This is a genomic window from Fontimonas sp. FW305-C-3 (genome assembly GCF_058783185.1).
The window spans coordinates 1131767-1189164 of record NZ_JBYSYK010000001.1; the positions used below are offsets into that span (position 1 = coordinate 1131767).

At 62.3% G+C, this 57398-nt stretch carries 52 protein-coding genes and 1 tRNA gene (2 of these 53 running past the window's edge); 28 read left to right on the forward strand and 25 right to left on the reverse strand.

Features of this window, described 5'->3' with window-relative positions; all coding sequences use genetic code 11:
- The 12 genes from murG to AC3WUF_RS05305 form a co-directional block, all read left to right on the forward strand.
- Positions 1 to 612, forward strand: the 3' portion of a protein-coding gene (gene murG / locus AC3WUF_RS05250) for an undecaprenyldiphospho-muramoylpentapeptide beta-N-acetylglucosaminyltransferase (RefSeq protein ID WP_492423120.1). It extends 453 nt beyond the left edge of the window; the window shows 612 of its 1065 coding nt (coding positions 454-1065); its start codon lies beyond the left edge, outside the window; its stop codon occupies positions 610 to 612.
- Between the two features lie 97 nt (positions 613 to 709).
- A complete protein-coding gene (murC, locus tag AC3WUF_RS05255; RefSeq protein ID WP_492423122.1) occupies positions 710 to 2140 on the forward strand; it encodes a UDP-N-acetylmuramate--L-alanine ligase in 1431 nt (476 codons plus the stop codon).
- Positions 2137 to 3057: a UDP-N-acetylmuramate dehydrogenase gene (gene murB / locus AC3WUF_RS05260; RefSeq protein WP_492423124.1), complete on the forward strand. Its 921-nt coding sequence runs from the start codon at positions 2137 to 2139 to the stop codon at positions 3055 to 3057. Before murC ends, murB begins: the two co-directional genes overlap by 4 nt.
- Positions 3054 to 4007 (forward strand): D-alanine--D-alanine ligase, encoded by a 954-nt coding sequence (locus AC3WUF_RS05265; RefSeq protein ID WP_492423126.1) that lies wholly within the window; start codon positions 3054 to 3056, stop codon positions 4005 to 4007. The genes murB and AC3WUF_RS05265 overlap by 4 nt, the downstream gene beginning before the upstream one ends.
- A complete protein-coding gene (locus tag AC3WUF_RS05270; RefSeq protein ID WP_492423128.1) occupies positions 4004 to 4783 on the forward strand; it encodes a cell division protein FtsQ/DivIB in 780 nt (259 codons plus the stop codon). Before AC3WUF_RS05265 ends, AC3WUF_RS05270 begins: the two co-directional genes overlap by 4 nt.
- 4 nt (positions 4784 to 4787) lie before the next feature.
- Entirely contained in the window at positions 4788 to 6014 is a 1227-nt protein-coding gene (gene ftsA / locus AC3WUF_RS05275; protein WP_492423130.1) for a cell division protein FtsA, read from the forward strand.
- 205 nt (positions 6015 to 6219) lie between these two features.
- Complete coding sequence (ftsZ, locus tag AC3WUF_RS05280) at positions 6220 to 7458, forward strand: cell division protein FtsZ (protein WP_492423132.1); 1239 nt, start codon at positions 6220 to 6222, stop codon at positions 7456 to 7458.
- 207 nt (positions 7459 to 7665) lie between these two features.
- A complete protein-coding gene (lpxC, locus tag AC3WUF_RS05285) occupies positions 7666 to 8586 on the forward strand; it encodes a UDP-3-O-acyl-N-acetylglucosamine deacetylase (protein ID WP_492423134.1) in 921 nt (306 codons plus the stop codon).
- Positions 8587 to 9046: 460 nt separating this feature from the next.
- Complete coding sequence (locus tag AC3WUF_RS05290; RefSeq protein ID WP_492423136.1) at positions 9047 to 9985, forward strand: M23 family metallopeptidase; 939 nt, start codon at positions 9047 to 9049, stop codon at positions 9983 to 9985.
- A 138-nt stretch (positions 9986 to 10123) separates the two neighbouring features.
- On the forward strand, positions 10124 to 12883 hold the full coding sequence (gene secA / locus AC3WUF_RS05295; RefSeq protein ID WP_492423138.1) for a preprotein translocase subunit SecA: 2760 nt from the start codon (positions 10124 to 10126) through the stop codon (positions 12881 to 12883).
- Positions 12884 to 12997: 114 nt separating this feature from the next.
- The gene (argJ, locus tag AC3WUF_RS05300) at positions 12998 to 14218 is read left to right on the forward strand and encodes a bifunctional glutamate N-acetyltransferase/amino-acid acetyltransferase ArgJ (protein WP_492423140.1); all 1221 of its coding nucleotides are present in this window, start codon (positions 12998 to 13000) and stop codon (positions 14216 to 14218) included.
- Between the two features lie 8 nt (positions 14219 to 14226).
- A complete protein-coding gene (locus AC3WUF_RS05305; protein WP_492423142.1) occupies positions 14227 to 15192 on the forward strand; it encodes a Nudix family hydrolase in 966 nt (321 codons plus the stop codon).
- On the opposite strand, the gene AC3WUF_RS05310 is transcribed toward AC3WUF_RS05305, so the two are convergent.
- The 6 genes from AC3WUF_RS05310 to pilB all read right to left on the reverse strand — a co-directional run bounded on the left by AC3WUF_RS05310 (position 15189) and on the right by pilB (position 20791).
- Positions 15189 to 15401 carry a DNA gyrase inhibitor YacG gene (locus AC3WUF_RS05310; RefSeq protein WP_492423144.1) on the reverse strand — a complete coding sequence of 71 codons (213 nt, stop codon included), beginning with the start codon at positions 15399 to 15401 and terminating at the stop codon, positions 15189 to 15191. The two genes, AC3WUF_RS05305 and AC3WUF_RS05310, sit on opposite strands and share 4 nt — an antisense overlap.
- Positions 15398 to 16150 carry a cell division protein ZapD gene (gene zapD / locus AC3WUF_RS05315; protein WP_492423146.1) on the reverse strand — a complete coding sequence of 251 codons (753 nt, stop codon included), beginning with the start codon at positions 16148 to 16150 and terminating at the stop codon, positions 15398 to 15400. The genes AC3WUF_RS05310 and zapD overlap by 4 nt, the downstream gene beginning before the upstream one ends.
- A 137-nt stretch (positions 16151 to 16287) precedes the next feature.
- Complete coding sequence (gene coaE / locus AC3WUF_RS05320; RefSeq protein ID WP_492423148.1) at positions 16288 to 16926, reverse strand: dephospho-CoA kinase; 639 nt, start codon at positions 16924 to 16926, stop codon at positions 16288 to 16290.
- 4 nt (positions 16927 to 16930) lie between these two features.
- Complete coding sequence (locus AC3WUF_RS05325) at positions 16931 to 17800, reverse strand: prepilin peptidase (protein WP_492423150.1); 870 nt, start codon at positions 17798 to 17800, stop codon at positions 16931 to 16933.
- A gap of 9 nt (positions 17801 to 17809) precedes the next feature.
- Positions 17810 to 19036 (reverse strand): type II secretion system F family protein, encoded by a 1227-nt coding sequence (locus tag AC3WUF_RS05330; protein ID WP_492423152.1) that lies wholly within the window; start codon positions 19034 to 19036, stop codon positions 17810 to 17812.
- Between the two features lie 33 nt (positions 19037 to 19069).
- Entirely contained in the window at positions 19070 to 20791 is a 1722-nt protein-coding gene (gene pilB / locus AC3WUF_RS05335) for a type IV-A pilus assembly ATPase PilB (RefSeq protein WP_492423154.1), read from the reverse strand.
- Positions 20792 to 20971: 180 nt separating this feature from the next.
- Here pilB and AC3WUF_RS05340 point away from each other — a divergent pair, with 180 nt between their 5' ends.
- The 4 genes from AC3WUF_RS05340 to AC3WUF_RS05355 are packed head-to-tail and all read left to right on the forward strand — an operon-like array spanning position 20972 to position 24076.
- Entirely contained in the window at positions 20972 to 21829 is an 858-nt protein-coding gene (locus AC3WUF_RS05340) for a glycosyltransferase family 2 protein (protein WP_492423156.1), read from the forward strand.
- 14 nt (positions 21830 to 21843) lie between these two features.
- Positions 21844 to 22149: a hypothetical protein gene (locus AC3WUF_RS05345; RefSeq protein ID WP_492423158.1), complete on the forward strand. Its 306-nt coding sequence runs from the start codon at positions 21844 to 21846 to the stop codon at positions 22147 to 22149.
- On the forward strand, positions 22146 to 23342 hold the full coding sequence (locus tag AC3WUF_RS05350) for a glycosyltransferase (protein WP_492423160.1): 1197 nt from the start codon (positions 22146 to 22148) through the stop codon (positions 23340 to 23342). Before AC3WUF_RS05345 ends, AC3WUF_RS05350 begins: the two co-directional genes overlap by 4 nt.
- Entirely contained in the window at positions 23342 to 24076 is a 735-nt protein-coding gene (locus AC3WUF_RS05355) for a class I SAM-dependent methyltransferase (protein ID WP_492423162.1), read from the forward strand. The genes AC3WUF_RS05350 and AC3WUF_RS05355 overlap by 1 nt, the downstream gene beginning before the upstream one ends.
- A 45-nt stretch (positions 24077 to 24121) precedes the next feature.
- On the opposite strand, the gene AC3WUF_RS05360 is transcribed toward AC3WUF_RS05355, so the two are convergent.
- The 14 genes from AC3WUF_RS05360 to AC3WUF_RS05425 form a co-directional block, all read right to left on the reverse strand.
- On the reverse strand, positions 24122 to 25183 hold the full coding sequence (locus tag AC3WUF_RS05360; RefSeq protein WP_492423164.1) for a glycosyltransferase family 4 protein: 1062 nt from the start codon (positions 25181 to 25183) through the stop codon (positions 24122 to 24124).
- Between the two features lie 8 nt (positions 25184 to 25191).
- On the reverse strand, positions 25192 to 26055 hold the full coding sequence (locus tag AC3WUF_RS05365; protein ID WP_492423166.1) for a hypothetical protein: 864 nt from the start codon (positions 26053 to 26055) through the stop codon (positions 25192 to 25194).
- Between the two features lie 130 nt (positions 26056 to 26185).
- Positions 26186 to 27331 carry a DegT/DnrJ/EryC1/StrS family aminotransferase gene (locus AC3WUF_RS05370; RefSeq protein ID WP_492423168.1) on the reverse strand — a complete coding sequence of 382 codons (1146 nt, stop codon included), beginning with the start codon at positions 27329 to 27331 and terminating at the stop codon, positions 26186 to 26188.
- An 11-nt stretch (positions 27332 to 27342) separates the two neighbouring features.
- Entirely contained in the window at positions 27343 to 28329 is a 987-nt protein-coding gene (locus AC3WUF_RS05375; protein ID WP_492423170.1) for an NAD-dependent epimerase/dehydratase family protein, read from the reverse strand.
- A 2-nt stretch (positions 28330 to 28331) separates the two neighbouring features.
- Complete coding sequence (locus AC3WUF_RS05380) at positions 28332 to 29048, reverse strand: class I SAM-dependent methyltransferase (protein ID WP_492423172.1); 717 nt, start codon at positions 29046 to 29048, stop codon at positions 28332 to 28334.
- On the reverse strand, positions 29033 to 29869 hold the full coding sequence (locus AC3WUF_RS05385) for a methyltransferase, TIGR04325 family (protein ID WP_492423174.1): 837 nt from the start codon (positions 29867 to 29869) through the stop codon (positions 29033 to 29035). Before AC3WUF_RS05385 ends, AC3WUF_RS05380 begins: the two co-directional genes overlap by 16 nt.
- Before the next feature lie 35 nt (positions 29870 to 29904).
- The gene (locus tag AC3WUF_RS05390; RefSeq protein WP_492423176.1) at positions 29905 to 30855 is read right to left on the reverse strand and encodes a polysaccharide pyruvyl transferase family protein; all 951 of its coding nucleotides are present in this window, start codon (positions 30853 to 30855) and stop codon (positions 29905 to 29907) included.
- The gene (locus tag AC3WUF_RS05395; RefSeq protein WP_492423178.1) at positions 30852 to 31730 is read right to left on the reverse strand and encodes a phytanoyl-CoA dioxygenase family protein; all 879 of its coding nucleotides are present in this window, start codon (positions 31728 to 31730) and stop codon (positions 30852 to 30854) included. Before AC3WUF_RS05395 ends, AC3WUF_RS05390 begins: the two co-directional genes overlap by 4 nt.
- Positions 31727 to 32974: a lipopolysaccharide biosynthesis protein gene (locus AC3WUF_RS05400; RefSeq protein WP_492423180.1), complete on the reverse strand. Its 1248-nt coding sequence runs from the start codon at positions 32972 to 32974 to the stop codon at positions 31727 to 31729. Before AC3WUF_RS05400 ends, AC3WUF_RS05395 begins: the two co-directional genes overlap by 4 nt.
- 23 nt (positions 32975 to 32997) lie before the next feature.
- Positions 32998 to 34983, reverse strand: a complete 1986-nt coding sequence (locus AC3WUF_RS05405) for a hypothetical protein (protein ID WP_492423182.1) — start codon at positions 34981 to 34983, stop codon at positions 32998 to 33000.
- Positions 34980 to 37079, reverse strand: a complete 2100-nt coding sequence (locus AC3WUF_RS05410; protein ID WP_492423184.1) for a tetratricopeptide repeat protein — start codon at positions 37077 to 37079, stop codon at positions 34980 to 34982. The genes AC3WUF_RS05405 and AC3WUF_RS05410 overlap by 4 nt, the downstream gene beginning before the upstream one ends.
- Positions 37080 to 37145: 66 nt before the next feature.
- Positions 37146 to 37580 (reverse strand): pilin, encoded by a 435-nt coding sequence (locus tag AC3WUF_RS05415; protein WP_492423186.1) that lies wholly within the window; start codon positions 37578 to 37580, stop codon positions 37146 to 37148.
- Between the two features lie 327 nt (positions 37581 to 37907).
- Positions 37908 to 38345 (reverse strand): pilin, encoded by a 438-nt coding sequence (locus AC3WUF_RS05420; protein WP_492423188.1) that lies wholly within the window; start codon positions 38343 to 38345, stop codon positions 37908 to 37910.
- A gap of 184 nt (positions 38346 to 38529) precedes the next feature.
- Positions 38530 to 39846: a nucleotide sugar dehydrogenase gene (locus AC3WUF_RS05425; protein WP_492423190.1), complete on the reverse strand. Its 1317-nt coding sequence runs from the start codon at positions 39844 to 39846 to the stop codon at positions 38530 to 38532.
- A gap of 194 nt (positions 39847 to 40040) precedes the next feature.
- On the opposite strand from AC3WUF_RS05425, the gene AC3WUF_RS05430 reads away from it, so the two are divergent.
- The 3 genes from AC3WUF_RS05430 (at position 40041) to AC3WUF_RS05440 (ending at position 44271) form a co-directional block, all read left to right on the forward strand.
- The gene (locus AC3WUF_RS05430) at positions 40041 to 40946 is read left to right on the forward strand and encodes an aspartyl/asparaginyl beta-hydroxylase domain-containing protein (RefSeq protein WP_492423192.1); all 906 of its coding nucleotides are present in this window, start codon (positions 40041 to 40043) and stop codon (positions 40944 to 40946) included.
- Between the two features lie 158 nt (positions 40947 to 41104).
- On the forward strand, positions 41105 to 43705 hold the full coding sequence (leuS, locus tag AC3WUF_RS05435) for a leucine--tRNA ligase (RefSeq protein ID WP_492423194.1): 2601 nt from the start codon (positions 41105 to 41107) through the stop codon (positions 43703 to 43705).
- Between the two features lie 2 nt (positions 43706 to 43707).
- Complete coding sequence (locus AC3WUF_RS05440; RefSeq protein ID WP_492423196.1) at positions 43708 to 44271, forward strand: LPS-assembly lipoprotein LptE; 564 nt, start codon at positions 43708 to 43710, stop codon at positions 44269 to 44271.
- A gap of 49 nt (positions 44272 to 44320) precedes the next feature.
- On the opposite strand, the gene AC3WUF_RS05445 is transcribed toward AC3WUF_RS05440, so the two are convergent.
- Positions 44321 to 45583, reverse strand: coding sequence for a (Fe-S)-binding protein (locus AC3WUF_RS05445; RefSeq protein WP_492423198.1), 1263 nt, complete (start codon positions 45581 to 45583; stop codon positions 44321 to 44323).
- A gap of 72 nt (positions 45584 to 45655) precedes the next feature.
- Here AC3WUF_RS05445 and AC3WUF_RS05450 point away from each other — a divergent pair, with 72 nt between their 5' ends.
- Both AC3WUF_RS05450 and AC3WUF_RS05455 read left to right on the forward strand, forming a co-directional pair.
- Positions 45656 to 46357 (forward strand): DUF481 domain-containing protein, encoded by a 702-nt coding sequence (locus AC3WUF_RS05450; RefSeq protein ID WP_492423199.1) that lies wholly within the window; start codon positions 45656 to 45658, stop codon positions 46355 to 46357.
- Positions 46354 to 46668, forward strand: coding sequence for a (2Fe-2S) ferredoxin domain-containing protein (locus tag AC3WUF_RS05455; RefSeq protein ID WP_492423201.1), 315 nt, complete (start codon positions 46354 to 46356; stop codon positions 46666 to 46668). Before AC3WUF_RS05450 ends, AC3WUF_RS05455 begins: the two co-directional genes overlap by 4 nt.
- Before the next feature lie 10 nt (positions 46669 to 46678).
- On the opposite strand, the gene mltF is transcribed toward AC3WUF_RS05455, so the two are convergent.
- A complete protein-coding gene (gene mltF, locus AC3WUF_RS05460) occupies positions 46679 to 48175 on the reverse strand; it encodes a membrane-bound lytic murein transglycosylase MltF (RefSeq protein ID WP_492423203.1) in 1497 nt (498 codons plus the stop codon).
- Between the two features lie 132 nt (positions 48176 to 48307).
- Between mltF and AC3WUF_RS05465 the strand changes: the two genes are divergently transcribed.
- Positions 48308 to 48397: transfer RNA gene (locus AC3WUF_RS05465), tRNA-Ser, on the forward strand.
- 118 nt (positions 48398 to 48515) lie between these two features.
- On the forward strand, positions 48516 to 49415 hold the full coding sequence (locus tag AC3WUF_RS05470) for an alpha/beta hydrolase (RefSeq protein WP_492423205.1): 900 nt from the start codon (positions 48516 to 48518) through the stop codon (positions 49413 to 49415).
- On the opposite strand, the gene AC3WUF_RS05475 is transcribed toward AC3WUF_RS05470, so the two are convergent.
- Complete coding sequence (locus tag AC3WUF_RS05475; protein ID WP_492423207.1) at positions 49412 to 50584, reverse strand: acyl-CoA dehydrogenase family protein; 1173 nt, start codon at positions 50582 to 50584, stop codon at positions 49412 to 49414. The genes AC3WUF_RS05470 and AC3WUF_RS05475 overlap by 4 nt on opposite strands.
- A 105-nt stretch (positions 50585 to 50689) precedes the next feature.
- Positions 50690 to 53428, reverse strand: coding sequence for a helix-turn-helix transcriptional regulator (locus AC3WUF_RS05480; protein WP_492423209.1), 2739 nt, complete (start codon positions 53426 to 53428; stop codon positions 50690 to 50692).
- 204 nt (positions 53429 to 53632) lie between these two features.
- Here AC3WUF_RS05480 and AC3WUF_RS05485 point away from each other — a divergent pair, with 204 nt between their 5' ends.
- A complete protein-coding gene (locus AC3WUF_RS05485; RefSeq protein ID WP_492423573.1) occupies positions 53633 to 55189 on the forward strand; it encodes a long-chain-fatty-acid--CoA ligase in 1557 nt (518 codons plus the stop codon).
- A 53-nt stretch (positions 55190 to 55242) separates the two neighbouring features.
- On the opposite strand, the gene AC3WUF_RS05490 is transcribed toward AC3WUF_RS05485, so the two are convergent.
- Entirely contained in the window at positions 55243 to 55647 is a 405-nt protein-coding gene (locus tag AC3WUF_RS05490; RefSeq protein ID WP_492423211.1) for a hypothetical protein, read from the reverse strand.
- Between the two features lie 306 nt (positions 55648 to 55953).
- On the opposite strand from AC3WUF_RS05490, the gene AC3WUF_RS05495 reads away from it, so the two are divergent.
- The 4 genes from AC3WUF_RS05495 to AC3WUF_RS05510 form a co-directional block, all read left to right on the forward strand.
- Positions 55954 to 56205 carry a hypothetical protein gene (locus tag AC3WUF_RS05495; protein WP_492423213.1) on the forward strand — a complete coding sequence of 84 codons (252 nt, stop codon included), beginning with the start codon at positions 55954 to 55956 and terminating at the stop codon, positions 56203 to 56205.
- A 132-nt stretch (positions 56206 to 56337) separates the two neighbouring features.
- Entirely contained in the window at positions 56338 to 56568 is a 231-nt protein-coding gene (locus tag AC3WUF_RS05500; protein ID WP_492423215.1) for a hypothetical protein, read from the forward strand.
- A gap of 15 nt (positions 56569 to 56583) precedes the next feature.
- Entirely contained in the window at positions 56584 to 57147 is a 564-nt protein-coding gene (locus tag AC3WUF_RS05505) for a response regulator (RefSeq protein ID WP_492423217.1), read from the forward strand.
- Between the two features lie 36 nt (positions 57148 to 57183).
- Positions 57184 to 57398, forward strand: partial view of a response regulator gene (locus AC3WUF_RS05510; protein WP_492423219.1) — the 5' portion only. It continues 160 nt past the right edge of the window; only the first 215 of its 375 coding nucleotides appear in the window; the start codon lies at positions 57184 to 57186; the stop codon falls past the right edge of the window.

Sequence of the window (57398 nt, forward strand, 5' to 3'; positions counted from 1 at the left end):
ACCGTCGGCAATCCGGTGCGCAGCGGTTTCATCGCGCTGCCGCCACCGGCGCAGCGGCTCAATCACGAAGGTGCCGCGCGCCTGCTCGTCGTCGGCGGCTCGCAAGGTGCGAAGGCGCTCAACGAGCGCGTGCCGCAGGCGCTGGCGCTGCTCGATCCCTCGGCGCGCCCCGATGTCCGTCATCAGGCCGGGCGCACGATCGACACTGCGCGTCGCCACTACGGGGCGACTGCCGTCGAGGCGGAGATCAGCGAGTTCATCGAGGACATGCCGGCTGCATTGGCCTGGGCGGACCTCGTCGTCTGCCGCTCGGGGGCCTCGACGATTGCCGAACTGAGCGCGGCGGGTTGTGCGAGCGTGCTGGTGCCGTTTCCGCACGCGGTCGACGACCATCAGACGCGCAACGCCGAGTACCTGGTTTCGGCGCGCGCCGCGGTGCTGATGCCGGAAGACAGCCTCTCGCCGGCGCAGCTTGCGGCGATGCTGCGCGAACTGCTCGGCGACTGCACGCGTCTTCGGCGCATGGCCGAAGCAGCGCGCACCGCGGCCTGGCCGAACGCGACGGCGGTGATTGCCGATGCCTGCCTCGACTGCGGCGGAGAACTTGTATGAGCGCGCAACACGGTGCTTTGCGCGCAGCGCAAACGGGTGCGGGAGCGCGATCACGCATGCGCATCACTGCCCTTGGCGTGGATGCGAAGGTGAACGCATGAGCCAGGACGTACAAGCGCTGATGACCCGGCCGATGCGGCGCGTGCGGCGCATTCACATGCTCGGCATCGGTGGTTCCGGCATGGCCGGTATTGCCGAAGTGCTGATCAACCTCGGCTACCAGGTCAGCGGCACCGATCTGAAGGAAAGCGCGGCGACGAAGCGGCTTGCCGCGCTCGGCGCGACGATCGTCTTCGGTCATGCCGCCAAGAACGCGCACGGCGCGGACGCCATCGTGGTCTCGACGGCGGTCAAGGCCGGCAATCCCGAGCTCGAGTACGCGCACGAACACCGCATCCCGGTCGTGCGTCGTGCAGAGATGCTCGCCGAGCTGATGCGTTTCCGCTACGGCGTGGCGATCGCGGGCACGCATGGCAAGACGACGACCACCAGCCTGGTCGCCAGCGTGCTGGCCGAGGGTGGACTCGATCCGACGTATGTCATCGGCGGCAAGCTCAAGGCGGCCGACGCCAATGCGCGACTCGGCGCCGGCAGCTATCTCGTCGCCGAAGCCGACGAGAGCGATGCGTCGTTCCTGCATCTGTCGCCGATGATTTCGGCGGTCACCAACATCGATGCCGATCATCTGGAAACCTACGGCAACGACTTCCGCCGCCTGCGCGCCACCTTTGTCGAGTTCCTGCATCGGCTACCGTTCTACGGTCTCGCCGTGCTGTGCATCGACGATCCGGTCGTTCGCGAGACGCTGAACGATGTCGGCCGGCCGGTATTGACCTACGGCTTTGCCGAGGATGCCGACCTGCGCGCGATCGATATGCGCGCGGAAGGCAGCGGTGTGCATTTCACCGCAGTTGCCGCCGACGGTTTCCGCGAAGCGTTTCATCTGAACTTGCCGGGCCAGCACAACGTGCAGAACGCGCTGGTCGCCGTTGCGATCGGCCGTGAACTCGGTGTCGATGCCGCGGCGATCCGTCGCGCGTTCTCCAGCTTTGCGGGCATCGGACGCCGCTGCGAACAGCATGGCGAGCTGCAGATCGGCGCGCGCCGCATGCAGCTGGTCGATGACTACGGCCATCATCCGCGCGAGCTCGCAGCCACTTTCCAGGCGATGCGCGCGGCACATCCGCAGCGGCGCCTCGTCGTCGTGTTCCAGCCGCATCGCTACACCCGCACGCGCGATCTGTTCGACGACTTCTGTGCCGTGCTGACGCAGGCGGACGTGTTGCTGCTGGCCGAGGTCTATGCGGCCGGCGAAACGCCGATCGAAGGTGCCGATTCACGCGCTCTGGCGCGCGCGATCCGTGCCCGCGGCGCGGTCGAACCGGTGCTGCTGCCGGGCGGCCTTGCGGATGCACCGGCGCTGCTCGAGCGCATCGCCGCCGATGGCGACCTGATCCTGACGCTCGGCGCCGGCGATGTCGGCAATCTGCCGGCGCTGCTGGTTCAGCGCTACGGAGCGGCCAAGTGAACGCCGCCGCGAGCGTGCGCGACACCGCGGCCAGCGTGCGCGGCCGTGTGCTGCATGACGAGCCGATGGCGCGCCATACGTCCTGGCGCGTCGGCGGTCCGGCCGACCGCTATTTCGAGCCGGCGGATCGCGAAGATCTGATCGAGTTCGTGCGCAGCCTGCCGGCCGCAGAGCCGGTGCTGTGGCTGGGCCTGGGCAGCAACCTGCTGGTGCGCGATGGCGGTTGGCGCGGCACCGTGATTGCGCTGCATGGCGCGCTCGATGCGCTGGAGATCGAAGAAGGCGCCGAGCCGGTGATTGCCGCCGAAGCCGGCGTGCACTGCGCGCGCCTGTCGAAGTTCGCCGAGCGTGGCAGCTGGGCGGGCCTTGGATTCATGGCCGGCATTCCCGGCACGGTCGGCGGCGCGCTGGCGATGAACGCCGGCGCCTGGGGCGGCGAGACCTGGAACCAAGTCATCGATGCCGAGCTGATTTTCCGCGATGGGCATGTGGAACGCGTCGGCAACGCGCAGATCCGCTACGGCTATCGCCACGTCGAGTTGCCAGCGAAGGCCTTGGGTTTTCTCGGCGCGCGCTTCTCGGTGAAGCCGGATACCGACGGCGAGTACGCCAAGCAGACCCGCGAGTCGTTGGCCAAGCGCAAGGCGACGCAGCCGGTCGGCAAGCCGAGCGCTGGCAGCACGTTCCGCAATCCGCCGGGCGATCACGCGGCGCGTCTGATCGAATCCTGCGCGCTCAAGGGCTATCGCATCGGCGGCGCGGAGGTATCGACGTTGCACGCGAATTTCCTGATTGCCGAAACCGGTGCGCGCGCTGCGGATGTCGAGGCGCTGGTCGAGCATGTGCGCACGACGGTGCGCAACAAGACCGGCGTCGATCTTCAACCTGAAGTCAGAATTGTTGGAGCTGCACTGTGAACGCCCCACACATCACCGATCCGCGCGCTTTCGGCCGTGTTGCCGTGTTGATGGGCGGCTGGTCGTCGGAACGCCAGGTCTCGCTGTGGTCGGGCGAGGGCGTGACCGCGGCGCTGACGTCGCGTGGCGTCGATGCGGTGGCGTTCGATGCAAGCCCGGAGAACATCCTGACCCTGCGCCAGCAGGGCTTCGACCGCGCGTTCAATGTGCTGCACGGCACCGGCGGCGAAGACGGTACCGTGCAGGCAGTGCTCGATCTGCAGAAGATTCCGTACACCGGCAGCGGCGTGCTCGCCTCGGCGCTTGCGATGGACAAGCTGCGCACCAAGCGCATCTGGGTGGCTGAGGGGCTGCCGACGCCGGAGTACGTCTGGTTGCAGCAGCGCAGCGAGCTCGATCTCGCCGCGACGCGTTTTGGCTATCCGTTCGTCGTCAAGCCATCGGAAGAGGGTTCGAGCGTCGGCGTCAGTATCGTCAAGAATGCCTCGCAGCTCGATGCTGCCTGGGTGCTTGCGCGTGGCGATGGTAGCCGCGTCGTCATGGCCGAGCGTTTCATCAGCGGCAAGCTCAAGGGGCAGGAATACACCTGCTCGATCGTCGGGCGTACGGCGCTGCCGACGATCCGCATCGAACCGGAAGGCGAGTTCTACGACTACAACGCGAAGTACCTGTCGGACAACACGCGCTACCACTGTCCTTCGGGCATTGCGGCGAAGCTGGAGTCGGAGATCCAGGCGACTTGCCTGCGCGCGTTCGAGTTGCTCGGCGCACGCGGCTGGGGCCGCGTCGACTTCATGCTCGATGCCGAAGACCGGCCGTGGCTGATCGAGGTCAATCTCGTGCCGGGCATGACGTCGCATAGCCTGGTGCCGATGGCGGCGAAGGCGCGCGGCATGGACTACGCGGAGCTGTGCTGGAACATTCTCTCCATGACGTTGGGTCAGCGATGAGCGCCTATGCCATGACTGCCGATTCCTTCGACGTCGACGATGAAGCTGACGACGGTGCCGTGCAATCGCCATGGCCGCGGCTGCTGCTGGGCATGCTCGCGCTCGTCGCCGTTGCGGCGGCGCTGTGGGGATTCTTCCAGTTCACCGGTACTCAGCAGGTGTCGCGTATCCGCATCGAAGGCGCCTTGAATCACGTCAGCGCGCAAGAGGTGGAAGCTGCGATACGTCCGCTGCTCGATTCGCGATTCATCGAGGTCGATCTCGAGCAGATTCATCAGGTCGCCGCGGCGCTGCCGTGGGTTGCCAGTGTGCGTGTGGAGCGCCAGTGGCCGGCGATGGTGCGCGTGCGCGTGTGGGAACGCGAGCCGATCGCGCGCTGGGGCGGCGAGGAGACCCTGCTCGATGAGCAGTCGGCCGAGTTTGCGACGGCGGGTCGCAACGTGCCGCCCGGTCTGCCGTTGTTATCCGGCCCGGCCGGCAGCGCGGTCGTCGTCATGGATATGTACCGGCAGCTGTCGGTGCCGCTCAAGGGTTCGCTGTTCGAGCTGCAGAGCCTGAGCCAGGACGCGCGCGGCGAATGGACGGCACTGGCGAAGAACGGCATCGAACTGCGCTTCGGCCGCGGCGATCCGGCGCCGGCGCTGGCGAATCTGCTGGGCCCGGCGGCGCAGGCGCTGACCGAACGCATCGCACAGGTGCATCACGTCGATCTTCGTTACACCAATGGTTTTTCGGTGGGCTGGCTTGAGCCAACTGCTGACAAGAAGGGGAACTGAGCTCATGGCACGTCGGGAAGAACGCAATCTGATGGTCGGCCTGGATGTCGGCACGTCCAAATGCGTGGCCGTGGTCGGCCAGGTCAACGACGATGGCCAGATCGAGATCGTCGGTCGCGGCGAGCATGTGTCGCGCGGCATGAACCGCGGCGACGTCGTCAACATCGAGCAGACCGCACAGGCCATCAAGCGCGCGGTCGAGAATGCCGAGCACATGGCCAACTGCCGCGCACAGTCGGTCTACGTGGGGCTGTCGGGCACGCATATCCGCAGCTTCAACTCGACGGGCGTCGCGCCGGTGCGCGCCGGTTCGGTCAGCGAACGCGATGTCGACAGCGTGATGGATGCTGCTCGCGCGATCGCGATTCCGGCCGACCAGAAGATTCTCCATGTGATTCCGCAGGAGTTCGTCGTCGACGGTCGCGAGGGCATCCACGATCCGGTCGGCATGCATGGCGTGCGCCTCGAAGCCAAGGTGCACATGGTCACCGGGTCGATCTCCGCGGCGCAGAACATCTACAAGTGCGTCGAGTCCTGCGGGCTCAAGGTCGATAAGCTGATCCTGCAGCACCTGGCGTCGAGCTACGCGACGCTGCTGCCGGACGAGCGCGACCTGGGCGTCTGCATGGTCGATATCGGCGGCGGCACTTCGGATATCGCGGTGTTCAAGGGCGGCACGATCCGTCATACCGCCGTGCTGCCGATTGCCGGCAATCAGGTGACCAACGACATCAGCATGGCCTTCCGCACGCCGGCGCCGTATGCCGAAGAGCTGAAGATCCAGTACGGCGTCGCGCTGCAGCAGTTCGCCGGTCACGAAGAGATCGAGGTCAGGGGCGTCGGCGATCAGCAGTCGCGCCGTCTGTCGCGCGTGACGCTGGCTGAAGTGATCAAGCCTCGCTACGAGGAGTTGTTCCGCTTCATCCGTAAGGAACTGCATCGCTCCGACTGGTACGAAATGATCGCAGGTGGCGTGGTGCTGACCGGCGGCTCCTCGCAGATGCCGGGCGTCGTCGAACTCGCCGAGAGCGTCTTCGAGCTGCCGGTGCGCGTGGGCCTGCCGCACAACGTTGAGGGTTTGAAGGATGTGACACGCAATCCGGCCTATGCGACGGCGGTCGGTTTGTTGTTGTACGGGAAGCAGAGTCGGCCAGTGCAGATGCGTGCCCCGAGCCAGGGTTTCGGCTATTGGGCGCACCGCGCCGGCGAGTGGTTGAAAGGTAGTTTTTGAGTAGTTTCGAGGCGTCAGGAAGTGTGTTCTTTTATCTACAAAAGTTACTGTTTTTCATTGACATTTACACTGTGACAACATATTGTACATTTGCGGCGTACTAGACAGATAAAAAACTGCAGGCCAAGTCATCTGCGTTTTACGCATTGGATGACCTGACGGGTGATTGGCAGGACGAACGCGCTACACGCGCAGGAGCAGCGACATGGGCGGACAGGCACGAGAAATTTTTGAACTGGAAGATGGGCAGCGCAAGCGCGCCGTCATCCGGGTCATTGGCGTTGGCGGCGGCGGTTGCAACACCGTCAACCAGATGGCACACAGCGGCATCGATGGCGTCGATTTCATCTGCGCCAACACCGATCGGGATCATCTCGAGCGTTGTGTGCCGACCAACCAGGTCCAGCTGGGCATCGAGATCACCCGCGGTCTGGGTGCGGGCTCGAACCCGGAAGTGGGCCGCGCCGCGGCTGAGGAAGATCGCGATCGCATCCGCGAGATGATCGAAGGTACCGATCTGCTGTTCGTTACCGCCGGCATGGGCGGCGGCACCGGCACCGGCGCCGCGCCGGTGATCGCGGAGATCGCCAAGGAGCTCGGCATCCTGACGGTGGCCGTCGTCACCAAGCCCTTCGTCCACGAAGGCAAGAAGCGCATGGCTGTCGCGCTCAAGGGTATCGACGAGCTGCGTCAGTACACCGACTCGCTGATCATGATTCCGAACGAGAAGCTCGGCATCGTGCTCGGCACCAAGATCACGGTCATGAACTGCTTCAAGGCGGCGAATGACGTGCTGCAGAACGCCGTGCAGGGCATTTCCGACCTGATCACCCGTCCGGGTGTCGTCAACGTCGACTTCGCCGACGTCCGCACGGTGATGACCAACCGCGGCATGTCGATGATGGGTATCGGCGAAGCCAGCGGCGAAGGTCGCGCCGAGAAGGCGGTCGAGATGGCGCTGTCGAGCCCGCTGCTCGACGATATCGAGCTGCACGGCGCGCGTGGCCTGCTGGTCAACGTCACCTGCGACGAATCGCTGACGATGGAGGAGATGGAATACATCAATGCCCGCGTCGCCGAGATCGCGTCTGACGAAGCCGACACCAAGTGCGGCATCGCGATGAACCCGAGTCTCGATGGCGTGCTGCGCGTGACCGTCGTGGCGACCGGCCTGCCGGGCGTCAAGCACATCCCGCAGCAGGTGGCGGCGCCGACGATGGCAGCAGGCAATCCGAAGATTGCCGCCTTCGTGCGTCCGGACATGACCATGCCCCACAACAGCATGAGCACGGCCGGCATGGGCGGCATGAACTCGCCGAACCTGGACATCCCGGCCGTGCACCGTCAGCAGCGCATGATGGCGGGCGGCGGCAGCGCGTTCCCGCTGGGCCTGGACGACGACATCATCAACATCCCGGCGTTCCTGCGGCACCAGAACGACTGAAGCGCAGTGCGGCTGGTTTCCGACCCGACGCCTGCCGGGTCGGGGCCGGCCTGACCGGGTTCACGCAGGGTTCAAGCCCATGGCCCTGCGTGCCGACCGGGCAAAATGAGACCGGCCTTCGCCTCCGGAACTCCATGTTAAGATCGCGTGTCAATGGGGCGCAGCGTGCAATCGCGCTGCGCTTTTTTGTTCCATTTACGGCACGTGATGGTCAGACAACGCACACTCAAGCAAGCGGTTCGCGCCAGTGGTATCGGCCTGCATTCGGGTCGCAAGGTCTATATGTCCTTGCTGCCGGCGGGGCCTGACACCGGCATTGTGTTCCGCCGTACCGACCTGGCGCATTCGGTCGACGTGCCTTCGCGCGCGCATCTGCTGCGCGAGGCGGTGATGTGCAGCACGCTGGTGGCCGACGACGGCACCAAGATCATGACGATCGAGCACCTGATGTCGGCCTTTGCCGGCCTGGGCATCGACAATTGCGTCGTCGAACTGTCGTCGCCCGAAGTGCCCATTATGGACGGCAGCTCCGGCCCGTTCGTGTTCCTGATCCAGTCCGCGGGCATCCACGAACAGGATGCGCCGAAGCGCTTCATCCGCATCCGCCAGCCGGTCCAGGTCCAGGACGGCGACAAGTGGGCGCGCTTCGAGCCGTTCGACGGCTACCGCCTGTCGTTCTCGATCGATTTTCGCCACCCGGCTTTCCGCGCCTCGGCGCAGAGCGCGGTCATCGACTTTTCGACGACCAGCTACGTGCGCGAAGTCAGCCGCGCCCGCACGTTCGGCTTCATGCGCGAGCTGGACACCCTGCGCGCGGCCAATCTGGGCCTCGGCGCGAGCCTCGATAACGTCGTCGCCCTCGACGATTATCGGGTCGTCAACCACGATGGTCTGAGATACGAGGACGAATTCGTCCGTCACAAGATCCTCGACGCGGTCGGCGATCTGTACCTGTTGGGGCATCCGGTCATCGGCGCGTTCACCGCCTACAAGTCCGGCCATGCGCTCAACAACAAGCTGGTCAGGGCTGTGCTGGATGATCCAAGCAGTTATGAATCAGTGACTTACGAAAGCGGCGAGCAGACTGCTCCAATCGCCTTCGTGCGCGGTAGTCTGGCGGCGGCCTGAGCCCCGCCGAGCCTCGGCGATAGGAAAATCCCCTCAGTGCAAGACTCTTGCGGAATGTTCGCAGGATCAGGCACTTGCCGAATCATGTTCGCTTGCGATCCGGCGCTCAGGGCCGATACACTCCAGCTTGGCTACCCGGAGCTGGGGGGCGCACTTTGGTTTCGACCGAAGTGCATTTGAGTCCATAACGGGTTTGTAGCCACACCAACAGTGACTTGCTGTGTTGGCGAAACGGCACGAGTGCAGATGCGCTCGCGCAGTAGAGGATGACGGTCTGGTCGCGGATATTGGCCACCCGGATCTGCTGTACCCATGGGGCATTACACCAGTCACGCAATGCGTGATTGATGTCGGACAGTTGCCTGGCGCGCTCGAACAGCTCGCCCGTCGACTGCGAGGGCTGGCTTAGTAGTTGCCTCAGGTTTTGAGGTTCAGATTGATCGGAGTGCATAGGTCCCGCATGGATATCATCGTTGTCAGCCACAAGCGTGGACGCACTTGGCGTTTTCCGTTCAATCCCAGGAATGTCCTGGTCTGGTTGCCGGTGACGTTCTTCTTTACCTTCTTGATCTCGGTTTCGTTTGCAGCAGGTGTGATGTTCAGCGGTAGCGGCTCTGCGGTGACTGCCCACCTGCCGGCCAATCTTCTCACAGCATGGACGGACAACGTCCGCCAACAGCGCGAAGCCCTCACCGAGGCACGCGCACAGGCAGAACAGAATACCGCCGCACTGGCCCGTCGCATCGCCCAGCTGCAGGCCCACGTCCTCCGCCTCGACGCCGCCGGTCAGCGCCTGACCCAGATGGCCGGTCTCGACAGCGGCGAATTCAACTTCGACCAGGCGCCCGCCCTCGGTGGCCCGGAAACCGACGCCGACGCCGACCTCGGTCTCGATTCCGTGATGGATTCACTGGTGGCCTTCGAGAGTCAGCTATCCGATCGCGAGCGCCAGTTCCGCGTCCTTGAAGACCTGCTGCTGGCAAGCCGCCTGCAGAAGGAAGTCCGGCCTTCGGGCTGGCCGATCGACGGTGGCTGGATCAGCTCCTTGTTCGGCTCGCGCACCGACCCGTTCACCGGCCGCCGCACCAGCCATCAGGGCATCGACTTCGCCGGCCGCGTCGGCGCCGCCGTGGTGTCGGTTGCTGCCGGCATCGTCACCGAGGCGGGTGCCCGCGACGGTTACGGCAATCTGGTCGAGATCAATCACGGCAACGGCTACACGACGCGCTACGGTCATAACAGCGAAATCGTCGTCAAGCCGGGCGACAAGGTTGCCAAGGGCCAGCGCATCGCCAAGATCGGGTCCACGGGTCGTTCGACCGGCCCGCACGTCCACTTCGAAGTGCTGTTCAACGGCGCGGTGGTCAACCCGGAGCAGTACATCCGCGCCGCTCGCTGAGCGGCTGGGCCGGGGGCCGGTCAGCGCCCCTGAGATTGCGCGTTGCGGCTTGAATAGGCGGCGCAGCGGCCCAACAAGGGCATAATACGCGGCTTCCGACGACCACACCGCGCTTCGCGCGGTTCACGACACAGACCTATGTTCAACAATATGCTGGCTCGCATTTTCGGGAGCCGCAATCAGCGCACCGTCAAACGTCTCCAGCGTCAGGTTCAGCTGTCTGCGGTGCTGGAGCCGCGTTATTCGGCGATGAGCGATGCCGAACTGACGGCCCAGACCCAGGTGCTGCGTGAGCGTCTGGCCAAGGGCGAGTCCCTCGATCAGATCAAGGCCGATGCCTTCGCGGTGGTTCGCGAAGCCGGCAAGCGCGTGCTCAACATGCGCCACTTCGATGTGCAGCTGATCGGCGGCTCGGTGCTGCACGAGGGCATGATTGCCGAAATGCGCACCGGCGAGGGCAAGACCCTCGTCGCGACGCTGGCGGCCTACCTCAATGCACTGCCGGGCAAGGGCGTGCATATTGTCACCGTCAACGACTACCTGGCCCGCCGCGACTCCGAATGGATGGGGCGGATCTTCCGCTTCCTGGGTCTGTCGGTCGGTGTCGTTGTTTCCGGTCAGTCGAACCAGGAGAAGCGCGAGGCCTACGCCAGCGACATCACCTACGCGACCAACAACGAGCTGGGCTTCGATTACCTGCGCGACAACATGGCCTTCTCGCTGGCCGACAAGGTTCAGCGCGGGCAGAACTACGCGATCATCGACGAAGTCGACTCGATCCTCATCGACGAGGCGCGTACGCCGCTGATCATCAGCGGCCCGACCGACGACGATCCGGAGCTGTACCGCAAGATCAATGCGCTGATTCCGCGCCTGACGCTTCAGCAAGAAGAAGAGGGTCCGGGCGATTTCTCGGTCGACGAGAAGTCCAAGCAGATCCACCTGACCGAAGCCGGTCACGAGACGGTCGAAGAGCTGATGCGCACGTCGCAGCTGCTCGGCGAGGACGAGAGCCTCTACGACGCGGCCAACATCATCCTGCTGCATCACCTGAATGCGCTGCTGCGCGCGCATCACCTGTACAAGCGCGATGTCGAGTACATCGTGCGCGACAACCAGATCATCATCATCGACGAGTTCACCGGCCGCATGATGAGCGGCCGCCGCTGGAGCGACGGTCTGCATCAGGCGGTCGAGGCCAAGGAAGGCGTCAAGATCCAGCAGGAAAACCAGACGCTGGCGAGCATCACCTTCCAGAACTACTTCCGTCTGTACGGCAAGCTGTCCGGCATGACCGGTACGGCGGATACCGAGGCTTTCGAGTTCCAGAGCATCTACAAGCTCGACGTGGTCGTCATCCCGACCAACAAGCCGATGATCCGCAAGGACCAGGGCGACCTTGTCTACATGACGGCGAAGGAAAAATTCGAAGCCGTCGTCGCCGAGATCAAGGCCGCGCACGAGAAGCACCAGCCGGTGCTGGTCGGTACCGCGAGCATCGAGACCTCCGAACTGCTGTCGGTGCTGCTGACCAAGTCCGGCATCAAGCATGAAGTGCTCAACGCCAAGCAGCACGAGCGCGAGGCCGACATCGTTGCCCAGGCCGGCCGCCCGGACGCGGTGACGATCGCCACCAACATGGCCGGTCGCGGTACGGACATCGTGCTCGGCGGTAATCTCGAAGCCCAGCTGGCCCAGCTCGCCGAGGACGACAGCGCCGGCCGCGATGCGGTGCGCAGTGCCTGGCAGGTGCAGCACGAGCAGGTCAAGGCTTCCGGGGGCCTCGTCGTCATTGGTTCCGAACGCCACGAATCGCGCCGCATCGACAACCAGCTGCGCGGTCGCGCCGGCCGTCAGGGTGATCCGGGCGGCTCGCGTTTCTTCCTGTCGCTCGACGACACGCTGATGCGCATTTTCACGCCGCCGCGCATGCGCGCGATGCTGCAGCGTCTGGGCATGCAGGAAGGCGAGGCGATCGAGCATCGCTGGGTGTCGAATGCGATCGAGACCGCGCAGCGCAAGGTCGAGGCGCACAATTTCGATATCCGCAAACATCTGCTTGAGTTCGACAACGTCGCCAACGACCAGCGCAAGGCGATCTACGACCTGCGCAACGGCGTCATGGCGGCAACGTCGGTCTCCGACATGATTCACGAGATTCGTCCGGACGTCGTCCGCGCCGTGGTGGACGCCTATGTCCCGCCGCAGACGATCGAGGAGACCTGGAACATCAGCGGTCTGACCGAGACGCTGAAGCGCGATTTCGAACTCGAACTGCCGATCCGCGAATGGCTCGACACCGAGCAGGATCTCAACGACAAGGGCCTGCGCGATCGCCTGATCGCCAAGTTCGGCGAAGCCTACGAGGCCAAGAAGGCCGCCGTCGGCGCCTCCGTGCTTGAGCATTTCGAGAAGGCACTGATGCTGCAGGTGCTCGACAATCTCTGGCGCGAGCATCTGGCGTCGATGGACTACATGCGCCAGGGCATCCACCTGCGTGGCTATGCGCAGAAGGACCCGAAGCAGGAGTACAAGCGCGAAGCGTTCACGATGTTCAACGACATGCTGGCGCGCTTCAAGCATGACGTGATCTCGCTGCTGGCCCGCGTGCGTATCCAGACCGAGGCCGAAGTGCAGCAGGTTGAAGAGCAGCGCCGCCAGCAGGCCGAGGCGCGCGAGCGCCAGATGCAGCTGCAGCATGCGTCGGCGCCGAGCGTCGAGTCGGCGGCAGCGCCGGTCGAGGCTGCGGGCGAGAACCCGCGCCGTCTGGAGTCCGCGCCGCCGCCGCCCGCGAAGCCGGCAACGGTCGTGCGCGAACTGCCCAAGGTCGGTCGCAACGATCCTTGCCCCTGCGGCAGCGGCAAGAAGTTCAAGCAGTGCCACGGGGCGCTGGTCTGATGGCAGCCCCGTAGCCCGGGTGAAACCCGGGTTGCACCCGGGCTACAAGAGCAGATTCACAGGTAAAATAAAAAGGCGTCCGCAACCGGACGCCTTTTTGTTTGGATGAATCCCATGGCCGTCAATCTCACCGCCCCTCTGTCTCTCAGCCCGGTTGCCGGCGTACGCCTCGGCAGTGCCGAAGCGGCGATCAAGAAGCCGGGTCGCCAGGACTTGCTGGTGATCGAGTTGGCGGCCGGCTCGCGCGTCGCCGGCGTGTTCACGCAGAACGCGTTTGCCGCGGCGCCGGTGCAGCTGTGCCGCGAGCGTCTCGCGGCCAGCAGTGCGATCCGCGCGCTGTTGATCAACGCCGGGAATGCGAATGCCGCAACCGGCACCGGCGGCATTGCCGACGCTCGCGAAACCACCGCCGCCGTGGCCGCAGCGCTCGGCTGCGAGGCGACCGCGGTGCTGCCGTTCTCGACCGGGGTCATCGGCCAGCGTTTGCCGGTCGCGCGCATGACGGCTGCCGCGCCGAAGGCGGTTGGCGCACTGACGGCGGACGCCTGGGGCGCCGCCGCGTGCGCGATCATGACGACGGACACCGTGCCCAAGGGTGCGAGCCGCAAGGTCTGGACGGCGCAGGGCGAGGTGACGATCACCGGCATCGCCAAGGGTGTCGGCATGATCGAGCCGCATATGGCGACGATGCTCGCCTTCGTGGCGACCGATGCGCGCCTGGCGCCGGCCGCTGTCGACCGCGCGCTGCGCGATGCGGTGAACCAGTCCTTCAACTGCGTGACGGTCGACAGCGATACGTCGACCAACGATTCCTGCGTGCTGTGCGCGACGGCGCAGGTCGGTGACCGCGACGTCGATGTCGGCGATGCCGACTACGGCGTCATTGCCGCGGCGCTCAACGAGGTCTGCATCGAACTCGCCCAGGCGGTAGTGCGCGACGGCGAGGGCGCGACCCGCTTCATCACGGTCGAGGTCGGCGGTGCCGGCACGGTCGATGAAGCGCGCCAGGTCGGCTATGCGATCGCCAACTCGCCGTTGGTCAAGACCGCGATGTTCGCCGGCGATGCCAACTGGGGCCGCATCGTCATGGCGATCGGCAAGGCCGGCGTCAACGGCCTGAATCCGGCCACGGTCGGCATTCGCCTCGACGACGTCACCCTGATCGAAGGCGGCGAGCCGCATCCGGATTACCGCGAGGAGCGCGGCGCCGCCGTGGTGGCCAAGCCGGAGTTCACGATCCACGTCACGCTCGGTCGCGGTGCGGCCAGCGCGCGGCTGTGGACCTGCGACTTCAGCTACGACTACGTGAAGATCAACGCCGAATACCGGACCTGATCCGGCCCGTGGAAGCGACCGGCGACCAGCCGCTGGACAAGCCGTTGATCCATGTCGCCTGCGGCGTCATCCAGCGAGCGGACGGGCAGGTGCTGCTCGCGCAGCGCCCCGGCGGCAAGATCGCGGCCGGGCGCTGGGAGTTTCCCGGCGGCAAGATCGAAGCCGGCGAAGCGCCGCTGCATGCGCTGGTGCGTGAACTCGATGAAGAGCTGGGCATCGCGGTCGAGAAGGCGCGGCCGCTGATCCGTTATCGCCACGAGTACAGCAATCGCAGCGTGCTGTTGGATACCTGGCTGGTGAGCCGCTACCGCGGGGAGCCGCAGGGTCGCGAAGGCCAGGCGCTGGCTTGGGTTGCGCCGGCCGCCTTGAAGGACTGGCCGGACACGCTGCCGACGGTGGCGCCGAGCGCAAGGGCGGTAAACCTGCCGGCGCACTACGTGTTCACCCGGCCCGATGCCAGCATCGAATCGGTGCTTCAAGGCTTGCCGGCCCTGCCGGAAGCGAGCCTGTTGCGTCTGCGCCTGCCGCAGCTGAACGACGCCGACTATGCGCGGGCCGCGCGGCAGATCGTGCCGGCGGCCCAGTCGCGCGGTCTCAGGGTCGTGCTCGATCGGGCGCCGGAGCAGGCGCGCGAGCTGTGCGCCGACGGCTGGCATGCCAGCGAAGCGACGCTGCTGCGGCGCAATGAACGCGCGCCCGGAGCGCTGGCCCTGCAGCTGGCCTCTTGCCATAGCGCGCAGGCGCTTCGTCATGCGAGCGAGGCCGGCTTCGATGCGGTTGTCGTGGGGTCTGTCCAGCCAACGGCCAGCCATCCCGTGGGCGCTGTGGTGGGTTGGGACGGCTTTGCCGCGGCGATCCAGTACGCAGGGCTTCCGGCGTACGCGATCGGTGGCGTCGGGCCTGCGCAACTCGATGCGGCTTTCGCCGCCTACGGTCAGGGCGTAGCCGGGATATCGGCGTACTGGGCCGCCTAGCCGTCGTTCTCGCCCGGCGGGCCGTCTTCCACCGGAATGCTGCGATCCCCGCTGAACCAAGCGCCGAGGTCGACCATCTTGCAGCGCTCCGTACAGAACGGCCGCCAAGGGTTCTGCGCATCGAGCCGGGTCGATTTGCCGCATTGCGGGCACGCGGCGATGCGTGGCTTTGCGCTTTCGGCGCCGTCGACCGGACTGCCGCTGCTCACAGCGCGCAGTACTGCAGCTGGAAATCGATGTCCGTATTGGCCTGCTGAGCACGGATGCTGAAGTCGCGCGCATTCATGAAGCGCACCGTGAAGCGATGCTTGCCGGCGCTGATCTCCGGATAGACGCCGGCGTCCTGCGCAACGAGGACGCGGATCAGCTGGCAGGCCCCCGGCGGGTTGCTCATGAACATGCCGCCGCGAGCGACGAAGCTCTCGGGCTGGACGACCGAGCGCAGCATCTTCAGATACAGGTTGATCGCTTCCTCAAAGGGCTTGATGTCCGCATGCCAGGCATCGAGGTCGCGGCGCGTGCGCTCGTAGGGCTGCGACAGCCAGTGATGGAAGTGCGGCAGGTCGAAGCCGCAGGTACCGCCCGGGATGCCGGAGCGGTTGAGGATGCCGTTGAGAAAGTCGCTTTCTCGCAGCAGCGAGCCGGCGAATTGGGTGGCGAGGCGCTGCAGGCCGTTCTGCACCCGGGTGATTTCTTCAAGCAGGCCGTCGAGGCGGGCCTTGTCGACGTCGGGGCGCAAAGCCATCCGCGTCAGCTGGGTGTGCTGGTCGGTGAGTTCCTTGAGGATCTCGTTCTTCAGATCGGAGCGCGAAAGAACGATCAGCGTGTCGAGCAGGGCACTGAGCGTGGCGCGGAGGCCGAACACGCTGCGATCCTTGCGATGGTGATCGTGGAGCGAGAACAGATACTCCAGGCGCAGGAAGGTTCGAATCCGCTCGGTGAGCGGCTGTTCGAACACAATGATTTCCCCGGCCTTTGACACCACAAGGTCCATGCTGACCAAAAAAACATTGTGGCCCAGATCACCTGGGTGGGCAAACGTTTCGTGTAGGGAGATTGCGCGCTTCCTTGCGCAATCTTGCATGCGGTAGCGCGTCAGTCGATACGAAGGCCGGGTGCCTTCAGCGCTCCGGATGCCGCAAGCTCGCGATAGAACGCGTCGAGGCGCGACACGCTGGCCTCGAGCGCCGCGAGTTCTCCGTGATTGCCGAGTACATCGTGCGCGGCTTCGAGGCGCTTCTGACGAGACGTCTGGGCGCCGAGCATGCTCTGCGCGAGCTCCGGGCTGATGCGGTCTCGTGCGCAGACGCGTTGCAGCTGGATGGCTTCGGTGACATCGACGACCAGCGTGCGGTCGACCAGCTTCTGCATGCCGGATTCGACGAGGATGGCGACGCTGATGATGCAGTAGTCGCCGGACTGCGCCGCCTTCCAGGCCAGCATCCCGGCGCGGATATGCGGATGCGTGATGGCCTCCAGACGCTTGCGCTCGGCAGGGTCCGCGAAGACGCGTTCACGCATGCGCCGGCGGTCGAGCTGGCCATCGGGAAGCAGCATCTCGGCGCCGAAGTCGCGGGCAATCTCCGCAAGCGCCGGCGAGCCGAGGGCGACCACTTCACGGGCCAGCTGGTCGGCATCGAGCACCGGCACGCCGAGCGCGCGGAACAGCGCTTCGACCGCGGACTTGCCGCTGGCAACGCCGCCGGTCAGGCCGACTGTCAGACGTGTAGCCACGGCCTCACTGCATGCCGCTGATGCGGAAGTAAGCCGACTGCAGGGTTTCGCCGTACATCATCGCCAGCCAGCCCGCGGCCGCGAGGTAGGGACCAAAAGGGATCGGCAGGCGGTGGTCATGGCGCAGGAACAGCACCATGCCGATCCCGACGACCGCGCCGACCAGCGACGACAGCAGGATCACCATCGGCAGGGCCTGCCAGCCGAGCCAGGCGCCGATGGCGGCCAGCAGCTTGAAATCGCCGTAGCCCATGCCTTCCTTGCCGGTGACCAGCTTGAACAGCCAGAACACGCCCCACAGGCTCAGATAGCCGGCCATGGCGCCGACAATCGCCGTCTGCGGCGACACAAAGACCGAACCCAGGCTCAGGGCCAGGCCAAGCCACAGCAGGGGCAGGGTGAGGTCATCCGGCAGCAGCTGCGTGCGCAGGTCGATCACCGTCAACGCGATCAGCACCCAGGTGAAGACCAGCGAGGCGGCCAGCGCCGGCCCCCAGCCAAAATGCAGGGCGCAGAGACCGGAAAGCAGACCGGAAGCGGCCTCGACCAGCGGGTACTGCACCGAAATTGCGGTCTTGCAGGAAGCGCAGCGCCCGCGCAGCAGTAGCCAGCTGACGACCGGCACGTTCTGCCAGGGCTTGATGGCAGCCCCGCAGCCGGGGCAGCGCGACGCCGGCTTGGTCAGCGAAATCGCGGGCTCGTCGACCTCCGCCAGCTCCAGCAAGCTGCGGGCCTCCTTGCGCCAGGCCAGCTCCATCATCCGCGGCAGCCGCAGGATCACGACATTCAAGAAGCTGCCGACCAGCAGGCCCAGCAGCGCCGCCGCGCCCAGCAGCAAACCCGGGCTGGAGCGCAGTCCGTCGATGAGATCCATGAGCGAGACTTAGACGACCTGACCGAGCTTGAAGATCGGCAGGTACATGGCGACGACGAGGCCACCGACCAGCACGCCGAGCACCGACATGATCATCGGTTCGAGCAGGCTGGACAGGGTATCGACGAGGTTGTCGACCTCCGCCTCGTAGAAGTCCGCGACCTTGGCGCACATGGCGTCCAGCGAGCCGGATTCTTCGCCGATGGCGACCATCTGGGTTGCCATGTTCGGGAAGAGGTTGGCTTGCTGCATGGTCAGCTGTAGCTGTTGGCCGCTGGCGACTTGATCGCGCATGACCAGGATGGCTTCGGTGAAGACGATGTTGCCGGCCGCCTTGGCGACAGGCTCCATCGCTTCAACCAGCGGCACACCGGCAGCGAACATCGTCGACAGCGTCCGGGCGTACCGGGCCACCGCCGACTTGTAGAGGATGTCGCCGATGACCGGCACCTTGAGCAGGATGCGGTCAAAGCCGCGGCGCACGGCGGCCGATCGGCGCTTGGCTTCCATGATGCCGAAGATGGTGCCACCGACGATGGCCAGCATGAGCCACCATTTTTCCTGCACAAAATTGGACAGGTTGATGACCATCATCGTGAATGCCGGCAGATCGGCACCGAAGCCCTGGAACAGTTCCTGGAACTGAGGGACGACGAAGTACAGCAGAATACCGGTGACGATAAAGGCAACGACAAGAACTGCGGTCGGGTAGGTGAGCGCCTTCTTGACCTTCTTCTTGATGGCCTCGGTCTTTTCCTTGTAGATCGCAACCTTGTCGAGCAGGGTTTCCAGCGTACCGGACTTCTCGCCAGCGTCGACGAGGTTGATGACCAGATCATCGAACTGCAATGGAAATTGCTTGAGGCCGTCTGCGAAGGAGTTGCCGCCTTCAACATGGGATTTTACACCCATGATCAACTCGCCCATAGAGGGATTTTCATGGCCGCGACCGATGATTTCCAGCGACTGCACCAGGGGCACGCCTGCATTCATCATGGTGGCCATCTGACGTAGAAAAATAGCGATGTCACCGGTTGTGATCGCCTTTTTCTTAGGTCCAAGCAAAGCCGACTGCTTGCGAACGACAATCGGATTGACGCCCTGCTTTCGCAGCTGCAGCTTGATGAAATGCTCGGAAGGCCCCTGAGTGGTGCCCTTGACGCGATTGCCACCGCGGTCAGTGCCTTCCCACTTGTAGTTGAATTCCTTAACCGCAATGGTTCCTGCTTTGGCCATCGATGTCCCCCGTCAGCCAATAAACGACTATCTTCAATCACCCATCGTACAGGCGTTCGCCTGCAGAAGGTCGATTGCGCCGTTACGAACCTTGAGCAAAGCCGATCTTCTCAAGTCGGCAATGCCCTCGGTCTTGGACTGGTCAGCAATCTCAATGGCACTGCCGCCTTCCATGATGATGCGGCCCATGGCGTCGGAGAACGGCATGACCTGGTAGATGCCAGTTCGGCCCTTATAGCCGTTGTCGCACTGATCGCAGCCAACGGCCTGGAAGATCTGGAATCCCGGCGTGTCAATTTCAGCTTCGGAGAAGCCCTGCTTGATCAGTTCGGCCCTCGGAATGTCAGCCGGCGCCTTACAGTAGCCGCACAGTTTTCGAGCGAGACGCTGGGCAATGATCAGCGTCAGCGTCGAGGCAATGTTGTAGGCCGGCACGCCCATGTTCATCAGGCGCACGATCGTCTGCGGGGCGTCATTGGTGTGCAAGGTGGATAGCACCAAGTGGCCGGTTTGCGCGGCTTTGATCGCGATTTCCGCCGTTTCCAGGTCACGAATTTCGCCGACCATGATCACGTCTGGATCCTGGCGCAGGAAGGCCTTGAGTGCGGCTGCGAACGTCAGGCCAACCCTGGGGCTGACGTTGACCTGATTGATGCCGGGCAGGTTGATTTCCGCCGGGTCTTCAGCCGTGGAGATGTTGATGTCATCCGTGTTCAGGATATTCAGGCCGGTGTACAGAGAGACCGTCTTGCCTGAACCCGTGGGGCCGGTCACCAGGATCATGCCCTGCGGCTTCTCCAGCGACTTCATATAAGCCTCTTTTTGCTCCGGTTCATACCCCAGAGCATCGATACCTAGCTGCGCGCTTGAGGGATCGAGAATACGGCAGACGATCTTTTCGCCAAACAGCGTCGGGCAGGTGCTGACACGAAAGTCGATGGCGCGTGTCTTGGACAGGTACAGCTTGATGCGACCGTCCTGGGGGACCCGGCGCTCCGCCAAGTCCAGCCGAGACATGACCTTCACGCGCGCCGACAGACGCATCGCCTGATTGATCGGCGGTGTGGCAATGGTCTTCAGCTCACCGTCGCGGCGATAGCGGATTCGGTAAGTCTTCTCATACGGCTCGAAATGGACGTCCGATGCCCCTTGGTTAATGGCATCTACCAGGATCTTGTTGATGTAGCGGATGATCGGCGCATCTTCGGCATCGGCTTTGGTGACGTCGTGGCCGGTCTGCTCGCCGTCGCCACCCTCAGTGTCCAGTCCTTCAAGGTCGGAATCCCCAAGATTCATCTCCTGCGCGCTGGCAGCGGCCACCGCAGCATCAATCATCTTGAGAAGCTTGTCTTCCTCAACCAGCACCGCCTCGGTCTGGCTACCGGTGGCGAACTTGATCTCGTCCAGCGCTGCGAGGTTGGTTGGGTCAGACACCCCGACGTAAATCTTGCGGCCGTGTCTGATCAGCGGCACGGCGTGCGCCTTGCGCAAGGTTTTCTCGCCAATGTCCTTGGCAATGGCGAAATCGATGTCGATGGCGTTCAGGTCGATCAGCGGCACGCCAAACTCGTTACTGGCAGCCTGCGCGATGACGGCGGCTTTGGCGACCTTGGCTTCGATCAGTATCGAAACCAGCGGCTGCCCGCTCTTCAAGGCCTTCTGCTGATGGCCGCGAGCTGCTTCCTCACTCAGGAGACCATCGCTGACGAGGCGGCGGGCCAAGCCGTTCAGATAAACCCCGGGCGTAGTCTGCATGGTTGAGGACATAGTTAAGGAGCGGCTCACAAGTGTTGATATCCGACAACTATAGAAGGTCGGTCCCCCGAGTCAATCCATGGCAGGACCGGAGGCAATGGATGCTGCGGCTGGCGGCCGCCCGATCCGGCACAATAGCGGTTATGGGGTTTCAAGTGCACAGTCAGCGGGGGCGTTGAATTGACTCAGCTATCCATCATCCTGCCGGCCAAGAACGAGGCTGCAGCCTTGGCTTCACTGTTGCCGCGGCTGCGGTCGGCGCAGCCGGAGGCCGAGATTATCGTGGTCAACGATGGCTCGACCGACAATACGGTCGCTCTCTGCGAGGCCAGCGGGGTGACTTGCCTGACATCCCCCTATTCGATGGGCAATGGCGCGGCGATCAAGCGGGGTGCCAAGGCTGCAAAAGGAGAAATCCTGATCTTCATGGATGCCGACGGCCAGCATGATCCGGCTCTGATCGAACGATTGCTGCAACGCCTGGGCGAGGGCTACGACATGGTCGTTGGCGCGCGCGATCGCAGCGGGCAGGCGAACTTGCATCGCGGGCTTGCGAATCGTTTCTACAACCGGCTCGCGAGTTGGATGACTGGTCATGCAGTTCTGGATTTGACATCAGGATTCAGGGCAGTGCGAGCTGCGAGGTTCCGGGAGTTTCTTTACCTGTTACCGAACGGATTTTCATATCCGACGACCTGCACAATGGCCTTTTTCCGGAGTGCATATCCAGTGGCTTACGAGATGATTCCGGTCTATAGCCGCGTCGGAACCAATAGCCACATCCGCCTGCTGCGCGATGGCCTACGATTCTTGTTGATCATCTTCAAGATCGCGACGCTGTACTCTCCGCTGAAGCTTTTCGTTCCAGTCGCCGGCTCGTTCTTCACCGTTGGAGCGGCTTACTACGCCTACACTTTCGCGGAAGTTGGCCGGTTCACCAACATGAGCGCGCTCTTGTTAAGTGCTGCGGTTGTCGTTTTTCTGATTGGATTGATTTCGGAGCAAATCACCGCCCTAACATACCGCAAGGACGACTAGGCGGAAGCGCGGCTGTGCTTTTCAATTCCTGGGCTTTTCTGCTGTTCTTTGCCGGCGTTCTGGCGCTGAATGCGGCACTCACCAGCTGGACGTCGCGAAAGCGGGCGCTGCTGATCGCGAGTTATGTCTTCTACCCTCGTCAGCTTTTCTGGGATCGGTTTGTCTCCGATGTGGGAGTTCCTGCCCTGCATTTCGAAGAGTCCGCTGAACTGCTCAAGTTTCATTGCCCGAATGGTTCGCATCTGGATTTCCGCGACCGAGCGAACTTTACTGGGACACTGGTTGATGCATTGAAGTTTCCTTTGGCTGCTGGGCGATGAGCAACAAGCCCACGTTGCTAATTACCACTTCGACCTATCCTCGTTGGAGCGGTGACCCCGAACCCGGGTTTGTCCACGAGCTTGCACGCCGGCTTACGTCCCGTTTTGAGGTTGTAGTGCTTTGCCCTCATGCGCCTGGTGCGTTGCGCAGAGAGAGGCTCGACGAAGTGGATGTCGTGCGGTTTCGATATGCGCCAGCCCAATGCGAGACCTTGGTCAATGGTGGTGGTATTGCCGAGAATCTCAAGAAGGCGCGCTGGAAGTGGCTTTTGGTGCCGCTATTCTGTGCGGCACAACTGAGTGTGTTGGTCTGGCTCACTTGGCGGCGCAAGCCTGCAGTAATACAAGCGCATTGGATCATCCCTCAAGGCTTGATTGCTGTGATCGCCGGATTGCTCACACGATCGACCAAGTTGCTGGTCACGTCGCACGGTGCCGATCTTTACGCATTCCGCGGACGGCCCATGAAGCTGCTAAAGCGATGGGTGTTGCGGCGCGCGTCCGCGTTGACAGTTGTCAGCCAAGCGATGGTCGAGCAGTTAGATGAGCTGGAAGTCGAGCACCAACACGTCAGTGTTTTGCCTATGGGCGCCGAGCTGGGCGCAAGATTTGTTCCGAATCCGCTTGGCACCCGTGAGTTGAACGAGATCTTGTTTGTCGGCCGGCTGGTGGAAAAAAAAGGTTTGCTGGAACTGATCGAGGCACTCCCATCGATTCAGCGCGAATGGTCGGACGTACGTTTGACCATAGTTGGTTCCGGTCCATTGGAACAGCAGGCGCGAGCCTTGATAGAGCGATTGACACTTTCTGCGTGTATCCGGTTTATCGGCGCCGTTTCTCAAGAGAATCTGCCCGGCTACTATCAACGCGCCACAATGCTCGTCGCACCGTTCGTTCGCGCAGAATCCGGTGATCAGGAAGGCTTGGGCTTGGTGGTTGCCGAGGCGCTGGGTTGCGAGTGTCCGGTCGTCGTCGGCGATGTCCCGTCAATGCGCGATTTCGATCTCAGGGGTGTCGACGCGAGAGATTCACAACAACTGGCGGAGGCAGTTCTGACGGTGCATCGGATGAGTATCGAGAAGCGCACGGCCATCGTCAGGGATCAGCGAAGCCGGTGCCTAGCTTTGTTCGACTGGTCCACCGCGGCTCTTCACTATGAGCGTTTACTTCTTGATCTTGCGGAGATGCGCTGATGGTGCATGGAACGACCGAGTCCGGGAAGTCGCATGCGTCGACCGATATCATTCAACGTGCAGCGAAAGCGGCAAAAATTGCGCGACTTATCCATTTGGAGCGACAGGCCCCAGACGCGCGGCGTGTGCTGGAGATCGGTACCGGATCAGGGGTGATGGCAAAATGGTTCGCTGATCATGGCTGTGACGTGACCTCAGTCGATGTTGTAGACGAACGCGTCGTAAAAGAAGGATTTCTGTTCGTGAACGTGGCAGGGGTATTGCTCCCTTTTCCGGACGGAAACTTCGACATCGTTATCAGCAACCATGCAATAGAGCACGTGGGTGATGCCGAAGCTCAACAGCACCATCTGAATGAGATGCGACGCATCTGCAGGAGAGATGGTGTTGCATATCTGGCGGTTCCCAACCGATGGATGCTGATCGAGCCGCACTATCATTTGCCCTTGCTGAGTTGGTTGCCGCGCCGACTGGCCGACTTCTACGTCCGTAGTGCTGGCAAGGGAACGGCTTACGACTGCCGCCCTCTGACTCGTTCACGGCTGTCCAGCATGCTCGCCAATGCGGGGTGGCGGTACGAGCAGCAGGTAAAGACTGCCGTCGAATCATTGATCGAGACGGAAGGCGGCTCTACGGCAGGCGTCCGCCTTATCGCGAGGGGGCTGCCGGTTTTTTGTTATGCATTGCTTGCGCCAATTTTCCCCACCCTGATTTACGTACTGAGAAAGCAGTGATCAGCGAGTTTTCCGTAGATCTCTCGGGGTAGCGGGCTGTCCTCTTCACGATGATGAGACTACCGCCTGGAAGACGGCGGCCGACTGCTGCCAGCTCCACTGATTGGCGTACTCGAATCGTCCTGTCGGAAGCGCTCGCATGATCGCGTCGGCCATTCCATCGGCATCGCCGATCGGCGCCAGGAACGTGTGATCCGGGCCGAGCATCCAGCGTACCGGTTCCGTTGCCGTCGCGGCGACCGGGGTGCGACAGGCCATCGCCTCGCACAGTTTCGCTGGATAGCTGTAGCGTCCAAATGCCGAGTCGGCGGTCACCACGCAGGATACCGATGCCGCGCTCGTCAATAGCGGCAACTGCTCGTCCGGTACATATCCGGTAGCAATGACTCCTGGCTGCCGGACAACGTCCGGAGGTGGATGGCCAGATACAAGAAGGCGGGCGTCAGGTTGCCGCTCACGGACTTTTCGGAACGCTGCAACGACGAGATCGGTCCCGCGGTTCTTTGCCCATCCGCCAAAGTACCCGACTAGCGGAACATCGAGCGGAAGCCCTAGCGCCGCTCGCGACATATTTCGATCTCTAGCGACGAACCCGGGATCTGCAGCCATCGGGACGATCGAAACTTTACGAGCATGCTGTCCAAGCAGGCCAGCCAACTGTGGTCCTGCCACCGTCACTATATCCGCTGCCTGCAGCGCTTTCCGCCAGAGGTGATGCAGCGGCAGGTTAAGGGGCATGTAGGATTCAAAATTATCGTAGGCATCGACAATGAGCCGCGCTTTCTGAGCCTTCGCGATGCGATAGGCGAGCCAAGCAACCCAAGCGTCTGAACAACCCACAATGCAGTCTGGGGAAAACTCCTTCGCTACTTCGCGCAGTTTGCGGAAGACGGCCAGCGGACCCTGCGTTCGCAGATCGAATCCCTGCAATTCGACGTTGCCGCACCGCTGCGCCGTAGAGGGCTGGCCGCGGTGCCCAATGAGCGTGACTCGGACATCGTGACCAAGGTCGGCCAACAGGCTCGGAATATGAAAGAACCGCCCGTAGGGACGCGCAATCAGATCACGCTGCTGGGGATGCCACTTGCAGAGAAACAGGATGCGCATCGAAGCGACTATGGCCTGATAAGGTTGCCGGCGATGGACGCATGCGCAAGGTTCAAGGACGTGATGATGCGTTGCAGCGGGGAGCGATGGTTCGGTCGGCGGATGCCCGCATCAATTCCGTCTGCAAAGCCTTGTCCCGAAAGCAGGGCCTGAATCGTTGCCATTTCTTGAATGTAAGGCTTGTAAATCAAGTCCCGGGATACAGCGTTAAGACGGGCTCCGTAGGGCGTTAGATTGCTGTTGAAGAGACCGCTATCGAGCTGCTTGAGCCCTTGAAAATGAAAACAGATCAATGGGCGGCCATCTACGAATGGCTGACCGCCGATCTGTGTGAGCTCGCTATCGCCGATATTCCAAGGCGCAAGATTGACGCTGCGGTTAGCAATGGCGTGAGTTGTTGGTTCGACGTCATGGAAATAGTCAAGGTATTGCTGATCAGCATAACGCCCCGTTACTTCGTCCAAGCGGTCGTGGCACCACTCCAGGCATTTCAAACGCCACCAGTTCAAGCAATGCAATCCGCCGCGGTTGTTACGAAACATCATCAAGCCGACGTTGTACATGCCGTACTTGCTATGGGTTCGGATGGAGCGGTGAGTAAACCGGTGAGGCGTAATGGCAACAGCTGCAGATCCAATTTCATCCAAGACGGGCATGGGATCCGAGTAAAAATAGAAATCGGAATCGACATAGAAAACCTGCTCGATACTCGCATCCAGAGCCAATACATAACGAGGGAGACAGGGACTGCAAGTAAAGTAGTACTCAATGGTCGTGCGTGTTGCTTTGCTCGCCAGCAATTCCGGATCAAAGCTTTCGAGAGCAGCTAAATCAACGATGCGCACGTCCGCGAGATTCAGTTGTCGCAACATCGACGCGCACTGCTCGCTGAGACATAGAACCCAAAGTACCGCATCGGGCCGATGGCGCTTCAGTGAACGATACAGAGCGAGGCCGCGTGGCAGATATCGATGATCGAAATAAGTACAGAAGTGCACGGTGTCAATCCGCTTCAGCCGACCAGAGGTTGACACTCTTGATGACAGCGTCCACTTGTTTGGATTGCATCTGGGCGTAGATAGGAAGGCTGGTTACTTCGGCGGCCCATTTTTCGGATTCCGTGAGTTCAAATGCGGGTCTCACGATATGTCGATATGCCGGTTGCAAATGTACCGGCACTGGATAGTGAACAAGACTGCCTATGCCTTCAGCTGTCAGATGCGTCCGCAACGCATCTCGAGCGGGAGAACGGACGACAAACTGGTGAAAGCTGTGCCCGGGTTGATCGGCATTCTGAGGCACTACAAGGCGCGCATTGCTGATGAGGCGGCTGCAATACTGATCGGCAATCGCCCGTCTGCTGTCGTTATGGGCGTCGAGACGACGTAGTTTGACGCGTAGGATCGCTGCCTGCAGTTCATCGAGACGACTGTTCATCCCTTCGATGCTGCTGGAGTAGCGCTCTGCCCAGCCGTATTGTCTTAGCAAGCGGACTTTGTCGATGATCGCGGCTTCGCGCGCGACGACTGCCCCCCCATCACCGATTGCCGCAAGATTCTTGGTTGGATAAAAGCTGAACGCGGCACAATGTCCCCAGCTTCCAGCAGGGCGATCCGCAAAGCGGGATCCGACGGCTTGCGCGCAGTCTTCTATGACTTGGGCGCCGTGCTGGTCGGCAAGGCCGCAGAGCTCGGGCATGTTTACCATCCTTCCGTATAAATGGACCGGAATGATGGCCCTTACCGGTGGAATTCTGCTCAGCCCAAGGTATGGCGCTTTGCCGTGTAACAACTCGGAAAGCTGATCGACGTTCATCAATCCTGTATCGGGCTCAACATCTACAAGCACGGGCGTCGCGCCGACGCTACGAATGGCAGAGACCGTGGCAACTGCAGTGTGCGAGACGGTGACGACACTGCTGTTCTCATCAATGCCGAGCGCGCGCAGCGCGAGGATCAGTGCATCTGTGCCGCTGGCCACTCCGGCCGCAGCCGGTGCTCCCACGTATTCAGCAAACTCCGTTTCAAAGCCAGTCACTTCAGGGCCCAAGATGTAGCGGCCGGCCCCCAAAGTGCGTAAGACAGCCTCGTCAATTTCGGCCTTGACCTCAAGATAAGAGGCCAAGGGATCAGCCTGGGGAATACTCATTGCTGAAGGACCTAGAGATATAGCGGCAGTTTGTTGCGATAGTAGCTCACAGTTCGTTCCAGCCCTTCAGATAGATCAATCGAGGGCTTCCATCCCAGCGCGGCGAACTTGGAGAAATCGGCGTAGTAATCTCCGATGTCGATCTTCTTGCGTTCAGCAGGAAAAGGCAGGACCTCGTACCGACCGCCGCAGAGCGCCACCAATTTCTCGGCAAGGCTTTGCAACGTGAGCACTTCCGGCGAGCCGAGATTGTAAAAATGCCCGTTAGTTTCATCGGTTGAGGCGGCAAGAAGCATTGCATCAACAACGTCATCAACGAAATTGAAATCCCGCAACTGCGACCCGCCCCATACGGAGATCGGCCGGCCTTCCAGGGCCATCCGAATCCAGATACCAAGGAAAGTCTGTCGCGCGTCTTTCACGCGCATTCCAGGTCCATAGGTGTTTGTCAGGCGTAAGGCGCAAGAGCGAAGTCCATACACGTTGTTGTACAGGATGTGATAGTGCTCGCCTGCCATCTTATTGATGCCGTTAACGTCGGTCGGTCGAAGAAGATGATTCTCGTCAACAGGCAGATAGTCGGGCTTGCCGTAGATCTGTCGGGTGCTGGCAAAAACAATCTTCACGCCTGGGCAAAAGTGGCGGCAGGTTTCCAGGATGGACAACTGTGCGCTGCAGTTGATCTCCAAGTCTGTATATGGATTGTCCATCGAGTCTTGATGACTCGTCTGTCCTGCAAGATTGAACAGAACGTCAACGCCATTGATGAGGTAGCGCAGGCTGTGGCTGTCTCGAACGTCGGAAATATTGATGCGAACTCGCCCAGTCAGGTCCCGGACGTTCTCCAGGTTTCCGCCATACTCAGGAATGAGGCTGTCGACCAGAGTTACGTCACAAGCTAGATCAAGCAATCTTCTCGCGAGCGCTGAGCCAATGAATCCCAATCCGCCAGTGAGAAGCACTTTCTTGCCAGCCCAGCCATCAGCCAAAATGGTCATCGCTATTCACCGTTATCCCGAACAAGCCGGCACAAGACGACATTATCGAGATAAAGATCGTGGTTGCGAGGCGAGATCGCCGTGAGAAGTAATCCGACGGCATTGAGTGGAATGGCCATTGTGGTCATGAAAAGTGTGCGCAACGGTTGCGGTACACGGGCGCATACCTTGTAAAGATAGGCCAGAGAAAGCTGCACAATAATCGATGCATCAGCAAGGGTCTTCGTATGTTCGACGATCTCGAATCCCTGCTCCTGGAGCAAGCTCCGGAGTCCGAATGATGAGTATCTGCCGTAGTCGTAAGGTTGCTCATGTTCATCCCAAACAAATGGAACGGTGAGCAGCAGTTTCGCTTCAGTTCTTGATGTCCGGGCCAACTCGCTGATGAACTGTTCCGGCCGGAACACATGCTCAAGGACCTGACTGCAGAAAATGACGTCGAACGAGCCATCCGCAAACGGAAGGTGCAAGCCATCAAAATAGGCATCCGCAGCTTTCCGACTCCCATGCTGCCCCTGAGTCATGACTTCGATGCCCCAGTACTCATCTGACCTAAAGAACTGCCGGTATGGTTGAGTGCCACAGCCGACGTCAAGTAATCGCCCGTTACAGTTCTTGGCATGATGCTGGATCGCTTTGGCCAGTGCGCGTTGAGCGAGAAAGAACGGGCTCGCGAAGCCAAGGATGCCGACCACTGAGCGGGTCAAACTCTTATCCATATCTGACCTTGGTACTTGGCAGAAACTCCGGGTATCGCAATTGCACCATCGTTCGTATCGAAGCTCTGTAGCAACCTGTACTCAGAGCCCAGAACCGCACTAATTCTGGTTTGCGAAACTGTTCTGAGAGGATAGCTTGCCGTGTAGATTTTGCTCGGCGTGTGCTGTATCAGAATGTGCTCGTTCCCATCTGCACTGAACGGTGTGCGGTCAATGACAATAATCCGCGGGCCGGCTTGTCTAATCGCATCAAGCGGGTCTTCTTCGAGAGGAATGTACTGCAGCACGCTGGACAGCAAAGCGACTGCGGGCGCCTCAGGGGAAAGTTCATGCAGAGACTCATGAAACGAGAGTGGCTCTCTCCGCCCTTCAAAAAGCGACGTGCCCGCAGTAACAAAGTGTCTTTGTTCGATGATGCGCCAATGGCTTAACCGTGAAGCTTCCATCCACGAGCGCCAGCGAAGGTAGTGACTTCCAAGTGCGCCACCGATATCCCAGACAATCGGCTCAACGTCCGCGATGGTGAGCCCCAGTAAGACAGCCTCCAGTGCGTGGCTGGGAGGACATTGGCCGGTAAAACGCACGCTGTCTTGTTCGTAGCGATTGGGAGCGTCGAGTGCCCAAAGTGTCGAGTTGTAGACGCGCTGGAGAATATCCGCGGCCTTGTAGCCAACACTGCATTTCTCAGCCGCAGCCCAATTGCTAAACGGGCCTTGGTATCGCGATGCAGTCCCCGGCAATCTGCGAGCGAAGTGCAGCAAAGCCGGTGGAACCCAGTTGCGCGCCCAAGCGCGAATCATCGAATGTTCGCGGATGCTCATCCAGCGCCCAATTTGGCCGAGCGACACTGCATGGATCAGTGCACACCAGCTGTCGAGCGTATCGCTGCTGAGAACGCATCCAGAAACGTCTCAATACGTTCGTGCGGAATCTTCAGATCGACTCGCTTCTGCTTGAGCAAGCGGTCGATGGCCCCCAGATCGCCACGCATAGCAACTGGAATGCCGATGTCTTTGCCGAGCTCGATGGCACGATTGTCGATGGCGACGACAATAGTTGGACGATGGTGTTGCAGTGAGCGAATTCCGCTATGGAGACGAGTTCCAATGAATCCCGCGCCGGCCTTCAATCGTTGATCAAGCGCTTCCAAACTGCGTGGGAGTAAAGTGATTGCCTTCAGCGCTGGATCGAGTTGGCATAGCTCGTTGAGATAGTTGGCGTCTTCGGTGCCCTGAGGCCAAAGGGTCAGGCGAAATCCAGTTGCCAGCAAATGATGGAGCATTGCCGAATCGTGCTCTGGCGCCCGACTGTAGTCGGTAATCGTCACCACGAGTTCGTCTGGCCAGCGCTGCTCGATACTGTCTTGAAGCCGCCAAGCCGTGGGGCAAGCCGTGTTGATGACATTGCGCACGCCGATTGCGATCAGTCGATTGCGGGTGTATCCATCACGCACAGAGTGGAGTCCGGTGCGTTCAAGGCTTCGGCGGTAGGTCAACGCCGTAAGAGGGTCGGATCGCCTTTGGTATTTCCACCATCCGACTCCAAACAAGATCGCCCGATGTCCGCTCATTAGATGAGGTGCTGGGTTCCATAATGCCCGACGAATGAACGGAAGGTTCCCAACTACGTTGGCGCCACCGATCACGAGATGTCCGCTATCGATTCGAGTGTCGTAACTGATCCAATGCGGCGTCAGGTCGATTCCGCGCAGCTCTCTCTCGATTGCCTCTCGAATGATCAAGTCACCGAGATTACCAACCTCGGTATCGACCAAATGCGACGCAGGGTCGGTGACATTAACCGTCATGATCGAAGCGCCCGCAGCCAGCGTTTTGCTCGACTGCCGATCAACAGGGATAAGGCCTTTGACATGGAGCGGTCGACCATCAGCTCGGCAGGATTTCCGATCGGCCAGTTCAGAGTGGTTGAAGGCACTCCAAAGTTCAGTGCGTACTGTTGCCGTTCGCTCAACGCCGCGAGAAATGAGGTAGGCAGCAAGATTGGCTCACCGGCCGGCATGTGCGCAGGGGAATACTGTCCGAAAAGTGAGGTGCGGTGGCGACCATCAAAATAAGGTTCCGCCCGATGGATGCACCGATAGTCGTAGATGATCGCCGTCCCCGCTTTTCGATTGTTGAACGTCACTACGTCCTGTTGATGCGTGCCGACGACGTCGTCCCATTGCTCGCGCTCGGATTGTGCCGTCCATTGATGGCTTCCCCGAACAATCTGCAGTCCGCCACGTTCAACGTCTGAGAGATAAGCAATGAGTATCAGCCCGCGATCATCCTTACGCATTGTCGTCACGAAGCGATCGCTAGCTTCATCCCAGCGATCCTCCTTGTTATCAACATGCCAGGCCATGCGTGCGGATCGATCGGGGTAGGATCTATAGATTCGAAAGTTCGATAGATGGGCCGGGCTGCTACCGTAAGCTTCCACCAGATCCAGCAGGCGCCGATCCGTATAAATGTTGACAATCTCAGGGTGCCACGACAGAGATTGAAACAAGTAGCGGTAGTTGTGCACCTTCACATAACCCAGCTGTCCGTTGATCATTGGACGAGCGAAGCCTCTCTCGATGGCTGGTCCGATGGCCGCAAGTTGAGCTGCCCCGATGAAGCCCGGTACTTCCACGTAACCATCCTTTTCGATGGTCTTGATCCACTCTGCAGTCATCATCTCTGTAATCGAATTGGCTGGGTCAGCTGTCGGTGCAGGTCACGCATGGACGGAATAAAAAAACCGCTGATTACGAACGCACAAAGAACGCAGAGCACATAAACCCGCGAAACATAGTCTGTGCCGCCTATTGGAATCAGCGCAATGTTCAAGCTTATACCGAGTGCGGCTGCGACGAGATTTTGCCCCAGAGCCGCCCAACCTAGCCGATTCGAATATATCCATAACGAGCGCAAAATTCCCCAGGCGACGACCGGGAGGGCGAGGCAAAGATTTTGAAAGAGCGGCACGGCTGCCGAGAATCTCGCGCCGAAAAGTGTATTGACCAGAAGGTCGGCGCTAAGAATGGCTGTGAGAGCCGCAGCGGAGCTCAGGGCAATCACCGCAATAGCCGTGCGTTGAAGGAACCGGGAGCCCTCGATGTCGCTACGCTGTCTGGCCGCCAGATACGGCGCAAGCAGTACAGCGATAAGGCTTTGCTGCACGAGAAAAGAGGCCTCGAACAGGCGTTGCGCGGCGCCATACATAGCCAGCTCTTCGGGGGGGAGCAACTTCGCGACGATGAGCTGATCCGCTCGCAGGTATGCGCAAATTGCTATCCCGGACAACCACAGGGGCAACGCAGTTCTGGAAAGGTCTGCAAACCAGCTTGGCGGTACCGCATTGGCCTGTTTTCGAAAGTCGCTCGGAAGCAACCACAAGTGCAGCGCAGCCAGCGCCAGTGATTCTGCGAACCAGGCCGCGAGGACCGCTTCGAGCGTCCCGACCCAGATTGCGGCGGCCAGTTTTGCTCCCAACCCCAGCAGGACCACGACAGCGCGAGCGGACAGCAGATGCGGCAGTCGCCGCCCCAAGAGGTAGGGGGCCTCCAGGAAATCCTGCATTGAACAGACGGCGATGCCGGCGGATAGCAGCAGACAGACCGGATTTCTCTCAATCCATAGAAGAAATACCAGTGATGCGCCTACAAAGGCGAATAAGATCCCCGCGACCAGTCTGAGAAGCAGCAATTGCGGATAGGCGCTTCCACCCGAGGCATGCAGAATTTTCTGAATCAAGCCGCCATCCAGGCCCAACGCCCCGACGACGCAGGCAATCGCAATGTATGCCGAAAGGGCAGTGAATCGTCCGTAGTCTTCAAGTCCCAGATACTGGGCCAACAGCAGCTGAGCAACGATCAGGCTGCCCGCGCGCAGCAGGCGTTCAAAGCCAATCCAGCTGGTACGTTGCAGTAACGACGTCACTTTAGCGGCGGGCAGTGGTTAGCCTAGGGGCTGACGGTCAGTCCAGCCGAAGGGGAAGGCTCCTTTTCCGCGGTGCTTCGCAGTGCTTGTTCCACGGCGTGCGTGCTGTTCCAACCCGGAAGTTTCATCAGATCCTGAATTCGTGCTGCCGCTTCGTCGTTCCTCGACAAAGCGGCCAGCATCTTGATATGTGTTATGAGATATACGGGGTCCTTCGGCGACTGGCGCGAGGCAGATTCCGCCATTCTCAGCCCGAGTTCCTTGTCATCCAGAACGTTCCAGGCATAGTCGCCGTAGGCTGCCTGGAGTATCGCGCTGGGATCGGGGTGCTCAAGTGCGGCCGCGTAGATGCCAAGCATTCTATCCACCGGCAGCTGGCAGAGATGGTTACGGGCGCAACGCGTCAAGGATGCAATCGCGCCTTCGTCCTCCACTGAGGGTGGAGCTGCCTTCAGCTTGTTGACCATGGAGTCCCACCAGCGTGCTTCAATTGCGAGATTCATTCTGGATGCCATGAAAACCAGCGCCTGCTCTGGAAGGATGGATCCTTTAGGGCTTTTCTCCATGGAGGCCTCGAAAGCTTTGGTGGCGAGTCCTATGAACGGCGAAGATGCCTCGTATCCCGAGTAGGTCAGATAAGTCTTTCCAATCTCGTATTGAGCGCGCGGCGAGTTTGGTGCGCGAGCCTCCAACTCCAGACCGAGGCGCAGCGGATTTCCCCAGATGCTAGCCGACATTGCGGTGAATCCTGCCCATGTGACCAGCAATACTCCAACGCAGATACGACCCGTTGCGATCAAGTCGAACGGCTGGCCCTGTGGTTGTCCGGATCGAACATTCGATCTTTCGGCGGGCGGAAGAAGGGTGGAAAGTAGTGCGAGCAGCACGCCGTAGCTCGCAAAATAATTCCGATGCTCAAACACCAGTTCCAGTGGGAGAACAGTGGCTGTGAGCGCATGAGCCGAGAAGTACCAGGCCACTCCCAGTGCGAACAGCGGTCGACTAATTCTCAGCCGGAAACCCGCCACAATGAGCGCTGAGAGTACAAGCAGCGATGGCAAGGTGGTCCAGGGAGACAGCAGACTGGTGGATGCTTGGTAGCCGTCGTGATAGAAGGCGAGCCAGCCAGGAACCGGAAGTAGAGTCCAAGCAATGTATCCGAGCACGACGCGCCCTTCGGTGAGAAGGCGCTCATGCAGGCTGAAGTCCCTTCGTGCCCAGCTATTCGGATTCAAGATATCCGGCGCCAACCAGATCAATCCCAGCACCATCGGGACGGCCAATATCGCGGCGTAGAGTGCTAAGAATCCGGTGCGTTGCGTTGCCCCCTTCCGAAATCCTCCAAGGATCAGCCACTCCATGCAGGCTGCATAGAGCGGCAAGAGCACGGCGGATTCTTTGGCAAGGATGCCGAGCGAAGTCGTCGCGATCAATGCCGCAGCGCAAATCCAGGGAGTGTACCTGTTCGGTTCGGGCGTTCGAATCCGCAGGTAAACCAGCAGGCCCGTCAGGACAAAAAACTGGGCCAAGCTCTCCATGCGCTGGACGACATAGAGTACCGGTGTGAGATTGATTGGCAGCAGTAACCATCCGGCTGCAGCGACTGCGGCAATTCGCTCCGCATGAATCGAGCCTCGTGGGATGTCTTTCCATACAACCTGCATCAGGTTCTTGCCGAGCAGGAAAAGCAGGAATCCGTTGACGATGTGCAAGATCAAGTTCGTCAGCTTCATCGGCATCGGGTCAAGCCCGGTTGCCAGGTAGTTCAGCGCAAACGAAAGAGAAGCCAAGGGGCGCTTGAAGTCACTGGACGGTGAGGATAAAGCGGCTTGGGTAAGCTCAGTGATGCTTGCATCGGATACTTGAAGAGCAGTGTTATCGACGATGTTCGAGTAGTCATCGAAAATGTAACTGCCGCTCAGTCCCGGCCAGTAAATAACGGCGGTCAGCAGAGCTGATAGGAAGAACCATGCGAAGCCTCGCGCCCAAAGCTTGATCTGAGGGTTCACTGGAGTTGGGTGTCCGTTAATGGATGCGCTGGTTGTTCTTCCCTGCTGAGGACAGCGGCTTGAAGTTTTTGGCGCATGTGAGCGATTTCGGTCGGCCAGTAGTTCTGGATATCGAGAACCCAGGCGTGAATCGTCGGCATTCCAGAAGCGGGGTTCTGTTGTTTCGGACTCTCAGCCATCACGCTCCATCGATCCAGATGCAAGATTGCAAGATCGGGTGCATCGGCAGACCCTAGTAGGGCGGCCTGTTGTAATGCGAGTGTTGGTCTGGGGTTTGCACTCAGCGCCGCATCGAAGCGCTCCAATGCGGCTACTGGATCTCGCCGGTGCAGTGCTATTAATCCTTCGAGGTGTTGCAAATCCTGTACGCGGCCGGCGATCTTCCTCAAATTTTGGTTCTTGGCGGCGGCGTTGAGGAGCGCGCCAATGTCATCGATGCGTAATCCTCGACAGGGATTTGAATCCAAACGTTCGATCCCGCGCCTGGTCCAGTTGACGATGAGGCTACCGGGATTTCTCGTATGCAGAAAGTCGGACTCTGCGTCCTTGAGTACGTCTGGTGGCAGATAACCAACGCTGCAATATGCGTTGATCAAGCTGAGTCGGAGTTGTAGTGGTTCGGTCGATTCATCCAGCGCCAGCTCGAGCCGCCTGATTGCAAGGTCCGGTCGTCCGCGGGCGATCTCTGCTTGCGCTGCGTAAGCCTGCGCGCGCGGCGAACTGGGATTCATCGCTCCCCAGACCAGAGCCTGCTCGGTCGTATCGCCCCAGAGTGATGCGCGAGCGTGGGTCATGCCGGTTAGCCCTACAAGTGCGATGCCAGCCAGCGCGGTTGCAGCGATCGTGCTCGAAATGCCGCTACGCAGCTTTCCCGGCGGCCCGATCCGCATGCCGGCGAGGTATGCGGCTATTGGCCACCCAAGCAACATCGCGGGCAGATAGTTCCGATGCTCGAAGTAGAGTTCAAGAGGGATTGTTGTTGATTCAAGAAGCTGCCCACCAAAATAGAAGAGGATGGCGGCGGCTGCGATGGGGTGGCGTTGTCGTTTCAGATACGCCCAAGCTGGAATAGCTAGGACGAGAATCAGAGCCGGTAGTGTCGATGCTGGATTCAACAGACTGCGCGACACGACGAAGCTGTCGTTGAAGAGTCCGGAAGAGTAGGGGCGTGGAACAAGCAATTTGGCGAGATAGTCGAGCAGAACTCGCGGCTGTGTCAGAAGCCGCTCTGTAAGCGTCCATGGCCGCTGCCCAGACAAGTCCGCTCCGAGGTGATCCATGCCCATCTTCAGGAGGTAACCCACTAGAGCCATCGTGGGGATCAACAGAAGCCAGAGGTTCAGCCGTCGGTGGAGTTGGCGGTGGTCAGCTGGAAGGGATTTTTCGCGGCGCAGGACGGTTATTTCGAGTACGCCGGCCAGTAGTGGCAGCAGGGCGCCATTTGCCTTGCTGAGTACCGCGAGCATTGTGAATAGCCCCAAACCCCCGATCATCCAGATCGTTGCCAAACGCGGTCGCGCCTGCAATAGGTGGTTGCGCCCTCGCAGCCAAGACAGCAACCCGAGCAACACAAAGGTTGCCGGTAGCATCGCTTCGCGCTGGACAACGTAGAGAGTGGTCGAGACCAACAGGGGATGCAGGCCCCAGATTGCCGCCCCGATGACGGCGACAGCATCGCGTCGCATTGAGCTCAACGATGAATGAATCGCAGATAGGCGCCGGAGCAAAAGCGCCAACAGCGAGATATTGAGCAAATGGATCAGCACATTCGTACGTTTGAATGGCAGCGGATCTGCGGGCCAATCCTGCGCATCCAGCAGGAATGTCAGCAAAGCGATCGGGCGTCCGGTGGGATCCGCGGCTCCTGCTGTGATGTAGCGCCAGAAGCTGGCCGAATCGTGGACCGGACCAGTTTCGCCGAGAACAGGAAGATTGGCGAAATCATCGAACAGGAATGCGCCGGACAAGCCCGGCACATATGCCCAGAGTGCAGCGAAAAGAACTGCGCCCAGTGCAGGGATAAAGAAATGCTTTCCCATTACCTGGAGAAGGCTATGCGGACGGGTTGCGAGATTTGTAGCGAGTTTACGCAGCATGCGAGGAAAACAAAAAAAGAGGGACCGCCTTCGCGGTCCCTCCCATCTGCAGCTCAAGCCGTGTGCTTACTGACGGCAGGAAGACGGCAGGTACTTCGGTTCCAGATCGGTACCACCGGCGCCGCAGGTCCAGGAGATGCTGCCACCCTGGTCGGCCGGGGACAGAACCAGGCTGTCGCCCTGAATCTTCTGGTTCGCCGTTTCGCCGTACAGAACAGTGATAACGCCATCAGCAATCGTAACCGAGGTCACGTAGTTGCCCGTGATCGAGGCGGCGGCCGAAACACCAGCCGAATCGTTGGCAGCCGGCCAGTCGCCACGGTTGGTGAAGAACTCAGCAACGGCGGTCTTCGAGCCAGCGGCGAGCGACAGACCTTCCGAAACCTGCGAGCGGATGGTGTAGTCCTGGTAGGCCGGGATGGCGATGGCGGCCAGAATGCCGATGATCGCAACGACAATCATCAGTTCGATCAGCGTGAAGCCCTTCTGCATCTTGTTCATCGATTCACTCTCCAATTGGGATTGAAAACATACGTCGTCAAGTGCGGATACCGGTATCCGCTACAGCCTTCTACAGCAACCAGCTACATAACCTCTGTTCCCCTGAGCAGATGCAGGCAGGCGTGCGTTGAAAGTGCTTCTTCCCTCGCGCACATACCGTGCCACGATCATCGTGCTGCCCTGATCATGCCGGCCGCTTGCGCGCAAACCTCGGCGGCTCCGTAATTGCAGCAATGCAACGCGTAAAGGCGCGCTGCAAAACGGTTTCGAACATCGCTCAGTTCCTGCTCGGATGTGTCAACTATTGTCAGCATTTGACGTCCTGCGTCAGTTGCGGCAGCTGGTCGGGCGATACTTACCGACCACGGTGCCGCCTGTGCAACTCCATTTAATGCTGCCGCCGGCATCCGTCGGCGACATCGTGATGGTCTGGCCCGTAACCTTCGTGTTTGCCTCGTTGCCGAACTCAACTTCGATGAGTCCGTTGGTCACAGTCACTGAAGCGACATAGTTGCCGGTAATCGAGCCCGGGGGGGCAAGCCCGGCTGATTCGTTGTTGCTAGGCGTGGTGCCGCGATTGGACATGAAATCCCACACTGCCGCCTTGGCGCCGGTGGCCAATGAAATCCCCTCAGTAACCTGAGCGCGAATCGTGTAGTCCTGATACGCCGGGATCGCGATAGCAGCCAAGATGCCGATGATGGCGACGACGATCATCAGTTCGATGAGCGTAAAGCCGCGTGACAGCTTTGCTTTGATCTGCATCGGTGACTCCTCCCGTGACCGGCATCGCAGCGCGGTCTATATGCTTGGGATGGAGCAAACGGTAAGCCAGAAATTTTTCCTTATATTTCAGGGCAATGAAATTACGGAGTGTTCGTGGCGTGTCAGTTGTAGTCACTGACTGACAGGAATTGTCAGCAATTATCGATGGCGCTTTGTCAGCGCTTCAGGCCCGGACGATGTTCCCCAGCGCTTCCCGGTACTGCCCTCGCGTGTCGACGATCAGCTTCGCCGCCTTCGCCAGCAACGCGTAGTCCACGGCGCTGTGATTGGTCGCGATCAGCACTAGGTCGTAACCCCCCACCGCGACGGCATCGAGTGCGATGCTGGCCTTGTCGTAGTTGCCGCGCCGGATCCGCGGAATCTTCGGAATCAGCGGGTCGTGATAGTCGACGCTGGCGCCGCGATCCTCGAGCAGGTCCAGCAACTCCAACGCGGGCGATTCGCGTAGGTCGTCGACGTCCTTCTTGTAGGCGATGCCGATGATCAGGATTCGCGCGCCGCGGACGGATTTGCTGACGGTGTTGAGCGCATCCGCCACCTTGTGCACGACCCAGTGCGGCATGCCGGCGTTGATCTCGCCGGCCAGCTCGATGAAGCGCGTGTGCACGCCGTACTCGCGCGCCTTCCAGGTCAGATAGAACGGATCGATCGGGATGCAATGCCCGCCCAGACCCGGGCCGGGGTAGTAGGGCACGAAGCCGAAGGGCTTGGTCGCCGCGGCGTCGATGACTTCGAAGATGTCGAGCCCCATGGAGTCCGCGACCATCTTCATTTCGTTGACGAGGCCGATGTTGACCGCGCGATGGATGTTCTCCAGCAGCTTGGCCATCTCCGCCACGCGTGGCGAGCTGACCGGCACGACCTTGTCGATGGCGGTCTGGTACAGCGCAACGCCCGCCTTGAGGCAGGCCGGGGTACAGCCGCCGACGATCTTCGGGATGTCATGCGTGCCATAGCGGGTATTGCCCGGATCCTGACGCTCCGGCGAGAAGGTCAGGAAGATGTCCTCGCCAACCTTGAGCCCCGTTGCTTCCAGGACCGGCTTCAGATCTTCGTCCGTCGTGCCCGGATAAGTCGTACTTTCCAGGCTGACGATCTGGCCGGGGCGTAGCTGGGCAGCGATGGCACGGGCGGTGTTCAGCACGAAGCTGAGATCCGGCTCGCGATGCCGGTCCAGCGGCGTCGGCACGCAGATGATCAGCGCGTCCGGCTCGCCGAGGCGGTCGAAGTCGGTCGTGGCACTGAAACCGCCGGCGGTCGCCGCCTTGATCTGTTCGGCCGGCAAGTAGTTGATGTAGCTCTCGCCGGCCGCCAGCTTGTCGATCTTGGCCGGATCCACATCGAAGCCCAGCACCTTGAGTCCGCACTGCGCGAAGCGCAGCGCCAGCGGCAGGCCGACATAGCCCAGGCCGATGATGCCGATCAGCGCCTCGCGGCTTTCGATGCGGGCAAGCAATTGGGCGTGGCGGGTACTGGTCATGGCGGTGGCGGCAGGGCTACGGTGGCCGGCTCGGGTCCGGAAAGGGCTTTTTCCCACTGACGGGCGGGCGAGGCTGGACTATCATCTTCGGTAACTTCAGGGCGGGAGAATAATCGATTCCCCGAGCCTGTCTTTCGCACATCAGGGCGGGGTGCGTTATTTCCCTCCTTCCAGGCCACCGGGTCTAGCGTCTCATGACTGTGTTGCTCGTGCTGCTGTTGATCTATCTGGGCAGCCTGGTGTTCCTGCGCCTGCGCAACCGCGCGCACCTGTCCTGGGGGCGGCAGCTGACGGACTTCTCGACCTTCATGGTGCCGTTCAACATCCCGGCCTATCTGCTGTCGCGGGTGTCGACCAAGTCGCGCCTGCAGATCTCGGAGTTTCCGCAGCTGCAGTTGCTGCAGGACAACTGGCAGGTCATCCGCGACGAGGCGCTGGCGTTGCACGGCCAGGGGCATATCGGCATCAAGGGCGATCTGCCGGGCAGCAGCTTCTACCGCGACAACCGCTGGACCAGTTTCTATCTGAAGATCTACGACAACGACATCCCCTCGGCCAAGGCGCTGGCGCCGAAGACGCGGGCGCTGATCGACCAGATTCCCGGCATGAACCTGGCGCTGTTCGCGGTGCTGAATCCGGGCAAGTCGCTGTCGCGCCACCACGATCCCTTTGCGCTGACGCTGCGCTATTCGCTGGGTCTGTCGACGCCCAACGACAAGGGCTGCGGCCTGGTCGTCAACGGCGAGGACTACACCTGGCGCGACGGCGACAGCATCATCTTCGACGAGACCTATCTGCATTCGGCCTACAACAACACCGACCGGCCGCGCGTCATCCTGATGACCGACATCGACCGGCCGCTGCATATCGCCTGGGTACAGAAGCTGTACTTCTATTTCGCGCGCTTCTTCAACAGCCTGTTCTATATCGACAACGTCGACAGCAGCATCTCCGGCGTCGGCAACCGCTTCAGCGCCTATGTGGTGCGCTACAAGCAGTACATGAAAGGGCTCAAGACCCGTCACCGCACCGGCTATCAGATCGGCAAGTGGGCGCTGCACCTGGGCCTGGTCGGCCTGATCGTCGTCTGGGTGCTGTAGGACGGGAGATATCCCGCCCTACGCAAAGGCGCGTAGTGTTGGCCGTAACCCGGATGCAATCCGGGGCTTTTGGCCTGCGGTGAGCGCAAATCCCCGGGTTGCACCCGGGCTACGATAAAATGCCCGCCCTTTAGCCTTTCTCCCGCCCGCCCGCCGCAATGCAAGAGCAGTACGACCCCAGCGCCATCGAAGGCGCCACCCAGCAGTTCTGGGCCGATAACAACTCCTTCGTCGTGAAGGAAGATCCGTCGCGGGAGAAGTACTACTGCCTGTCGATGTTCCCGTACCCGAGCGGCAAGCTGCACATGGGGCACGTGCGCAACTACACGATCGGCGACGTGATCTCGCGTTACCAGCGCATGCTCGGCAAGAACGTGCTGCAGCCAATCGGCTTTGACGCTTTCGGCCTGCCCGCCGAGAACGCGGCCATCGCCAACAACACGCTGCCGGCGAGCTGGACCTACGCCAACATGGATTACATGGTCGGCCAGCTCAAGCGCCTGGGCTTCGCCTACGACTGGTCGCGCCGCGTCGACACCTGCCGCCCCAACTACTACCGCTGGGAACAGCTGCTGTTCACGCGGCTGATGAGCAAGGGCCTGGTCTATCGCAAGAACGCGGTCGTCAACTGGGATCCGGTCGACCAGACCGTGCTCGCCAACGAGCAGGTCATCGACGGCCGCGGCTGGCGCTCCGGCGCGCTGGTCGAGCGCAAGGAAATCCCGCAGTGGTTCCTCAAGATCACCGCCTACGCGCAGGAACTGCTCGACGATCTCGACACGCTCGAAGGCTGGCCGGATGCGGTCAAGACCATGCAGCGCAACTGGATCGGCCGCTCGGAAGGCCTCGAGCTGCAGTTCGTCGTCGAAGGCGAAGCCGAACCGCTGACGGTCTACACCACGCGCCCAGACACGCTGATGGGCGTGACCTACATGGCCGTCGCCGCCGAGCATCCGCTCGCGCAGAAAGCGGCGAAGAACAATCCCGAGCTGGCCGCGTTCCTCGTCGATGCCGCGCGCAGTGGCGTGGCCGAAGCCGACATGGAACTGGCCGAGAAGCGCGGCATGGCGCTGGGCATCCACGCGATCCACCCGGTCACCGGCGAGAAGGTGCCGGTCTGGGCTGCGAACTTCGTGCTGATGGGTTACGGCACCGGCGCGGTGATGGCCGTGCCCGGTCATGACGAACGCGACTTCGCGTTCGCGCACAAGTACAAGCTGCCGATCAAGCAGGTCATCTCCATTGATGGCGAAAGCTATAGCGATGCGCAGTGGCAGGACTGGTACGGCGACAAGACCCATCCGCAGATGCGCACCGTCAACTCCGGTGCCTTCGACGGCCTGAGCTACACGCAAGCGTTCGACGCCGTCGCTACGCATTTCGAGAAGGCGAAAACCGGCCAGCGCCGCGTCAACTTCCGCCTGCGCGACTGGGGCGTCTCGCGCCAGCGCTACTGGGGTTGCCCGATCCCGGTGATTTACTGCGCCAAGTGCGACGCCGTGCCGGTGCCGGAAGACCAGCTGCCGGTCGTGCTGCCGGAAGACGTCGCGTTCAGCGGCGTGAAGTCGCCGATCAAGGCCGACCCGGAATGGGCGAAGACCACATGCCCGTCCTGCGGCGGCGCGGCGACGCGCGAGACCGACACCTTCGACACCTTCATGGAGTCGAGCTGGTACTACGCGCGCTACGCCTGCCCGGACAGCGACAAGGCCATGCTCGACGAGCGCGCCAACTACTGGCTGCCGGTCGACCAGTACATCGGCGGCGTCGAGCACGCGATCCTGCATCTGCTCTATGCGCGCTTCTACTACAAGCTGATGCGCGACGAAGGCATGGTTGCCTCGGACGAACCCTTCACGCGCCTGCTGACGCAAGGCATGGTCGTCAAGGAAACCTATTTCCGCGAAGACGCCAACGGCAAGAAGCAGTGGATCAGCCCGGCCGACGTCGAGCTTGAGCTCGACGCCAAGGCCCAGCCGATCGCCGCCAAGCTGAAGGCCGACGGCCAGCCGGTGACGATCGGCGGTGTCGAGAAGATGTCGAAGTCGAAGAACAACGGTATCGACCCGCAGGCGCTGATCGACCAGTACGGCGCCGATACCGTGCGCCTGTTTGCGATGTTCGCGGCGCCGCCGGACGCATCGCTGGAATGGCGCGACGAAGGCGTCGACGGCGCTTCGCGCTTCCTGCGTCGCCTGTGGCGCGGTGCGCGCGCGCATCTCGACGGCGGTGCGGTTCCGGCGCTCGACAAGGCCGCATTGAATGCTGGCCAGAAGACGCTGCGCTTGAAGCTGCACGAAACGCTGGCCAAGGTCAGCGACGACTACGGCCGCCGCAAGACCTTCAATACCGCGATTGCCGCGGTCATGGAGCTGATCAACGACACGCTGCGCTTCGAGGATAACTCGCCGCAGGGCCGTGCCGTGCTGCAGGAAGTCTGGGAGGCCGTGACCTTGATGCTGCAGCCCATCGTGCCGCATCTGAGCCATGCGCTGTGGCAGGCGTTGCGCGGCGGTGATGACATCCTTGCCCAGCGCTGGCCGCAGGTGGACAACTCGGCGCTCGCGCGTGACGAGCTGGCGATCGTCGTGCAGGTCAACGGCAAGCTGCGCGCCAACATCAACGTGCCTTCGGCGGCGGGCAAGGACGAGGTTCTCGCGATTGCACTCGCCGACGAGAACGTCCAGCGCTTCATCGCCGGGCAGACGATCAAGAAGCAGATCGTCGTGCCGGGCAAGCTCGTCAACTTCGTCGTCTGATCATGAAATCGCCTCTGCGAGCCCTGCTGCTGATTCTGCCGCTGCTGCTGGCCGGCTGCGGCTTTCACCTGGCCGGTACGCGTCCGCTGCCGGCGCCGCTGCAGGCGGTCTACATCAAGGTCGTCGCGCCGTATCGGGTCGTGCAGCCGCCGCTGGAGAATTCGCTGCGCGCGATCCTGCAGCGCCGCGGCGCGGATGTGCGCGGCGAGGGTGGCGAAGGGGTCACCGAGATCCGCTTCACCGAGCTGAATGAAACTCGCGAAGTGCTGTCGGTCGGCATCAACGGCAAGGCGATCGAATTTCGCCTCGTGACCAGCGTGCAGTACCAGGTGTTCCGCGACGGCAAATCGCTGATTGACCCCGGCGCGCTGCGTGTGACGCGCGACTACAGCTTCCAGCCCGAACAGGTGCTCGCCAAGGAAGCCGAGGAAGCGCGTCTGCGCGAGTTCATCCAGGCGGAAATGGCGGAACTGATGCTGCTGCGTCTTGAGGGACAGCTGGGGAATCTGGCGCCGGACGCGCCGCCGGCATCGACGCCAACCCCAGCACCAACACAAGCGCCGTAAGCCATCGACGATCGGTTATTCCCGCTTCCACCGGAATGCCGGATTTCCCCTACGGCGGCAACTGCCGCGCCAGCAAGCTCGCCGGATGCAGCACCTCCGGCGCGCCGCCGCCGCGCCGGCGCAAACCGCCGGCGATATGCAGCGAGCAGCCGATGTTGGTGCTGACGATGTAGTCCGGCTGCAGCAGCGTCGCGCCCTGCAGCTTGCGTTGCAGCAGCTGATCCGCCATCTGCGGTTGCGTGACGAAGTAGGTGCCGGCGGCGCCGCAGCATTGGTGCGTGGCGTCCAGCTCCACCAGCTCGATCTGCGGAATCTTCTTCAACAGGCTCAGCACCTGTTCGCTGTTGCGCAGCACATTGCGCTGCGTGCAGGGCAGATGAACCGCGACGCGGGCCGGCAGCGGCAGCAATTGCAGATGGTCCGGCCAGCGCTTGAGCAATGCGCCGCAGGCATCTTCGAGCTTGGCGGCGAAGGCGGCGCCGCCGGCCTGATCGTCGGCGAGACGAGGGTAGTCGACCAGCGTCGCGCCGCAGCCGCTCGCGCTGTGCACGACGCAGTCGGATTTCTCGAAGGCGCGCAGATTGCGAGCGACATTGTCCTGTGCCGCTTCCGGCAGGCCGCCGTGCTCGTGGATGGCACCGCAACAACCCTGCGCTGCTGGCGTGTCCACGCGATAGCCCAGGTGCTGGAACAGGCGCGCCAGCGCGCGCAGCGTCGGTTCGTCGACCAGACGGCCGACGCAGCCGGTGAACAGGCTGATGGTTTCCTGCTGCGTTGCCACTGGTGCGGACGGCAGCGCGCTGTAGCGGCGCTCCGGAATCAGCGATTCGAGTCGCGCGAGCTTGCCGCGGCCGAGCATGCCGCTGACGCGCACCAGGCGCTGCAAGCCGCTGCTGCGATACAGCCACAGCAGCATCTGCAGGATGCGCAGGCCGATCGGCGACGACAGCACTGCGCCGGTCAATTTCGTGACGCGCGTGCGCGACGGCTTCTGCGTCGCCAGCAGGCTGCGGCCCGCGTCGATGAGTTCGCCGTAGGGCACCTTCGCCGGGCAGACGCGCTCGCAGGCACGACAGGCGAGACAGCCATCGAGATGCGCTTCGAGCTTGTCGGTGACGCCGAGGGCGCCGCTGGCGAGACCCTGCATCAGCGAGATGCGTCCGCGCGGCGAGTCGCCTTCGTGCGCGGTCTGGCCGTAGGTCGGGCAGTGGGGCAGGCACAGGCCGCACTTCACGCACAGGTCCGCCAGGCCCAGCGGGAATGCTGATTGCTGGCTTGCGACAGGCTGCGTCGGCGGCGGGCTGTTGTTCATGCCGCCCTATAATACGCGGCGGCCCGGCCTGCCCGGGCTCGATCGAAAATACCGACCACGGAGAACATTCGGATGAAGCATCGCAGTCTTCTGTTGCTGGCCTGCCTGGCGACCGCACCGGCCCAGGCCCAGTGGGCCAACGAGGTCTCCCTCGGCTATCTGGCGACCAGCGGCAACACCGAAACCGAATCGCTGAACGGCAAGCTCACGCTGGCCTACAAGACCGAGCAGTGGACCAACACCTTTGTCGGTCTCGCTGCCTACAGCACCGAGCAGGACGAGACGACCTCCGAGCGCTACGCCGCTTCCGACAAGTTCGACTGGAACCTCAGCGAAACCGACTACCTGTTCGGCGCGCTGGACTGGGAGAAGGATCTGTTCGGCGGCATCCGCGAGCGCATGACGGAGACGGCAGGCTACGGCCGCCATGTTCTGACCGGGCCGGTGCACCTGCTCGACCTCGAGATCGGTGCCGGTGCGCGGCAGAGCGAACTCGACGGCGGCGATCAGGAAGACGACATCATCGGTCGCACGCTCGGCAAGTATCAGTGGACGATTTCCGAATCCAGCCAGTTCGCGCAGGCGCTCAAGGTCGAGAGCGGCGAGTTCAATACCTACATCGAATCGGTGTCGGAGCTGAAGCTGACGATCGTCGGCAATCTGTTCGCCGCACTGTCGTACACGGTCAAGCACAACTCCGAAGTGCCGGCCGACTCCGACAAGACCGACACCTACACCGCCGTCAGCCTGGCGTATAACTTCGGATCCGAATGAGCCACTACCGTCACCACGTCTTCTTCTGCTGCAACCAGCGTGCGCCGGGCGAGCGTACCTGCTGCAACGACAAGGGCGCGACGCGCGTGCGCGACTACGCCAAGAAGCGCGTCAAGCAGCTGGGCCTGAACGGACCGGGCAAGGTCCGCATCAATCAGGCCGGCTGCCTGGAGCGCTGCGAGGAAGGGCCCTGCATCGTCGTCTATCCCGATGCGGTCTGGTATCGCTATGTCGACGAAGAAGACGTGGATGACATCATCGAGCAGCATCTGCAGAACGGCCAGATCGTCGAGCGCCTGCGGCTGCCCTGACCGCTAGCGTTCAGAGAATCGGCAGGTCGATGCCGAGCGGGCTTTCGTCCCGCACGTCGGGCTTGCTGGCTTCGGCGTCCGGTTCCGTCACGGCGACCGGCGCCTCGGGCGGCTCGCCGGTGATCCACACGAGCATGTCGTAGTAGGTGCGGATGTTGCCGACGTAGGTGCGTGCCTCGTAGCCGCGCGCGTAACCGTACTTGGTCTTGCTGTGCCACTTGCTCTGCGTCAGCAAGGGCAGGCGGTCGCGCACATCGAGCCAGCGGGTCGGATCGCCGCCCTGTTTCTGCGTCAGATCCATGACGTCGAGCAGATGGCCGTAGCCGACGTTGTAGGCGATCAGCGCCAGCCAGCTGCGGTCCGGCTCGGCGATTTCCGGCGGCAGCTTGTCGAGCAGCATCCGGTAGTAGCGGGCACCGCCGCCGATGCTCTGCAGCGGGTCCTCGCGGTTGGCAACGCCCATGCGCTGCGCGGTGTCGTTGGTCAGCTGCATGATGCCGCGCACGCCGGTCGGGCTGACGGCGCCGCTGTCCCAGTGCGACTCCTGATAACCGATCGCCGCCAGCAGGCGCCAGTCCAGGCCGGTGCGCTGCGCCGATTTCTCGAAGGCCTTGCGATACGCCGGCAGACGGGTCTCGACGTGCGCGGCGAGCGTCAGCGCGCCCAGCGCGCCGACCTGCTGCACATGGCCGAAATAGCGGTCGCGCAGGCGCGACATCTCGGTGTCGCCATAGCCTTCGAGGAAATTCTCGGCCGCCGCCAGCAGACTGTCGTCGCGCGACGCCGATACCGCCCAGCCGAGCTGCTGGGCGCTCCCGACCGGAAACGCGACGCGCAGGTTGGGGTGGTAGCGCTGGTTGATCGAGACCAGGTCCGAGTTTGCGATCGTGAAATCGATGTCGCCGTCGGATACCGCCAGCAACAGTTCTTCGGCCTCCTGCTCGTCGGTCTCCTCCCATTTGAGGTTCGGAAACTCCTTCGGATCGAGCGCGCGCAGGCGCTCGGCCGGCAGACTGTCCTTGACCACCCGCAGGCTGCCACTGACGTCCGCCAGGGTCTTGGGTTTCTTGGTGCCCTTGCGGTAGACCAGCATCGGCGCGACCGCCTGCAGCGGGCGGGTAAAGCGCAGATCGCCTTTCGGCTCCGCGCTGATACCGATGCCGGCGGCGGCCAGATGGACCGCGCTTTCCTGAACGAGCCGCGCGGCCTCGGCCGGACTGGCGGCGACCCTGACGTCCAGCGGAACGCCCAGCTGCTGGGCAAATTGGGCGGCCAGATCGTATTCGAAGCCTACCGGGTCGCCGCCGGGGCCGATGTAATAGGTCGTCGGGCTATTGACCGTGGCGACACGCAGCACCCCCAACTGGCGGATTTCATCGACCAGGGAAGCCCGCGGAGAGCAGGTCGAAACCAGCGTCAGCCAGGCCCCGACGAGCAAAAGCGGGCCCAGCCGCCACAGTCGCAGCAGCGATTTCCATCCAAGGGTAGGCTTCGCGGTCGGGTTCATTTAGAATGCGCGCCCTGAACAGGCAGGGCCTTCGGGCAACGCTAGCACAACAGGTACTGCAAACAGGCTGAACGACGCCCCAGGCGCCATTCAGCTGGCCGCTTCGACCCGGCGCGGTACCCGCAAGTTCACGGAGAGGTGGCAGAGTGGTCGAATGTACCTGACTCGAAATCAGGCGTGCGTGCAAACGCACCGTGGGTTCGAATCCCACCCTCTCCGCCATTTACAAGGAACCCCCGCAAGGGGGTTTTTTGTGGGCGGTGTCCGTGGCCGCGGCTCCCTTCTCGTGGAGGTGCGGTTCGGCGATCATCTGCTTTCACCTTTGGGCAAGAATGCAGACATGGCGGTAGGAATTGTGGCGAAACTCAAGCTGGCGGCCATCCGCCCGCTGGCGCCGCTGGCGATCGCCTACAAGTGGCGCGGCAGGAAGGCGCGGAACCTGAGCGTCAGCAACGAGACGATGCCGGTCAACGGCGGCACGATCCGCCTGCGCATCTACAAGCCGCTGGGCGACGGGCCATTCCCTGTGCTGCATTTCTTCCACGGCGGCGGCTGGGTCTTCGGCAATCTCGAAACCCATGACGCCCTGTGTCGCGACCTCTGCGTCGAGTCGCGGCGGCTGGTCGTTGCCTTCGACTACCGGCTCGCGCCGGAATACCCGTTCCCGATCCCGATTGAAGACTGCCTGGCGTCGCTGGCCTGGATGCAGGACAACGTGCGGCGTCTGGGCGGCGATCCCGATTCGATCGTGGTCTGCGGCGACAGCGCCGGCGGCAACCTCGCCGCGGTCGCTGCCCAGCAGGCGCGCCGGCTGTATCCCGACATGCTCAAGGGCCAGATCCTGATCTACCCGGTGACCGATCACTGCGCGTTTGCCGACCGCGAGTCGTACCGCAAGTACAGCGGCAAGCAATACGGCCTGACCCACAAGAGCATGTCCGAGTTGTGGGCGTACTACCTGCACCGCAGTCCGCTGTGGCAGGCCGGCATGCAGTCCCATGAACTGGCGACGCCGCTGCATACCCAGGATCTCAGCGGGCTGCCGCGCACCTTGTTCGTGCTGGCCGAGGAAGACGTCCTGCACGACGAAGCCACCGACTACGCGAAGCGCCTGACCGATGCCGGCATTGCCACGGCAGTCGAGCGCTATCCGACGCAGCAGCACGGCTTCGTCGGCCTCGAGCCCACGCCGGCCTATCGCAAGGCGGTTGCCGATATTGCCGCGTGGCTCGGTGCCTAGCGCCCCAGCATCGAGCGGGCGATGACTTCCTTCATGATTTCCGAAGTGCCGCCGTAGATGCGCTGTACGCGCGCATCGACGAAGTAGCGCGAGATCGGGTACTCGACCATGTAGCCGTAGCCGCCGAACAGCTGCAGGCAGCGATCGGCGACGCGGAACTGGTTTTCCGCCGAGGCCAGCTTGCACATCGCGGCGGTCGGAACGTCCAGCGCGTTGGCGGCGTACAGGCGTGCGCATTGCGCGACGAAAGCCTTGACCAGTTCGGTGTCGGTCTTCATCTGCGCCAGTTCGAAGCGGGTGTTCTGGAAACTCGACAGGCTCTGGCCGAAGGCCTTGCGCGTGCGCACGTAGTCGACCGTCGCCGCCATCGCGCCTTCCGCGGCGGCGACAGCGCCGACCGACAGCACCAGCCGTTCGCGCGCCAGCTCATCGACCAGATGACCGAAACCGTTGCCGAGCTGGCCGAGCACGGCGCTGCGCGGAACCCGCACGTCGCTATAAAACAGCTCGGAGGTATCGGCGCAATGCTGGCCGATCTTCTCCAGATTGCGGCCACGCGAGAATCCCGTAGTTGTCGTGTCGACCAGCAGCAGCGTCTTGCCACGCGCGCCGGCCGTCGGGTCGGTGACCGCAACGGTGATCACCAGATCCGCGTGCTGGCCGTTGGTGATGAAGGTCTTGGAGCCGTTGATGACGTAGTGATCGCCATCCAGCACCGCTGATGTCTTGAGGCCCTGCAGGTCCGAGCCGGCGCCCGGTTCGGTCATCGCGATGGCGCCGACATACTCACCGGCGGCCAGCTTCGGCAGGTAGTGACGCTTCTGTTCTTCGCTGCCGAGATGGCTGATGTACTGCGTGACGATGTCGGAGTGCACGGCGATGTTGCCGATCAGCGCGCCGTAGCCGCGGCGGCCGATCTCCTCGACGACCGCGCAGGAATACGCAAACGGCGCGCCCTGGCCGCCGTAGGCTTCCGGCGCATCGACGCACAGCAGGCCGGCGTCGCCGAGCGTCTTCCACAGGCTGCGCGGCGTGATGCCGTCTTTTTCCCACTCGGCATAGTGAGGCGCGATCTCGCGATCGATGAACTTGCGGATGTTGTCACGGAACAGTTCCAGCTCCGCGTCGGTTTCAGGAAGGCTGGAAGGAATCGTCTGCGGGTTGCCCATGCTCATCGCTCATCTGGCGCGCCGCAATCGGCTGCGCGGGAGCGCTATGGTGGAACAGCGCTGTTCGAGCGGAGCCTGTCCATTGGACAGGGGCGGAGGCGGGCTCTATCGGCTGGCTGCCGCTCGCTCGCGTGCTTTCGCGAGCGCATCTTCCTTGGAGAACGCGCCGAGCTTGCCGTAGATGTTGCGCAGATGCCATTTGACGGTGCCGGGTGAAAGATTCAGTTCGCGGGCGATGCTCTTGGTCGACAGCGCGCGGCCGAGCAGATCGAGAATCTCGCGCTCACGCACCGTCAGCAGCTTGTCCGCCAGCGTCGGATCGGCTGGTGCGGCGCCGGCGTTCACCGGCGCCGCATCGATGTCGGCACCCGGAAGCTGCGCGGATTCGATGCCGCTCATGAACTCGCTGACATCGGCTGCGTTCAACAGCGGCGCGAGCGCCAGCACGGATTGCCGCAGCGCCGGCGTCAGATCGGCGAACACTCGCCGCATGCCGAGGCTCATCGCCATGCGCAGCTGGTCGCGCAGAAGTTCGACCGCCTGCGGCTGCTGCCCGGCGCACAGCAGCAGGTGAGCGCGCAGCAGCGCGCAGTGGATCTCCGCAACTCTGCGCCCCGATTGCCGTGCGAGATCGGCGGCGTGATCGACGAGCGCCAGCGTGGCCGGTTCGCTGGCTTGCATCACGCAAGCCTGATTGGCTTGCGCCAGCGCGGCCGCGAGCGGAATCTCGCTGCGCATGTTGCCGCGCTGGTCCATCCAGGGCTGGGCGGTGAAGTCGAGGCGTCTGAGCAACTCCTCCGCGCGCAGCGGCTCGTTCATTTCGAGGGCGAGCAGAATCTGGTCGTGCAGACTCCAGGCAACGATGCGGTCGAGGTTCATGCGCAGGCCGCGCTCTTCCAGATCCTGCAGCGTCTTCAGCGCGCTGGCGTGATCGCCATCGAGCTTCTCGATCTGGGCGCGGCTGCGGTAGGCGTACATCATCGAGTCGGAAGGCCCGATCGCCTCGATCAGCTCAAGCCGCTGATCGAGCAGCTCGCGGACTTCGTCGATGCGGTTGGACTGATAAAGCCCCTCCATCAGATATCCGTAGACGATGCCGTTGGCGCCCGAGTCGGCGCCGGTGAATTGCTGGCCGGCCTCGACGACGACCTGCAACTGCTCGACCGCGCGCTGGACCTGGCCTTCGAGCAGGTAGCTGAAGCCGACCCAGCAATCGACCAGCGGCACGATCTGGCGTCGGCTTTCACCGCCGCGGAAACGCAGCCGCGCGGTTTCGCGCACGGCATCGTAGCGGCCCGCGTACGCCAGCTGATGGCAGCGTATCGACGTCAGCATCAGACCCGAACTGCTGTCCGGCGCCGGAGGGTGGCGCTCGACCTCGGCCACCGCGCGTTGCTGGCCGTCCGGGTCGTCGGTGCGCAGGCCGTGGTAGGCCTTCAACAGCTGCAGCTCCGTCTGCGCTTCGGGCTGGGTTGCCTGCGGGTGTTGTTCGATGCCGGCCACGGTGCGTTCGAAATCCCGCAGCCGTCCGCAGGACAGTTGCGCGAGCGCCAGGCTCAGCGATGCGCCGAGGCGTTCGGCGAGCAGCTCCGGCGGCACCTTCTCGCACCAGCGCAGGTATTCGAAGTACTGAGCGGAATTTGTCAGCCGGCGCGCGTACTGATCGATCAGGTCGACCAGCAGCTGTGCATCACCCGACAGCACGGCATGGCGCAGCGCCTCGGTCTGCAGCTGTTGCCGCGCAAACCAGTGGGTTGCGCGGATATGCAATTGCTGCAGCGTCTGATTGCCGAAGCGGCGCAGGCGCTTTTCAAGAAAGCTCGCGAACAGTGGATGAAAGCGATACCAGGGCTCGTCGTCGTCGGTATCGATCGGCAGCAGGAACAGATTCTCCGCTTCGAACTTGCGCAGATGCTCGCCGGCCGCGGCGTCACCGCTGACCGCCTCGCACAGCTCGCGATTGAAGCGGCGGCAGATCGAGATGCGCGTCAGGAAATCCAGCTCGGCAGCCTGCAGAAGGCCGATCACGGTCTGCGCCAGATAATCGTCGAGCGCCTGGGCCTGGGTCATCGACAGGGATTCCGGATGCTCCAGAAAGCCGCCGGTGCGACCGTCGTTGCGTATCGAGAATGTCAGCAGCTGCAGACCCGCGGCCCAGCCGTCGGTGATGCGATGCAGGTTGCCGAGCTGGCCGGCATCGAGCGTCGGCAGGCCCTGGGTTTCGACGAAGCGCCGCGTTTCGTCGACATCGAAGCGCAGCTGGCCGAATCCCAGTTCGACCAGCTGGTCCTCAGAGCGCAGGCGCACCAGTTCCAGCGGCGGACTGACCCGCGTCGCCAGCACGAAATGCAGCGCGGGCGGTGCCAGCGCGATCCAGCGATTGAGCAGTTGCAGGACCGCGAACGAAGACAGGAACTGGAAGTTGTCGATGACCAGATAGATTTCGCGCTCGGCGTCGTCGCAGTCGTTGACCAGCGAAGCGAGCAGATGCTGCCAGGCCGTGCCGCCGGAGCTGAGGAACAGCTGCAGGCCTTCGTTGCCGATGGTCAGCCCGGATTGCCGCAGCGCTTCGACCAGATAGCTGGCGATGCGCAGCTCATCGTCGTCCGGCCCCGCGCTGTACCAGGCGACGCGCGCGCCGGATTCAAGCAGCTGCTTGCGCCATTGCACCAGCAGGCTGGTCTTGCCGCTGCCGGCCGGGCCGACCAGCAGATGCAGCTTGCGCGAACGGCGCCGGTCGAGCTGTTCCAGCAATGCGCGGCGCTCGACCGGCGCGCTGCCGATGCGCGGCGGCGCGAGCTTGGTCCGGATCAGCGGTAGCGTTGGGTCCAGGGGCGCGGTCATGGCCTGGTGTTCGATGCGGCATTCGGTGAAGCAGCGGGCTTCGATTTAAGCACGGGCGAGGCTAGCTCATTCGCCCAGGGGCCACCCCTGCCAAACGGGGAGGGGGAACCCGGAGGGAGGGGCAGGTTCGCCGCGCGCATCCTCCCGGTAATCTTGGCGGTATCGGCCCGACCGTCCGGGCAGGAGTGGAGCGACATGTCTCGAATGATGCTGACCCAGTCCCTGCATCGCGCAATGCGCCTGCAACCACAGCAGATCGCCACCTGCTACGGCGAGCGTTCGCGCAGCTATGCGGATCTGGGCGATCGCGTTGCGCGGCTCGCGGCCGGCCTGATCCAGCTCGGCCTGCAGCCCGGCGACCGGGTCGGCGTCCTGTCGCTGAACTCCGATCGCTATTTCGAAACTTTGTTCGCGGTGTGGTGGGCCGGCGGCGTCGTCAATCCGATCAACGTCCGCTGGAGTTCGCGCGAGATTGCCTTCTCTTTGGAGGACTGCAATACGCGCATCCTGATCGTCGACGAGAACTTCGCGCCGATGGTGCGCGAGCTCGGCGAACGCGCGCGCTGTCTGCACACGATCATTCACGCTGGCGACGGTGCCGCGCCGGCCGGCATGTTCGACTATGAGCAGTTGATCGCCGAGCACGCGCCGGCGCAGGACGCGGCGCGCGGCGGCGACGATCTGGCCGGTGTGTTCTACACCGGCGGCACGACGGGCAAGGCCAAGGGCGTGATGCTGTCGCACGCCAATCTTTACGGCAATGCCTTGGCCAGCCTCTCCGAAGGGATTGCCGACGACGACGACATCGCCCTGCATGTGGCGCCGATGTTTCATCTGGCCGACATCATCTTCCTGCTGATCGCCTCGATGCGCGGGCTGCGACAGGTGATCTGCGCCCGCTTCTCGCCGGAGCTGGTGTTCGCCGCCATCGAGACGCACGCCGTCAGCAATGCGCTGCTGGTGCCGACGATGATCCAGATGCTCGTCGACGATCCGCGTCGCGAGCAGTTCAAGCTGCAGGCGCTGCAGCGCATCATGTACGGCGCCTCGCCGATCAGCGAAGCGGTGCTCGATCGTGCAATGGCCTGCTTCCCCGGCGTGCGCTTCACGCAGTGCTACGGCCAGACCGAGATGTCGCCGGTCGTCAGTATCCTCAAGCCGCGATATCACGCCGATGCCAGTCTGCGCTCGAAGCTGCGTTCGGCCGGGCGCCCGATGATCGGCGTCGAGGTTCGCATCCTCGACACGGAAGGGCGCGAGTGCCCGCGCAACGTCGTCGGCGAGATCGCGACGCGCGGACCCGGAGTCATGCAGGGTTACTGGAACAATCCGGAGCAGACCGCCGCGGCGATGCGCGACGGCTGGCTGCTGACCGGCGACGGCGCTTACATGGATGACGACGGCTTCCTGTTCATCGTCGATCGCGTCAAGGACATGATCGTCAGCGGCGGCGAGAACGTGTATTCCGCCGAAGTCGAGAACGCCATCGCGCAACATGCAGCGGTGGCGACCTGCGCCGTCATCGGCATTCCCGATCCGCGCTGGGGAGAGACCGTGCATGCCGTCATCGTGCTCAAGCCCGATGCGCCTGCGCCGGACGCCGCAGCGATCCAGCTGCATTGCCAGGCGCTGATCGCCGGCTACAAATGCCCGCGCAGCGTCGAGTTCCGCGAGGCACTGCCGTTGTCCGGCGCCGGCAAGGTGCTGAAGACCGTGCTTCGCGAGCCCTGGTGGAGTCAGTCATCGCGCCAGGTGGGATGAGGCGTACGCCGTAAAGCAATCGCCCGCGCCTTCTCAGGCGCGGGCGATTCCGTTCAGGCGTCGGGCGCGCTGTGCTGCGCCTCGACCGTGGCACGCTTGCGCTGCTTTTTCTGTTTGATCTCCAACTTTCTTGCGTCGGCCTGTTCCTTGTGCGTCGGCGTGTTGATGTGCGCCAGCTTGTACAGAATCTGATCCCGGCCCTCGCTGAGCGTGCGGTGCAGTTCGCTGCGGGTATGGCCGATCAGGCGCACGGTCTGCTTGCCGCTGTCGACGATCACCTCCTTGGCCGCGTGCAGAATCTGGACGCCGGTTTTTGCAATGTCCTTGCCGTGCACGGTGACGAGACTTGCGGTGGTCCTGGCTTCACCGATCAGTTGCTTCGCATTGCCGATGAGCTGACTCGTATTCATCGCGAACTCCTTGTGGTCTCGTAAGTCTTCGTGAGCGTGGATCGTCAATGCGGAACTCCGGGGAGCTGGTGCATCGACGACGATGCAGTGCCGGAGTCAGGGTCCGCGAGAAACATGCCCAGCCGGTGTGCTCGATCGATCTCACCTTGATCGAGCCGCAGGATCGAGTCGCAGACGGCGCGCATCGTTCAATTTGCAATGCGCCGATTACCGAACGAATTGCTTCAATGCATCTTGCATGGGGCCTGTATTTAATATCCTTAAAAAACAAATAGATAAGGATGGCCCGGTAATTGAGTGCAAAAGGGCGCAGCGGTGCTCAAGAGGTCAGGCACCGATTACCAGAGAGCTTCAATGACGCTGAAAGGAAAGATTCAAGCGCTCGCCGAACGAGTGATTCGCGGGCATACCCGGTTCAAGGAGGTCGAGGTCCCGGAGCTCAAGACGCAGCTCCGGTCGGACCGCGGCAGATCGTGCCCGGACTGTCTGGGCGCGCTGCATCGCGACAACTCGACGCAGCCCGGCAGCCACTCGTTCATGGGCTCGCTGGCGCTGTACTGCTGCGGAATCTGTGGCGGCAGCTGGATTCTGACCGTACGCCATTAGTCGCTTCGCTTGGGTGCTGCACAAGATCGCTACATCAAAAGGGGTTAAGCCATGACGCAATGCACGGAATGCAGAATTCTGGAAACCAAGCCGCTTAGAGCGGATGTCCCGGACCACCTGAAGAGTTTCATCGTGCGCGACAAATTGTTCGGTCTGAAGAACATCACCGGATACGAGTGCCGCAAGTGCGGCTCGCTGTGGCGCTGGCATGCGTCGCAGAGCTGGGTGTTCATCGCCGCGCCGAAGAGTCGCGTGATACCCAAGCCCGCAACGCCGGTGCACGCCCAGCCTGGTGGCGGCGAAGCCCGGCCGGCCGTGCCGCGGCAACGCTTTCCTGCGCGTGCATCCGCCGCGCTGACCTGAACGGAATACCTTGCCATGCGGAGTTGGGCGTATGCTCCAAAGGACGGCCGGATCATCGACAGGCCCGATGGAAACGAAAGCGCGCTGGACGGCTTTCAGACATCCGCCCGAGCCAGGGTATTCATGTTGAGGACCGCTGATGTCGATGTTGAGCGCGGGCGGCAGGCGATGAACGACAACGACGCGGACGACACAGCCGCAGCCAAGGCGCCATTGCGAATTCTGGTCGCGGACGACAACGAAGATGCGGCGGCATCGCTGTCGATCCTGTTGCAGCTGGAAGGCTACGAGGTCGAGACGGTCTACGACGGCCTCGAAGCAGTGGCCCGGGCCGCGACGCTGCTGCCCGACCTGGTCATTCTCGATATCGGCATGCCGGGCCTCAACGGCCACGACGCCGCCCGCGAGATCCGCAAGCGCTGTTCGCATCCGATCAGGTTTGTCGCACTGACCGGTTGGGGCCAGCCGAACGATCGCCAGCTGTCGCAGGAAGCCGGCTTCGATGCGCATCTGGTGAAGCCCGTCGAATTTTCCGCGCTCACCGAGTTGCTGAGCCAGTGGACGGGGCAGGCCTCGTAGAGAAAACGCCTCGCTACGACGCTGAGCGGCCTGAACGTGCTGGTGGTCGACGACGATCAGGACACGCGCGATCTGATGCGGGTATTGCTCGTTGCCGCGGGGGTGACCACGCGCCTGACATCATCGTTCGAAGCGGCACTCGCCGCACTGCAGGAAGAAGTTCCGGACGTGCTGCTGTCCGACATCGGCCTTGCCGGCCGGGACGGCTTCGAGCTGATTCGCGCGATCCGCGCCGGCGCCGTGCCGGCCGC

Bases quoted from the DNA above. Each gene is read 5' to 3' on its own strand.
- AC3WUF_RS05330 (WP_492423152.1), bottom strand. From the start codon at position 19,036: ATGGCCAAAGCAGGAACCATTGCGGTTAAGGAATTCAACTACAAGTGG.
- AC3WUF_RS05270 (WP_492423128.1), top strand. From the start codon at position 4,004: ATGAGCGCCTATGCCATGACTGCCGATTCCTTCGACGTCGACGATGAA.
- AC3WUF_RS05395 (WP_492423178.1), bottom strand. From the start codon at position 31,730: ATGATGACTGCAGAGTGGATCAAGACCATCGAAAAGGATGGTTACGTG.
- argJ (WP_492423140.1), top strand. From the start codon at position 12,998: ATGGCCGTCAATCTCACCGCCCCTCTGTCTCTCAGCCCGGTTGCCGGC.
- AC3WUF_RS05355 (WP_492423162.1), top strand. From the start codon at position 23,342: ATGGTGCATGGAACGACCGAGTCCGGGAAGTCGCATGCGTCGACCGAT.
- AC3WUF_RS05430 (WP_492423192.1), top strand. From the start codon at position 40,041: ATGACTGTGTTGCTCGTGCTGCTGTTGATCTATCTGGGCAGCCTGGTG.
- AC3WUF_RS05420 (WP_492423188.1), bottom strand. From the start codon at position 38,345: ATGCAGATCAAAGCAAAGCTGTCACGCGGCTTTACGCTCATCGAACTG.
- AC3WUF_RS05480 (WP_492423209.1), bottom strand. From the start codon at position 53,428: ATGACCGCGCCCCTGGACCCAACGCTACCGCTGATCCGGACCAAGCTC.
- AC3WUF_RS05485 (WP_492423573.1), top strand. From the start codon at position 53,633: ATGATGCTGACCCAGTCCCTGCATCGCGCAATGCGCCTGCAACCACAG.
- AC3WUF_RS05385 (WP_492423174.1), bottom strand. From the start codon at position 29,869: ATGAGCATCCGCGAACATTCGATGATTCGCGCTTGGGCGCGCAACTGG.
- AC3WUF_RS05350 (WP_492423160.1), top strand. From the start codon at position 22,146: ATGAGCAACAAGCCCACGTTGCTAATTACCACTTCGACCTATCCTCGT.
- AC3WUF_RS05415 (WP_492423186.1), bottom strand. From the start codon at position 37,580: ATGAACAAGATGCAGAAGGGCTTCACGCTGATCGAACTGATGATTGTC.
- AC3WUF_RS05290 (WP_492423136.1), top strand. From the start codon at position 9,047: ATGGATATCATCGTTGTCAGCCACAAGCGTGGACGCACTTGGCGTTTT.
- lpxC (WP_492423134.1), top strand. From the start codon at position 7,666: ATGGTCAGACAACGCACACTCAAGCAAGCGGTTCGCGCCAGTGGTATC.
- AC3WUF_RS05325 (WP_492423150.1), bottom strand. From the start codon at position 17,800: ATGGATCTCATCGACGGACTGCGCTCCAGCCCGGGTTTGCTGCTGGGC.
- murC (WP_492423122.1), top strand. From the start codon at position 710: ATGAGCCAGGACGTACAAGCGCTGATGACCCGGCCGATGCGGCGCGTG.
- AC3WUF_RS05455 (WP_492423201.1), top strand. From the start codon at position 46,354: ATGAGCCACTACCGTCACCACGTCTTCTTCTGCTGCAACCAGCGTGCG.
- ftsA (WP_492423130.1), top strand. From the start codon at position 4,788: ATGGCACGTCGGGAAGAACGCAATCTGATGGTCGGCCTGGATGTCGGC.
- AC3WUF_RS05370 (WP_492423168.1), bottom strand. From the start codon at position 27,331: ATGAGTATTCCCCAGGCTGATCCCTTGGCCTCTTATCTTGAGGTCAAG.
- AC3WUF_RS05440 (WP_492423196.1), top strand. From the start codon at position 43,708: ATGAAATCGCCTCTGCGAGCCCTGCTGCTGATTCTGCCGCTGCTGCTG.
- AC3WUF_RS05360 (WP_492423164.1), bottom strand. From the start codon at position 25,183: ATGCGCATCCTGTTTCTCTGCAAGTGGCATCCCCAGCAGCGTGATCTG.
- AC3WUF_RS05380 (WP_492423172.1), bottom strand. From the start codon at position 29,048: ATGGATAAGAGTTTGACCCGCTCAGTGGTCGGCATCCTTGGCTTCGCG.
- AC3WUF_RS05505 (WP_492423217.1), top strand. From the start codon at position 56,584: ATGCGGAGTTGGGCGTATGCTCCAAAGGACGGCCGGATCATCGACAGG.
- AC3WUF_RS05375 (WP_492423170.1), bottom strand. From the start codon at position 28,329: ATGACCATTTTGGCTGATGGCTGGGCTGGCAAGAAAGTGCTTCTCACT.
- ftsZ (WP_492423132.1), top strand. From the start codon at position 6,220: ATGGGCGGACAGGCACGAGAAATTTTTGAACTGGAAGATGGGCAGCGC.
- AC3WUF_RS05390 (WP_492423176.1), bottom strand. From the start codon at position 30,855: ATGACGGTTAATGTCACCGACCCTGCGTCGCATTTGGTCGATACCGAG.
- AC3WUF_RS05410 (WP_492423184.1), bottom strand. From the start codon at position 37,079: ATGCTGCGTAAACTCGCTACAAATCTCGCAACCCGTCCGCATAGCCTT.
- AC3WUF_RS05365 (WP_492423166.1), bottom strand. From the start codon at position 26,055: ATGTTGCGACAACTGAATCTCGCGGACGTGCGCATCGTTGATTTAGCT.
- AC3WUF_RS05475 (WP_492423207.1), bottom strand. From the start codon at position 50,584: ATGGGCAACCCGCAGACGATTCCTTCCAGCCTTCCTGAAACCGACGCG.
- AC3WUF_RS05450 (WP_492423199.1), top strand. From the start codon at position 45,656: ATGAAGCATCGCAGTCTTCTGTTGCTGGCCTGCCTGGCGACCGCACCG.
- pilB (WP_492423154.1), bottom strand. From the start codon at position 20,791: ATGCAGACTACGCCCGGGGTTTATCTGAACGGCTTGGCCCGCCGCCTC.
- leuS (WP_492423194.1), top strand. From the start codon at position 41,105: ATGCAAGAGCAGTACGACCCCAGCGCCATCGAAGGCGCCACCCAGCAG.
- AC3WUF_RS05470 (WP_492423205.1), top strand. From the start codon at position 48,516: ATGGCGGTAGGAATTGTGGCGAAACTCAAGCTGGCGGCCATCCGCCCG.
- AC3WUF_RS05445 (WP_492423198.1), bottom strand. From the start codon at position 45,583: ATGAACAACAGCCCGCCGCCGACGCAGCCTGTCGCAAGCCAGCAATCA.
- secA (WP_492423138.1), top strand. From the start codon at position 10,124: ATGTTCAACAATATGCTGGCTCGCATTTTCGGGAGCCGCAATCAGCGC.
- AC3WUF_RS05425 (WP_492423190.1), bottom strand. From the start codon at position 39,846: ATGACCAGTACCCGCCACGCCCAATTGCTTGCCCGCATCGAAAGCCGC.
- mltF (WP_492423203.1), bottom strand. From the start codon at position 48,175: ATGAACCCGACCGCGAAGCCTACCCTTGGATGGAAATCGCTGCTGCGA.
- AC3WUF_RS05495 (WP_492423213.1), top strand. From the start codon at position 55,954: ATGACGCTGAAAGGAAAGATTCAAGCGCTCGCCGAACGAGTGATTCGC.